General features: G+C 72.2%; 44 protein-coding genes and 2 pseudogenes. 24 read left to right on the top strand and 22 right to left on the bottom strand.

Going from position 1 to position 41808, the window contains the following annotated elements; all coding sequences use genetic code 11:
- Window positions 1-1599, bottom strand: a 1599-nt coding sequence (locus CXR44_RS40845; protein WP_281260268.1) for a helicase-related protein, incomplete at its 3' end; no start/stop codon positions are given.
- 10 nt (window positions 1600-1609) lie between these two features.
- Window positions 1610-2002 carry an ArsR/SmtB family transcription factor gene (locus tag CXR44_RS12855; RefSeq protein ID WP_101785981.1) on the bottom strand — a complete coding sequence of 131 codons (393 nt, stop codon included), beginning with the start codon at window positions 2000-2002 and terminating at the stop codon, window positions 1610-1612.
- 88 nt (window positions 2003-2090) lie between these two features.
- Between CXR44_RS12855 and CXR44_RS12850 the strand changes: the two genes are divergently transcribed.
- Window positions 2091-3239, top strand: a complete 1149-nt coding sequence (locus CXR44_RS12850; RefSeq protein ID WP_180903367.1) for an MFS transporter — start codon at window positions 2091-2093, stop codon at window positions 3237-3239.
- A 47-nt stretch (window positions 3240-3286) separates the two neighbouring features.
- Window positions 3287-3781: a hypothetical protein gene (locus CXR44_RS12845; protein ID WP_144069940.1), complete on the top strand. Its 495-nt coding sequence runs from the start codon at window positions 3287-3289 to the stop codon at window positions 3779-3781.
- Here CXR44_RS12845 and CXR44_RS12840 read toward each other — a convergent pair.
- Entirely contained in the window at window positions 3750-4580 is an 831-nt protein-coding gene (locus CXR44_RS12840) for an undecaprenyl-diphosphate phosphatase (protein WP_101785975.1), read from the bottom strand. The two genes, CXR44_RS12845 and CXR44_RS12840, sit on opposite strands and share 32 nt — an antisense overlap.
- Before the next feature lie 132 nt (window positions 4581-4712).
- Between CXR44_RS12840 and CXR44_RS12835 the strand changes: the two genes are divergently transcribed.
- Entirely contained in the window at window positions 4713-5066 is a 354-nt protein-coding gene (locus CXR44_RS12835; RefSeq protein ID WP_219601778.1) for an ArsR/SmtB family transcription factor, read from the top strand.
- Complete coding sequence (locus CXR44_RS12830) at window positions 5063-5452, top strand: VOC family protein (protein WP_101785973.1); 390 nt, start codon at window positions 5063-5065, stop codon at window positions 5450-5452. Before CXR44_RS12835 ends, CXR44_RS12830 begins: the two co-directional genes overlap by 4 nt.
- Before the next feature lie 27 nt (window positions 5453-5479).
- On the opposite strand, the gene CXR44_RS12825 is transcribed toward CXR44_RS12830, so the two are convergent.
- Window positions 5480-6292: an NAD(P)H-binding protein gene (locus CXR44_RS12825; RefSeq protein WP_101785971.1), complete on the bottom strand. Its 813-nt coding sequence runs from the start codon at window positions 6290-6292 to the stop codon at window positions 5480-5482.
- Window positions 6293-6366: 74 nt separating this feature from the next.
- Here CXR44_RS12825 and CXR44_RS12820 point away from each other — a divergent pair, with 74 nt between their 5' ends.
- The 4 genes from CXR44_RS12820 to lipB all read left to right on the top strand — a co-directional run bounded on the left by CXR44_RS12820 (window position 6367) and on the right by lipB (window position 8716).
- Window positions 6367-7287: an AraC family transcriptional regulator gene (locus CXR44_RS12820; RefSeq protein WP_101785969.1), complete on the top strand. Its 921-nt coding sequence runs from the start codon at window positions 6367-6369 to the stop codon at window positions 7285-7287.
- A complete protein-coding gene (locus CXR44_RS12815; protein WP_245899118.1) occupies window positions 7284-7790 on the top strand; it encodes an HAD domain-containing protein in 507 nt (168 codons plus the stop codon). Before CXR44_RS12820 ends, CXR44_RS12815 begins: the two co-directional genes overlap by 4 nt.
- 61 nt (window positions 7791-7851) lie before the next feature.
- Window positions 7852-8034, top strand: a complete 183-nt coding sequence (locus CXR44_RS12810; protein WP_101785967.1) for a PspC domain-containing protein — start codon at window positions 7852-7854, stop codon at window positions 8032-8034.
- A 46-nt stretch (window positions 8035-8080) separates the two neighbouring features.
- Window positions 8081-8716 (top strand): lipoyl(octanoyl) transferase LipB, encoded by a 636-nt coding sequence (gene lipB, locus CXR44_RS12805; protein ID WP_101785965.1) that lies wholly within the window; start codon window positions 8081-8083, stop codon window positions 8714-8716.
- On the opposite strand, the gene CXR44_RS12800 is transcribed toward lipB, so the two are convergent.
- From CXR44_RS12800 to CXR44_RS41670, 4 genes and pseudogenes are all read right to left on the bottom strand, one after another.
- The gene (locus CXR44_RS12800; protein ID WP_101785963.1) at window positions 8713-9102 is read right to left on the bottom strand and encodes a type II toxin-antitoxin system VapC family toxin; all 390 of its coding nucleotides are present in this window, start codon (window positions 9100-9102) and stop codon (window positions 8713-8715) included. The genes lipB and CXR44_RS12800 overlap by 4 nt on opposite strands.
- Window positions 9099-9326, bottom strand: coding sequence for a FitA-like ribbon-helix-helix domain-containing protein (locus CXR44_RS12795; protein ID WP_101785961.1), 228 nt, complete (start codon window positions 9324-9326; stop codon window positions 9099-9101). The genes CXR44_RS12800 and CXR44_RS12795 overlap by 4 nt, the downstream gene beginning before the upstream one ends.
- 65 nt (window positions 9327-9391) lie before the next feature.
- Window positions 9392-9937, bottom strand: coding sequence for a type 1 glutamine amidotransferase domain-containing protein (locus CXR44_RS40840; protein ID WP_245899154.1), 546 nt, complete (start codon window positions 9935-9937; stop codon window positions 9392-9394).
- An 87-nt stretch (window positions 9938-10024) separates the two neighbouring features.
- Window positions 10025-10255 (bottom strand): annotated as a pseudogene (locus tag CXR44_RS41670) (ribosomal maturation YjgA family protein); the annotation flags it as partial.
- Window positions 10256-10357: 102 nt separating this feature from the next.
- Here CXR44_RS41670 and CXR44_RS12785 point away from each other — a divergent pair.
- From CXR44_RS12785 to CXR44_RS12760, 6 genes are all read left to right on the top strand, one after another.
- A complete protein-coding gene (locus tag CXR44_RS12785) occupies window positions 10358-11998 on the top strand; it encodes an ABC-F family ATP-binding cassette domain-containing protein (RefSeq protein WP_101785956.1) in 1641 nt (546 codons plus the stop codon).
- 118 nt (window positions 11999-12116) lie between these two features.
- Entirely contained in the window at window positions 12117-13931 is a 1815-nt protein-coding gene (locus CXR44_RS12780; RefSeq protein WP_101785954.1) for an ABC transporter substrate-binding protein, read from the top strand.
- The gene (locus CXR44_RS12775; protein WP_101785952.1) at window positions 13928-14992 is read left to right on the top strand and encodes an ABC transporter permease; all 1065 of its coding nucleotides are present in this window, start codon (window positions 13928-13930) and stop codon (window positions 14990-14992) included. The genes CXR44_RS12780 and CXR44_RS12775 overlap by 4 nt, the downstream gene beginning before the upstream one ends.
- The gene (locus CXR44_RS12770) at window positions 14989-15873 is read left to right on the top strand and encodes an ABC transporter permease (protein ID WP_101785950.1); all 885 of its coding nucleotides are present in this window, start codon (window positions 14989-14991) and stop codon (window positions 15871-15873) included. Before CXR44_RS12775 ends, CXR44_RS12770 begins: the two co-directional genes overlap by 4 nt.
- A complete protein-coding gene (locus CXR44_RS12765; RefSeq protein ID WP_101785948.1) occupies window positions 15870-16862 on the top strand; it encodes an ABC transporter ATP-binding protein in 993 nt (330 codons plus the stop codon). Before CXR44_RS12770 ends, CXR44_RS12765 begins: the two co-directional genes overlap by 4 nt.
- Complete coding sequence (locus CXR44_RS12760) at window positions 16859-17875, top strand: ABC transporter ATP-binding protein (protein ID WP_101785946.1); 1017 nt, start codon at window positions 16859-16861, stop codon at window positions 17873-17875. Before CXR44_RS12765 ends, CXR44_RS12760 begins: the two co-directional genes overlap by 4 nt.
- 42 nt (window positions 17876-17917) lie before the next feature.
- Here CXR44_RS12760 and CXR44_RS12755 read toward each other — a convergent pair whose 3' ends face one another.
- Complete coding sequence (locus tag CXR44_RS12755) at window positions 17918-18742, bottom strand: NmrA family NAD(P)-binding protein (RefSeq protein ID WP_101785944.1); 825 nt, start codon at window positions 18740-18742, stop codon at window positions 17918-17920.
- An 89-nt stretch (window positions 18743-18831) separates the two neighbouring features.
- Window positions 18832-20031 carry a serine hydrolase domain-containing protein gene (locus CXR44_RS12750; RefSeq protein ID WP_101785942.1) on the bottom strand — a complete coding sequence of 400 codons (1200 nt, stop codon included), beginning with the start codon at window positions 20029-20031 and terminating at the stop codon, window positions 18832-18834.
- A 227-nt stretch (window positions 20032-20258) separates the two neighbouring features.
- On the opposite strand from CXR44_RS12750, the gene CXR44_RS12745 reads away from it, so the two are divergent.
- On the top strand, window positions 20259-21029 hold the full coding sequence (locus CXR44_RS12745; protein WP_101785940.1) for a GbsR/MarR family transcriptional regulator: 771 nt from the start codon (window positions 20259-20261) through the stop codon (window positions 21027-21029).
- Between the two features lie 51 nt (window positions 21030-21080).
- Here the strand turns inward: CXR44_RS12745 and CXR44_RS12740 are convergent, their stop codons facing one another.
- The 3 genes from CXR44_RS12740 to CXR44_RS12730 are packed head-to-tail and all read right to left on the bottom strand — an operon-like array spanning window position 21081 to window position 22675.
- Window positions 21081-21716: a maleylpyruvate isomerase N-terminal domain-containing protein gene (locus CXR44_RS12740; RefSeq protein ID WP_101785938.1), complete on the bottom strand. Its 636-nt coding sequence runs from the start codon at window positions 21714-21716 to the stop codon at window positions 21081-21083.
- A 21-nt stretch (window positions 21717-21737) separates the two neighbouring features.
- Entirely contained in the window at window positions 21738-22052 is a 315-nt protein-coding gene (locus tag CXR44_RS12735) for a DMT family transporter (protein ID WP_101785936.1), read from the bottom strand.
- Window positions 22049-22675: an FMN-dependent NADH-azoreductase gene (locus CXR44_RS12730; RefSeq protein ID WP_101785934.1), complete on the bottom strand. Its 627-nt coding sequence runs from the start codon at window positions 22673-22675 to the stop codon at window positions 22049-22051. Before CXR44_RS12730 ends, CXR44_RS12735 begins: the two co-directional genes overlap by 4 nt.
- A 76-nt stretch (window positions 22676-22751) precedes the next feature.
- On the opposite strand from CXR44_RS12730, the gene CXR44_RS12725 reads away from it, so the two are divergent.
- On the top strand, window positions 22752-23297 hold the full coding sequence (locus CXR44_RS12725; RefSeq protein WP_101785932.1) for a TetR/AcrR family transcriptional regulator: 546 nt from the start codon (window positions 22752-22754) through the stop codon (window positions 23295-23297).
- Window positions 23298-23491: 194 nt separating this feature from the next.
- Here CXR44_RS12725 and CXR44_RS12720 read toward each other — a convergent pair whose 3' ends face one another.
- Entirely contained in the window at window positions 23492-24934 is a 1443-nt protein-coding gene (locus CXR44_RS12720; RefSeq protein WP_425437413.1) for an MFS transporter, read from the bottom strand.
- Between the two features lie 80 nt (window positions 24935-25014).
- Entirely contained in the window at window positions 25015-25497 is a 483-nt protein-coding gene (locus tag CXR44_RS12715; RefSeq protein ID WP_101785927.1) for a MarR family winged helix-turn-helix transcriptional regulator, read from the bottom strand.
- Window positions 25498-25633: 136 nt separating this feature from the next.
- Here CXR44_RS12715 and CXR44_RS12710 point away from each other — a divergent pair, with 136 nt between their 5' ends.
- The 5 genes from CXR44_RS12710 to CXR44_RS12695 all read left to right on the top strand — a co-directional run bounded on the left by CXR44_RS12710 (window position 25634) and on the right by CXR44_RS12695 (window position 29403).
- Window positions 25634-26176: a hypothetical protein gene (locus CXR44_RS12710; RefSeq protein WP_101785925.1), complete on the top strand. Its 543-nt coding sequence runs from the start codon at window positions 25634-25636 to the stop codon at window positions 26174-26176.
- A 141-nt stretch (window positions 26177-26317) separates the two neighbouring features.
- On the top strand, window positions 26318-27136 hold the full coding sequence (locus CXR44_RS12705; protein ID WP_101785923.1) for an alpha/beta fold hydrolase: 819 nt from the start codon (window positions 26318-26320) through the stop codon (window positions 27134-27136).
- A 53-nt stretch (window positions 27137-27189) separates the two neighbouring features.
- Window positions 27190-27789, top strand: a complete 600-nt coding sequence (locus CXR44_RS12700; protein WP_180903363.1) for a TetR/AcrR family transcriptional regulator — start codon at window positions 27190-27192, stop codon at window positions 27787-27789.
- A 148-nt stretch (window positions 27790-27937) separates the two neighbouring features.
- Window positions 27938-28069 carry a hypothetical protein gene (locus CXR44_RS41665; RefSeq protein WP_281260267.1) on the top strand — a complete coding sequence of 44 codons (132 nt, stop codon included), beginning with the start codon at window positions 27938-27940 and terminating at the stop codon, window positions 28067-28069.
- Between the two features lie 77 nt (window positions 28070-28146).
- Window positions 28147-29403 carry a serine hydrolase domain-containing protein gene (locus CXR44_RS12695; RefSeq protein WP_245899117.1) on the top strand — a complete coding sequence of 419 codons (1257 nt, stop codon included), beginning with the start codon at window positions 28147-28149 and terminating at the stop codon, window positions 29401-29403.
- Window positions 29404-29469: 66 nt separating this feature from the next.
- Here CXR44_RS12695 and CXR44_RS12690 read toward each other — a convergent pair whose 3' ends face one another.
- Both CXR44_RS12690 and CXR44_RS12685 read right to left on the bottom strand, forming a co-directional pair.
- A complete protein-coding gene (locus CXR44_RS12690) occupies window positions 29470-30408 on the bottom strand; it encodes a ribose-phosphate diphosphokinase (RefSeq protein ID WP_101785918.1) in 939 nt (312 codons plus the stop codon).
- 96 nt (window positions 30409-30504) lie between these two features.
- Window positions 30505-31887 (bottom strand): serine hydrolase, encoded by a 1383-nt coding sequence (locus tag CXR44_RS12685; RefSeq protein WP_219601777.1) that lies wholly within the window; start codon window positions 31885-31887, stop codon window positions 30505-30507.
- 319 nt (window positions 31888-32206) lie between these two features.
- Here CXR44_RS12685 and CXR44_RS12680 point away from each other — a divergent pair, with 319 nt between their 5' ends.
- On the top strand, window positions 32207-34030 hold the full coding sequence (locus tag CXR44_RS12680; RefSeq protein WP_245899116.1) for an alkyl/aryl-sulfatase: 1824 nt from the start codon (window positions 32207-32209) through the stop codon (window positions 34028-34030).
- Between the two features lie 14 nt (window positions 34031-34044).
- Here the strand turns inward: CXR44_RS12680 and CXR44_RS12675 are convergent, their stop codons facing one another.
- The gene (locus CXR44_RS12675; RefSeq protein ID WP_144069939.1) at window positions 34045-35112 is read right to left on the bottom strand and encodes a sensor histidine kinase; all 1068 of its coding nucleotides are present in this window, start codon (window positions 35110-35112) and stop codon (window positions 34045-34047) included.
- A 136-nt stretch (window positions 35113-35248) separates the two neighbouring features.
- The gene (locus tag CXR44_RS12670) at window positions 35249-36649 is read right to left on the bottom strand and encodes a purine-cytosine permease family protein (protein ID WP_101785911.1); all 1401 of its coding nucleotides are present in this window, start codon (window positions 36647-36649) and stop codon (window positions 35249-35251) included.
- Between the two features lie 179 nt (window positions 36650-36828).
- On the opposite strand from CXR44_RS12670, the gene CXR44_RS12665 reads away from it, so the two are divergent.
- Window positions 36829-37593: an ABC transporter ATP-binding protein gene (locus tag CXR44_RS12665; protein ID WP_101785909.1), complete on the top strand. Its 765-nt coding sequence runs from the start codon at window positions 36829-36831 to the stop codon at window positions 37591-37593.
- A complete protein-coding gene (locus tag CXR44_RS12660; protein ID WP_101785907.1) occupies window positions 37590-39569 on the top strand; it encodes an FtsX-like permease family protein in 1980 nt (659 codons plus the stop codon). Before CXR44_RS12665 ends, CXR44_RS12660 begins: the two co-directional genes overlap by 4 nt.
- Window positions 39570-39623: 54 nt before the next feature.
- Here CXR44_RS12660 and CXR44_RS12655 read toward each other — a convergent pair whose 3' ends face one another.
- The 3 genes and pseudogenes from CXR44_RS12655 to CXR44_RS40830 all read right to left on the bottom strand — a co-directional run.
- Window positions 39624-40280, bottom strand: coding sequence for a response regulator transcription factor (locus CXR44_RS12655; protein WP_219601776.1), 657 nt, complete (start codon window positions 40278-40280; stop codon window positions 39624-39626).
- The gene (locus tag CXR44_RS12650; protein ID WP_219601775.1) at window positions 40268-41542 is read right to left on the bottom strand and encodes a sensor histidine kinase; all 1275 of its coding nucleotides are present in this window, start codon (window positions 41540-41542) and stop codon (window positions 40268-40270) included. Before CXR44_RS12650 ends, CXR44_RS12655 begins: the two co-directional genes overlap by 13 nt.
- Window positions 41543-41619: 77 nt before the next feature.
- Window positions 41620-41808, bottom strand: a pseudogene (locus CXR44_RS40830) (reductase); the annotation flags it as partial.

Genomic DNA, 41808 nt, shown 5'->3' with positions numbered 1-41808 from the left:
CGGACCCGAGCCGCCCGCCCGCGCCGCCCCGCCCGCCCGCGTCGTGACGTCGGCGGGCGGGGTGGCGGCCCGGGCCAGGCGTCTCACCTCCTGGCGCCAGCGCGCCGCGAAGCCGTCACCACCCCGGCGGGCCGAGCGCCACACCTCGACCAGGTCGTCCGAGGCCTGGCGGGGAAGCTGCTCGGACAGCAGCGCCACCACCTCGGCGGCGGCCGGCCCGAGATCGATCAGCGCCCTCGCGAGCCGCGGATGGACCCCGGCCAGCGCCATCCGCCGGCCCCGCCCGGTCACCCGCCCGAGCGCCAGGGCCTCCGTCTCCCGCCCGGCTGCCGTCCCCCCGCCGTCCGGCGCGGGCGCTCCGCCGCCCGTACGAGCCGGCGACCCGGCGGCGGCGGCGGGCTCCAGGGCGCCGAGGACGTGCAGGGTGCGCAGGGCGGCCGACAGGGCGGCGGGAGGCGGCGGGTCGAGGAGCGCGAGGCCCCGCGCGTCCGGGACGCCCCAGCAGGCCGCCTGCAGCGCGAACCCCGTCAGGTCGGCCACGGCGATCTCCGGCCGGGCGTGGTCGGCCAGCCGTTCGTGCTCGGCCGGCGACCAGCAGCGGTACACCGTTCCCGGCGCCTCCCGGCCGGCCCGTCCCGCGCGCTGGTCGGCCGACGCCCTGGACACCCGTACGGTGACGAGCGAGCCGAGCCCGCGGGCGTGGTCGGTGCGCGGCTCGCGCGCCAGCCCGGAGTCGACGACCACCCGCACCCCCGGAACGGTCAGGCTCGACTCCGCCACCGACGTGGCCAGCACCACCCGGCGGCCCGCGCCGGGGGACAGCACCGCGTCCTGGACGCGGGCCGGAGCCTGGCCGTGCACCTGGAGCACCTCGACGCCCTCACCGGCGAGCATCCCGGCCACCCGCGCGATCTCACCCGCTCCGGGCAGGAAACACAGCACGTCGCCGTCGCGTTCGGCGAGTGCCCGCCGCACGACGTGGGCCACGTGCGACAGCAGCGCGGGATCGACGCGGGTGCCGTGCGGCGGCGCGACCGGGCGGTGCGGCGGCGCCCACACGGTCTCGACGGGGTGCGCGGTGCCGGCGGCACGGACGACCGGCGCCGTCCGGCCCCCGCCGAGCAGCCGCGCCCACGGTGCCGCGTCCGCTGTCGCCGAGGTGGCGAGCAGGCGCAGGTCGGGCCGGAGCGTGTCGCGGACGTCCAGCAGGAACGCCAGTGCGGTGTCGGCGTCCAGGTGACGTTCGTGGCACTCGTCCAGCATGACCACGTCCACGCCGGACAGTTCCTGGTCGCGCTGCAGGCGCTGGAGGAGCACGCCGGTGGTGACGACCTCGACCCTGGGATCCGCGCCGACGTGGCGTTCGCCCCTGATCGTGTAGCTGACGCCCATCCGCGTGGCGGCGGCGCGTACGGCGAGCCGCCTCGGTTCGGCGACGAGCACGCGCAGGCCCGCCCCGGCCAGCGCGAGCGGCACGACCGTCGTCTTGCCGGTGCCCGGCGGCGCGGTCAGCACGGCCGCGCGGTGCCGGGCCAGCACGTCGAGCAGCTCGGGCAGCACGGCCCGGATCGGCAGCTCGGGCAGCTGGGAACGGGTCATCGGTGGCCGGTCAGACGGTCTCGGCGATGGCGGCGCCGGTCAGGTCGCCCCCGGGAGCGGACGGCGGCCGAGCGAACCCGGCGAGGGGCGGCGAGTCGCGGAAGGCGGCCAGCACCGAGCCGAGCAGGCCCGGGAAGCGGGCTTCGAGGTCGTCCCGCCGCAGGCTCAGATAGATCTTCCGGCCCTCCTGCTTGGACAGGATCACGCCGGCATCGCGCAGCGTGCGGTAGTGGTGCGAGACGGTCGACTTGTGCAGCCCGAGGTCCAGCCCGGCGTCGGCGCAGGTCAGCTCATCCGTCTCGGCCAGCTTGTGGACGATCAGGAGGCGTACGGGGTCGGACAGCGCCCGCAGGACGTCGGTGAGCCGGATGTCCTCCGTGGCCGGATGAGGGAGCGGGCGCATGGCACGACGATACCGCCCTATTTGTTTGACAACAATCCAACTTTCCGTCAGTTTGATGCCTGTCCAACACTTGCGTCTCGGAGGTCCGGTGAAACGTCCCCTCTATCCCCTCGCGCTCGGAAACTTCGCGATCGGCACAGGCATGTTCGTGACCGCCGGGCTGTTGCCGCCGATCGCCGGTGACCTGGGCGTCTCGCAGTCGGCGGCCGGTCAGGTGATGACCGTCTTCGCGCTGGCCTACGCCGTGCTCTCGCCGGTGCTGGCGGCGCTGACCGCGCGCCTGTCGCGCAAGAGGGTGCTGCTGATCGCGCTGGCCGTGTTCGTGCTGGGCAACACGCTGACCGCGCTCGCGCCCACGTACTCGCTGGTGCTCGCCACGCGGGTGGTCGCGGCGGCCGGGGCGGCGATGTTCACGCCGACGGCCTCCGGGGTGGCGAGCGCGCTGACCGACCCCGAGCACCGGGGGCGCGCCCTGGCGCTGGTGATGGGCGGGATCAGCGTCTCGTCCGCGATCGGGGTGCCGCTCGGCACCTGGCTGGGCGGGATGTCGAGCTGGCGGGCGACCATCTGGATGGTGGTGGGACTCGGCGTGGTCGGGTTCGCCGCCGCGGCGGCGCTCGTGCCCGACGTCAGGCTCCCCACCGCTGCCGGGCTCAGGGGACGCTTCGCCCCGCTGCGTGACCGGCGGGTGCTCGTCGTCCTGGCCACGCAGCTCCTCATGTTCGCCGCCGCGTTCACCGCCTACACCTACATCGGCTCGCTGTTCGACCTTCCGCTGACCGCGGTGCTGTGGGCCTGGGGGCTGGGCGGCGTCGTCGGCAACCAGATCGGCGGGCGGCTCACCGACGTGTACGGCCCGCGCCGCATGGTGCTGGTCGCGCTGGCCGCCTCCACCGGTTTCCTGGCGCTCATCCCCGTCGCGAACCTGGCGCTGCCCGTGGCGCTGGTCTGGGCGTTCCTGTGGGGGGCGCTCGGCTGGCTGGTCGGACCCGCCCAGCAGTACAGGACCGTGGCGGCGGTTCCCGGCAACGTGCCGATCGGGCTCGGGCTGCTGTCGTCGGCGCAGTACGTCGGCCTGTTCGCGGCGGGCGTCGCCGGCGGCGTGGCCCTCGACTGGTACGGCCGGACCGGCGTGGTGGTGCTCTCGACCGGGCTCGCCCTGGTGACGCTGCTGTTCACCCTGGCCACCTACCGCCCCGAGCCCCGGCCGGCCCTCGCCGAGGCCGCGCGGGCGTAGACGAAAGTTCGTTCTCCGGCCGCTCGTCGGTGGGCCAGAATGGCGCGGTGCCCGATCCCCTCGACGACGATCCCGCTCACGACGGCGACTTCCCTCACGACGCCGACCCCGGCCGCGAGGCCGTGCCGGGCGGCGACGCTCCGGCGGGCGGCGACCCGCGTGACGAGCCGGCGCCGTTCGGCGCCCTGGTGCTGCTGACCACCGGTTCCGCCGTGGCGATCATGGCGGCCGTGAGCCTGCTGTCCTGGCCGGAGAACCTGAAGCTGCTCCTGCTCGGACCGATCACCCTGGTGGCGTGGGAGGTGATCACGTACGAGGTCTGGTGGCGCCGGTGGTGGGGCGCCGTCCCCGGGGCGCTCGCCGGGCTGGCGATGTACGTGGAGGGGCGCCAGGCGCTGGCCGACGTCATCGGCGACGCCTGGGCCCGTCCGGTGGCGTACGTGACCGCCTGGGCGCTGTTCGCGGTGATCTTCGCGGTGGCCAGCCGGTGGCCGCGCACGAGTTTCGGCGTCAGCCCTGGGCCGGGATCCAGCCCAGCGTGACCGCCAGGATGACGAAGAGGCCCAGCGCGATCCGATAGATCACGAAGCCGGTGAAGCGGTGGCTGCTGATGTAGCGCAGGAACCACGCCACCGCCGCGTAGCCCACGAAGAACGAGATGACCGTGGCCAGGATCGTGGGCCCCCATGCCGGAGCCTGCCCCTCGCCGATCTCGGCCAGTTCGAGGAAGCCCGACGCCAGGACGGCCGGGATCGCCAGCAGGAACGAGTAGCGGGCCGCGTCCTCGCGCCGGTAGTCGAGCAGCAGTCCGGCCGTGATGGTGCCGCCGGATCGCGACACGCCGGGGATGAGGGCGAGCGACTGCGCGAACCCGTACACGACGGCGTGCGGCAGGCTGAGGTGCTTCTCCAGCGTGAGCTTGTTGCGGGCCGTCCGGTCGGCGAACCACAGGATCACCGCGAAGACGATCAGCGTGGTGCCGACCAGGCGCAGGTCGCGGAAGACCGTCTCGATCTGCGTCTTGAGCACCAGGCCGAGGACGCCGATGGGGATCGTGCCCGCGATGACGTACCAGCCCATGCGCGCCGCGTGGTGCGAGCGAAGCGCCGGGGTCCACAGGGCGCGCGTCCAGATGGAGACGATCTCCCAGATCTCGCGCCTGAAGTAGATGAGCACCGCGGTCTCCGTGCCGAGCTGGATCACCGCGGTGAACGCCGCCCCCGGGTCCTGCCAGCCGAAGAAGGCCGAGACCACCCGGATGTGGGCGCTGGAGGAGATGGGCAGGAACTCCGTCAGCCCCTGCAGGAGCCCCAGCACCACCGCTTCGAACCAGCCGATCACTACCGCACCTTTCCCGAATGCCGTGACCAGGCGAGGCTAGCGGATCCCGGGACCGGGCAACTGCTCGCGTAGGGCGGTGAGCTGGTGCGAGTGCTCGGCCGTGTCCCTTGACATGCAAGTAGCTGCTTGCCTATGGTGCGGCGTGTGGGCGACGTGTTCAAGGCCTTGGCCGACTCCACGCGCCGGACCATCCTCGACGAGCTGACCGACCGGAACGGGCAGACGCTCTTCGAGATCTGCGCCCGGCTGTGCACCAAGCACGGGCTCGGTTCGTCGCGGCAGGCGATCTCGCAGCACCTCGACGTCCTGGAGAGCGCCGGCCTGGTCGAGACCAGGCGCGAGGGCCGGTACAAGTTCCACTACATCAACACCGGGCCACTCCGGCCGATCGTCGAGCGATGGCTCGACAGGCCCGAGGACGCCGGTGGCCGCACCGGCGGCGGCGCCGACCCGGCAGAGACAGAGCGGAAAGAGGGACCGACATGAGAATCAACCTGGCCAGCGTGCTCGTCGACGACCAGGAGAAGGCGCTGGGTTTCTACACCGAGGTGCTGGGGTTCGTGAAGAAGCACGACATCCCGATGGGCGAGGACCGGTGGCTGACCGTGGTGTCCCCGGAGGACCCGGACGGCACCGAACTGGTGCTCGAACCCAGCAGCCACCCGGCCGTGAAGCCGTTCAAGGACGCGCTCGTCGCCGACGGCATCCCGTACACCTCTTTCGCCGTCCGCGACGTCAAGGTCGAGTACGAGCGGCTCCGCGAGCTCGGGGTGCGCTTCACCCAGGAGCCCACCGAGATGGGGCCGGTGACCACCGCCATCCTCGACGACACCTGCGGCAACCTCATCCAGATCGCCCACCAGGCCGGCTAGCCGCTCGCCGCGGCGGGCCGGGAGGCTTCACCCGGACGGCAGGGTCCGGGCCCAGGCCGTGGCGAAGGGGGTGAAGTCGCGGGCCGGACGGCCCAGGGCCTCGCGCACGCCGTCGCTGACGTACGCGTTGCGGCCGTCGAGGACCTCCGCGAACAGGTCGTTCAGCATCGCCACCTCGTCCTCGGGCACGCCCTGCCCGAGGGCCGCCTCGGCGAACTCCGCCGCCGTCACCGGGAGGTAGGTCACCGGCCGGCCCAGCGCTGCCGTCAGCTCGGCGGCGGCGTCGGCGAAGGTGAGCAGGCGCGGGCCGGACAGCTCGTACGACCGGCCCGCGTGGCCGTCCTCGGTGAGCGCGGCCACCACCACGTCGGCGATGTCGTCCACGTCGACGAACGGCTCGGCCACGTCGCCGGCGGGCAGCGCGATCACCCCGTCCATGACGGAGTCGCGCAGGTAGCCCTCGCTGAAGTTCTGCATGAACCAGGCGCAGCGGACGACCGTCCACTCCATCCCGGATTCCCGTACGACCCGCTCGCTCGCCTCGGCCCGCGGCTCGCCCCGGCCGGAGAGGAGGACGATCCGCCGGACGCCGCTCTCGACGGCGAGCCCGGTGAAGGCCTCGATGTCACCGACCGCGCCGGGGACGGCCAGGTCGGGGTAGTAGGTCACGTACACCGATGCGACGCCCTCCAGGGCCTCGGCCCAGGTGCCGCGGTCCGTCCAGTCGAAGGACGGTACGGCGGAACGTGAGCCGTTCCTGACGGGACGGCCGAGAGCGGTGAGTCCGTCGATCACGCGGCGGCCCGTCTTGCCGGTGCCGCCCAGCACCAAAGTTGTCATGCCTCCAGTAAGCCCGACGATCTTTGGACTCTCCATGGTTGAGAAGCGCAATTCCATGTGCGATCGTCTCAACCATGGATCATCTCGCCGCCCTTCTCGACGGGCCCCGGGCCCGGGGCGCGTTCCTGCTCCGCTCCCTGCTCAACCCGCCGTGGTCGCTGCGCATCCAGGACGGGGCGCCGCTCACCCTGGTGGCCATGGTCCGGGGCGAGGCGTGGGTGGCGCCGGACCGGGGCGGTCCGGTGCGCCTCGCGCCGGGTGACGTGGCCGTCATGCGCGGGCCCGACCCGTACGTGGTGGCCGACGACCCGGCCACGCCGCCGCAGATCGTGATCCACCCGGGCCAGCGCTGCACCACGCTGGACGGCGAGGACCTCTACCAGGAGATGGACCTCGGCGTCCGCAGCTGGGGGAACGACCCCGACGGCGCGACCGTGATGATCACGGGCACCTACCAGATGGCGGGAGAGGTCAGCCGCCGGCTGCTGGAGGCGTTGCCGACGACGCTGGTCCGGCCGGGCGGCCCGCTGATCTCCCTGCTCGGTGCCGAGGTGGTCAAGGACGAGCCAGGTCAGGACGCGGTGCTGGACCGGCTGCTCGACCTGCTGCTCATCGCCACGCTACGGTCATATCTCGCCACCCACGAGGCTCCCGCCCGGTTCCGCGCGCAGAGCGATCCGGTGGTGGGAAAGGCGATGCGGATGCTGCACCACAACCCCGCCCACCCGTGGACGGTCGCCACGCTGGCCGAGGCGGTCGGCGTCTCCCGGGCGTCGCTGGCCAGGCGGTTCACCGAGCTGGTGGGGGAGCCGCCCATGGCGTTCCTCACCGACTGGCGGCTGGCGCTCGCGGCCGACCTGCTGTGCGAGCCGGGCGCCACCGTCGGTTCGGTCGCGAGGAAGGTCGGCTACGGCAGCTCGTTCGCGCTCAGCGCCGCCTTCAAGCGCGTGCGCGGCATCAGCCCGCAGGAGCACCGGGCGGGGGCCGGCCGGTGAGGCCGCTGCTGCTGGTCGACGTGGACGGGGTGCTCAACCCGTTCGGCCGGCCGGAGCCGGGCTTCCGGCGCTACCACTGCACGATCGGCCCCGAGGCCTACACCGTGCACCTCGACGCCCGGCACGGCGCCCGGCTGCTGGAGCTGGCCCTGGCCACCGGCGCCGAGCTGGCCTGGGCCACCACGTGGGAGCACCACGCCAACGACTGGATCGCGCCCCGCATCGGCCTGCCCGAGCTGCCGGTCGTGCCCATGGGGCCGGCCCGTGACAGCGAGCTGGGCGAGATGTTCAAGACGCCTCATGTGGCGGCGTACGTCGGGGACCGGCCGTTCGTCTGGTTCGACGACCAGGTGCGCGGCGAGGACGAGCGCTATCTCCGGGAACGTCAGGGTCTCGACCGCTTCCTGCTCGTCTCCGTCGATCCGAGGGGCGGTCTGACCAGGCAACATCTGGCCGCGGCCCGCCGGTGGCTGACCCTGTCGGGGTTTTCTCAGGGTTCGTGAGGGGATCTGGACCGTCTGGTCGTCCGTTCTCCTGGTAGGTGCAACCACACGGAGGAAACCGATGTACCGCTCACGAGAGCACAGGATCCTGGCCGGCGTCTGCGGCGGCCTGGCCGACAAGTGGGGCCTGCCCCCGACGCTCGTCCGCATCGTCTGGCTGCTGCTGTCGCTCCTGCCGGGCCCGATGTGGGTCGCCTACGTCCTCATGTGGGTCTTCATCCCCGAGGAGCCGAAGAAGTACTGAGCCTCCCCGGGGAGAGGGACGCGCCGGGGCGTCCTATCCTTTGAGCATGAAGGCGAGGCCGCTGACACTCATCCAGGATGACCTGGTCGACTACGACAAGGCGATGGAGCGCATGGCCGACCTCGTCGGCGAGCGCCAGCGAGACGAGCGGCCGGACACGCTCTGGCTGCTCAGCCATCCGTCCGTCTACACTGTCGGCCGCCGCACCCCGGCGGCCCACCTGCCCGACCCGTCGCGCGGCATCCCGGTGGTCGAGACGGGCCGCGGAGGGCAGCTGACCTACCACGGCCCCGGCCAGCTCGTCGGCTACCTCATCGTCAAGCTCGGCGACGACGAGGGCATCGTCGACTACGTCCGCGAGGTGGAGCTCCGGCTGGTCGACGCGCTCGGCCGGATGGGCCTGCCGGCTGAGCGGCGTGACACGCCGCCCGGCTCGGAGCTGCTGACGGGCGTCTGGACGAAGGAGACCGGGCGCAAGATCGTCTCGATCGGCATGCGCCAGAGCCGCGGCGTCACCAGCCACGGCTTCGCCCTCAACGTCGACGGCGACCTCTCACCGTGGCAGTGGGCGGTCGCCTGCGGCATGCCCGACGTCGACATGACGTCGCTGCGGCGGGAGTTGGGCGACACGACGATGGACCAGGTCCGCCCCGTCGTGGCCACCGCCTTCGAGGCCGCCTAGCTCCGCGGGTGCACCCGCACGTCGGCGTCGTGCCCCGTGCCGGTGAGCTTGCCGTCGCAGGTGTGCAGCGGCGCCTCCAGGGCTTCGGCCAGTGCCAGGTAGGAGGCGTCGTAGGCGGTGTAGTTGTGCCGTAGCTCCCAGATCCGCTCGGCGATTCCTCTGCACTCGTAGCGGGTGATCCTCAGCGTGAGGTAGTCGGTTCGTGCCTGCTCGGCCGCCCGGGTGGTCAGCTTGCCGCCCAGGACGAGCCCCCGCAGGGTGGAGAGGACCTCGACGTCGAGCAGGTGGGGCGCGTGGACGCTGCCTTGGAGGGCGTCGAGGAGCTCGACGTCCGCCTCTCTGCCCGCCAATGCCTGGACCATGGCGGACGAGTCGATGACGATCACCGCCTGCCGTCCTCGACGGCGTCGAGAATATCGGCGGTCGAAGGCCCGTGTGAGCGGTCCCTGGCCTTGAGCCGCCTGACCAGCTCCGCATTCGTCGGCCGGGCCGCGATGTCCGCCAGCTCCCTGGCGACGAACGCGGACAGGGACATGCCCGCTTCGGCCGCACGCTCCTTCAGCGACTCCGCGACCGGCTCCGGGACGTCACGGATGTACAGCGTTGCCATGGTCTGATGCTAGCAGGTTGCTAGCGCCAGATCGCGGGCTGAAGGTCCGCGTGCGGCCGGGTTCGTCAGGCGCTGAAGGCGTCGATCATCGCCTGGTCGAACGCCTTGAGGTCGTCCGGCTTGCGGCTGGTGACCAGCATGTTGGGCCCGGCCGTGCAGACGACCACCTCCCGGTCCACCCACTCGGCGCCGGCGTTGCGCAGGTCCGTCCGCAGGCTGGGCCACGAGGTGACCATGCGGCCGCGCACCACGTCCGCCTCGACCAGGGTCCACGGCGCGTGGCAGATCGCGGCCACCGGCTTGCCGGCGTCGAAGAAGTCGCGGACGAAGCGCACCGCCTTGTCGTCCATCCGCAGGAAGTCGGGGTTGGCGACGCCGCCCGGCAGGACCAGCCCCGCGAAGTCGGCCGCCGAGACGTCCTCGACCGTGGCGTCCACGGCGTAGGTGCCGCCCTTGTCGAGGTGGTTGAAGGCCCGGATCTGCCCGGACGAGGTGGAGATCAGCTTCGGCGTGCCGCCGGCCTGCTTGACGGACTTCCACGGCTCGGTGAGCTCGACCTCCTCGACCCCTTCGGGGGCCACGAGGAACGCGATCGTCTTGCCGTGCATCATCTGGATTCCCCCTTGATGAGCGTTTTCTTCCCCCTTTCCGCTCGATCCCCATGTATGCGCCGTCCAGGCCGCGCCCGCGCCCACGGCGTACCAGAACAGGTCAGGCGGGTTGAACGTGCTGCCGAGCAACGGCCGCAGCACCGGCGGGATGCCGCCGAGCTGGGCGAACTCGATCGCCCAGCTCAGCCCGGCCGCCACCGCGGCCGCCACGGCGGGCCGGATCCGCGGCCACACCAGCACGACGAGCGCGAAGATGAGCACGGTGTAGAGCGCGTCGCCGGCGTACTTCGCGACCGGTCCGTCCCACAGCGCACGCACCCCCAGCCCGGCGGCGACGGCCAGCAGGGCGGCGAGGAGGACGGGCAGGCGGGGCACCGGCCCACGATAGGGGGCCGGCCGGGGCAACTACCATCGGACCTCATGAGCGCGACCATGGTGGCCAAGGAGTTGTCGGCCGGGCACGGTGACCGTGTCCTGTTCTCGGGGCTCGACCTGGTGGTGGCCCCCGGCGACGTGATCGGGCTCGTCGGCGCGAACGGGGCGGGCAAGTCCACGCTGCTGCGCCTGCTCGCCGGCCTCGACACTCCCGCCGACGGCGCCGTACGGCTGAGCCCGGCCACCGCGACCGTCGGACACCTCCCGCAGGAACCCGACCGCAGGCCGGAGGAGACGGTGGGGCGGTTCCTCGCCCGGCGCACCGGCGTGGCGCGGGCGCAGCGCGACCTCGACGCGGCCACGCAGGCACTCGTCGAGCAGGCCCCTGGCGCCGACGACGCCTACGCCACGGCCCTCGACCGCTGGCTGGCGCTCGGCGGCGCCGATCTGGAGGACCGGGCCGAGGCGGTGGCGGCCGAGCTGGGCCTGACGGTGAGCCTGGAGCAGCCGATGACGTCCCTGTCCGGCGGCCAGGCCGCCCGCGCCGGGCTGGCGTCGCTGCTGCTCAGCCGGTATGACGTGTTCCTGCTGGACGAGCCGACCAACGACCTCGACCTCGACGGGCTCGACCGGCTGGAGCGGTTCGTCACCGGCCTGCGCGCCGGCACGGTGGTGGTGAGCCACGACCGGGAGTTCCTGGCGCGCACCGTGACCAAGGTGCTGGAGCTGGACCTCGCCCAGCAGCAGATCAGGTTGTACGGCGGCGGCTACGGGGCCTACCTGGAGGAGCGGGAGGTGGCGCGCAGGCACGCCCGCGAGCAGTACGAGGAGTACGCCGCCACCCGCGCCGAGCTGGAGACGCGCGCCCGCACCCAGCGGGCCTGGATGGAGAAGGGCGTCAAGAACGCCCGCCGCAAGGCCTCTGACAACGACAAGATCGGCCGTAACGCCCGCGTGGAGGCCACCGAGAAGCAGGCGGCCAAGGCCCGCCAGACCGACCGGATGATCGAGCGGCTGGAGGTGGTCGAGGAGCCGCGCAAGGAGTGGGAGCTGCGGATGGAGATCGCCGCGGCGCCCCGTTCCGGCGCGGTCGTGGCCACGCTGCGCGGCGCCGTGGTCCGGCGGGGCGCGTTCACGCTGGGCCCGGTGAACCTGGAGATCGGCTGGGCCGAGCGCGTCGCCATCACGGGGGCCAACGGCTCGGGCAAGACCACGCTGCTGGGCGTGCTGCTCGGCCGGATCGAGCCGGCCGAGGGGCACGCCGCGCTGGGGGCCGGCGTGGTGGTCGGCGAGGTGGACCAGGCGAGGGGCCTGTTCGAGGGGGAGGAGCCGCTGCTCGACGCCTTCGCCGGGCACGTGCCCGAGATGGTCCCGGGGGAGGTGCGCACCCTGCTGGCGAAGTTCGGGCTCAAGGCCTCCCATGTGCTGCGCCCGGCCGCCACCCTGTCGCCGGGCGAGCGCACCCGGGCGGCTCTGGCGTTGCTGCAGGCCAGGGGCGTCAACCTGCTGGTGCTGGACGAGCCGACCAACCACCTCGACCTGCCCGCGATCGAGCAGCTGGAGTCGGCGCTGGCGAGCTATCCCGGCACGCTGCTGCTGGTCACCCACGACCGGCGGATGCTGGAGGCCGTCCACGTGGACCGGCGGCTACGGGTGGACCGGGGGCAGGTCACCGAGTCCCGCTGAAAATTTACACCGATCAAAGAAACGATGATGAAACAATTCTCCGTGCCTCGTTGACACGCGGTCTTCGTATGGTGTGCCTTCTTACACACAGGAATCCCCGCCTGAAGGTGAGGCACATATGAGGAAATGGTTCGCACGCCTGGCTGTGCTGGGCGTCGCGCTGTTAGTCGCAGGTCAGGGCCAGGTGGCGCTGGCGCAGGAACCTGGGGCGGGGAAGAAGGTCCTCCGCGTGGGCGCCACGCAGGCCGTGGACTCGATGAACCCCTTCCTGGCCGTCCGCGTCGTCTCCACCCAGGTCCACCGCTGGATGTACGGGTTCCTCACGGTGCCCGACTCCAAGACGCTGCAGCCGAGCCCCGACCTGGCCGAGTCGTGGACCACCTCCGACGACGGCCTCACGTGGACGTTCAAGATCCGCCAGACGAAGTGGTCGGACGGCAAGCCGGTCACGGCCGAGGACGCCGCCTGGACGTTCAACAAGATCATGACGGACGACGCCGCGAAGACCGCGAACGGCCCGGCCGTCGAGAACTTCGAGAGCGTCACGGCCAACGGCCAGGACCTGGTCATCAAGCTCAAGGCCCCGCAGGCCTCGATGCTGGACAACCCGATCCCGATCATGCCGAAGCATGCCTGGGAGGGCGTCACCGACCTGGCCAACTTCGACGGTGACAAGTACCCGTCGGTGAGCAGCGGCCCGTACGTCGCGACGGAGCACAAGAAGGACCAGTACATCAAGCTCAAGGCCAACCCCTCCTACTGGCGGGGCGCGCCCAAGGTGGACGAGCTGCAGGTCATCTTCTACGACAACCCGCAGGCCGCCATCGCGGGCCTGAAGAAGGGCGACATCGACCTCATCGGCCGGCTCAACCCGCCGGAGTTCGAGGCGATGAAGGGCGACCCGAACATCGAGCAGTGGAACACCCAGGGCCGCCGCGCCGCGTACCTGCAGATCAACCACGGCGCCACCACCACGGACAACAAGCCCGTCGGCGACGGCCACCCCGCGCTGAAGGACGTGAAGGTGCGCCAGGCGCTGCACCACGCCATCGACAAGCAGAAGCTGGTCGACGAGGTGTGGGGCGGCCTGGCCCGGCCCGCCGACGGCTCGATCGTGCCGCCCATGTTCAAGGACTTCTTCTGGGAGGCCACCGGCGAGACGAAGGTCACCCACGACGTCGCCAAGGCCAACCAGATCCTCGACGACGCGGGCTACAAGAAGGGCGCCGACGGCGTCCGCACGATGCCCGACGGCAAGCGCAAGCTGGAGTTCCGCTTCACCATCCACGCCGACACCCCGATCGAGGACAAGCTCGCCGAATACCTGACCGGCTTCTTCAAGGAGATCGGCATCACGCTGACCACCGTGAAGCTCGACTCCAGCAAGTTCAGCGACGAGACCGGCGTGGCCGCGACCTTCGACATCGCCATCAGCGGCTGGTCGGTCAACCCCGACCCGGAGGAGGTCCTGGCGACGCACCTGTGCAGCCGGCGGCCCACCCCCGCCGGCGAGGGCGGCGGCACCGAGTCGTTCTACTGCGACCCGACGTTCGAGAAGCTCTACCAGGAGCAGCTCAAGGAGCTCGACCGCACCAAGCGCGCCGGGATCATCAAGCAGATGCTGGAGCGCCTCTACACCGACGCCCCGGTCATCGCCCTCTACTACCCGAACAACCTGGAGGGCTACCGCAAGGACCGCGTCACCGCCATCACCCCGATCCCCGAGGAGAAGGGTCTGCTGTACGGCGGCAGCAGCTACTGGCCGTTCTACACCGTGGACGTGAAGGCCGCCTCCGCCGGAGGCAGCGGCGGCGCGGACGGCGGCTCCAACACCGGCCTGATCGCCGGGATAGTCGGTGGCGTGGTGGTCCTCGGGCTGGCGGCGTTCCTGCTGACCAGGCGGCGCAAGAGCGCCGCGGACGACCGCGAATGACGACCCCGCTCGAATCGGCGGAGCCCGCCGTCGCCCAGGCGGCGGGCTCGTCGGGGAGCGCCGAGGACCGTCCGGCCGGCCGGAGCACGCTGCGCTACGCGGCGTCGAAGGCCGGCGGGGCGGTGCTCAGCATCGTCATGGTCATCGTCGGCACGTTCTTCGTGTTCCGGCTGCTGCCCGGCGACCCGGTGCGCAACCTGGCGCAGGGCCGCCGCATGACCCCGGAACAGCTCGACCTGGAACGCCGCCGGCTCGGGCTGGACAAGCCGCTGCTCGACCAGTTCTTCGACTTCGTCGGCCAGACGCTCCGTCTCGACCTGGGCACCTCCTACGAGTACAAGCGCCCCGTCCTCGACCTCATCGGCGAGCGGATCGGCGCGACCCTGCTGCTCACCGGGACCGGGCTGGTCATCGCGGTCAGCCTGGGCATCTGGCAGGGCACCCGGGCGGGCTGGCGGCACGGCTCCCGGTTCGACCGGGTCTCCACCGGCGTCTCGCTGCTGCTGTGGTCCGTGCCGACGTTCTGGCTCGGGCTGCTGCTGATGATGACGTTCGGCGTCGGCATCGGGCCGATCCCCGGCGTCCTGCCGTTCCGCGGCATCGAGAGCGTGGACGCGCCCGACGGCTTCGGCTACCTCCTGGACGTGGCCTCGCACATGGTGCTGCCGTGCCTGACCCTGGTGGCCGTCGTCTACGCCCAGTACCTGCTCGTCATGCGCTCCTCGCTGCTGGAGGAGGTCAGCCAGGACTACGTGAACGTGGCCCGCGCCAAGGGGCTGCGCGACGACGAGGTGCGCCGCCGCCACGCCGTGCCGAACGCCCTGCTGCCCACGGTGACGCTGGTCTTCCTGCGGATCGGCTTCATCGTCGGCGGGGCCGTCACCGTGGAGTACATCTTCACCTGGCCCGGACTCGGGCAGCTGTTCTACGAGGCGATCAAGGTGCCCGACTTCACGCTCATGCAGGGCACGTTCATGCTCATCACCGTCTCCGTCATCGTCATGAACACGCTGGCCGACGTGGTCTACCACGTCCTGGACCCGAGGGTGAGGACGGCATGACCAGCGTCGCCTGGACCCGCAGGCGGCTGGCGTTCGGCCGCTTCTGGGAGAACTTCCGCCGCGAGCGGGCCGGCCTGACCGGGCTGGCGATCCTGCTCGCGGCGGTGCTGGCGGCGCTGGTCGCGCCGCTGTTCATCGACGAGAGCGTGACGAGCGTGGTGTCCGGCACCGGCGCCAAGTTCGCGCCGCCGAGCCTGGACGAGCCGTTCGGCACCGACGAGTCGGGCCGGTCCATCCTGCTGATGGTCTGGTGGGGCTCGCGCACGTCGCTCCTCATCGGCTTCCTCGCCGCGCTGGTCAGCATCGTGATCGGCACGGTCGTCGGCATCGCGGCCGGGCACCTGCGCGGCTGGGCCGGAGCCGTGCTCATGCGGATCACCGACTGGTTCCTGGTGCTGCCGTCGCTGATCACGGCCATGGTGCTGGCGGCCATCCTGGGCGGCAGCACGTTCACCATCATCATGGCCATCGGCGTCACCACCTGGCCGGCGACCGCCCGGCTGATCAGGGCGCAGACGCTGTCGGTGGAGGCCCGGCCGTACATCGAGCGGTCGCGGGCGCTCGGCGGCGGCCACTGGCACATCACGACGCGCCACGTGCTGCCGAACGTGGCGCCGCTGCTGCTGGCCAGCACCACGCTGGAGGTGGCCAGCGCCATCGTCACCGAGTCGACGCTGGCCTTCCTCGGCGTGAGCTCCAACAAGACCTCGTGGGGGACCATGCTGCGCGCCTCGTACGACTACGGCGCGGCCACCAGCGGCGCGTGGTGGTACATCCTCGTGCCCGGCCTGTGCATCCTGGCGGTGGTCATGGCGTTCACGCTGTGCGGCCGGGCCCTGGAGGCCGTGCTCAACCCGCAGCTCAGGAGGGCGGGCGCATGACGTACCTCGAACTCGACGACGTGTCCGTCACCTACCGGATCGCGTCCGGGGAGGTGCCCGCCGTGCGCGGGGTGTCGCTGACCCTGGACGCGGGGGCCGCGCTCGGGGTCGCCGGCGAGTCCGGATCCGGCAAGTCGACGCTGGCCATGGCGCTGCTGCGGCTCCTGCCGCGCAGCGCCGGCGTCGGCGGCCGGATCCTGCTCGACGGCGAGGACGTGCTGACCATGAAGTGGGGCCGGCTGCGGGCGGTGCGCTGGGCCGAGGCGTCGATCGTGTTCCAGGGCGCCCAGCACGGGCTCAACCCCGTGCGCCGGATCGGCGACCAGATCGCCGAGCCGCTGCTCGTCCACGGCCTGGCCAGGCCGGAGCAGGCGCGCGGCCGGGTGGCCGAGCTGCTGGAGCAGGTGGGACTGCCCACCTGGCGGGCGCGCAGCTATCCGCACGAGCTGTCCGGCGGGCAGCGGCAGCGCGTCATGATCGCCATGGCGCTGGCCTGCTCGCCCCGGCTGATCATCGCCGACGAGCCGACGACCGCGCTCGACGTGATGGTGCAGGCGCAGGTGCTCACGCTGATCAAGCAGCTCGTCGCGGACAACGGCATCTCGCTGATCATGATCTCGCACGACCTGTCCGTGCTCGCCGACGTGTGCGACCAGCTCGCAGTCATGTACGCGGGCCGCCTGGTGGAACACGGGCCGGCGCGGGACGTCTTCCACGACGCGCGGCACCCGTACAGCCAGGCGCTGGCGGCGGCGTTCCCCACGGTGGGCGACCCGGCCTCGCGGCTGGCGCCGAGAGGGCTCGGCGGCGACCCGCCCGACCCCATGCGGCTGCCGACCGGCTGCTCGTTCCATCCGCGCTGCCCGGTGGCGCTGGAGGAGTGCCCCACCCTCGACGTGGAGCTGTGGCCCGCCGGCCCCGGCCGCCGGGCGGCCTGCGTCCACGTCCGCGAGCAGGCGCCGGCGGGCACGAAGGGGGAGACGTCATGACGGAGACCCAGGCCTCGGCCGAGCCCGCCGCCGCGGCGGGCCGCTCCACGCTGCTGGAGGCGCGTGACCTGCACGTGGAGTTCGCCGCGCGCGGGCGGCGCGCCCGCGCGGTGGACGGCGTCAACCTCGCGATCGGAGCGGGCGAGATCGTGGCGCTGGTCGGCGAGTCCGGCTGCGGCAAGACGACGCTCGCCCGCACCCTGCTCGGCCTGGAGCGTCCCACCTCCGGTTCGGTCCGGTACGGCGGGACGGAGCTGAGCTACCGGGGGCGGGCGCTGAAGTCCTACCGGCGGGAGGTGCAGCTCGTCCTGCAGGACCCGATGGGCTCGCTCAACCCGAGGCAGACCGTCTACGAGGCGGTGGCCGAGGGACCGCGCATCCACGGCCTGCCGGACGAGAAGGAGGTCGTGGCGTCGGCGCTGGCGCGCGCGGGGCTGCGTCCGCCGGAGAGGTTCTTCCTGCGCTACCCGCACGAGCTGTCCGGCGGCCAGCGCCAGCGTGTGGTGATCGCCGGCGCGCTCGCGCTAGACCCGAAGGTGCTCGTCGCCGACGAGCCGGTGGCGTCGCTGGACGCCTCGGTGCGGGGCGAGATCCTCGCGCTGCTGCTCCGGCTGCGCGACGAACTGGGCCTGTCGGCCCTCGTGGTCACGCACGACCTGGGCCTCGCCTGGAACATCGCCGACCGGGTCGCCGTCATGTACCTGGGCCGGATCGTGGAGTCGGGGCCCGTGGAGCAGGTGCTCACCGCGCCGCGGCACCCGTACACGCAGGCGCTGCTGTCGGTGTTGCCGGAGTCGCCCGAACGGGTGGTGCTCACGGGCGAGCCGCCGGACCCGACGCGCATCCCGGGCGGCTGCCGTTTCCACGCCCGCTGCCAGGTGCTCGCCTCCGGGCGGGCGGCGGAGGCGGGGGTGGACGGCAGGTGCCGCTCGGAGTCGCCGGCCGTCCTGCCGGCCGTGCCCGCCGCGCAGGCGGCCTGCCACTTCGCGCAGGTCGCCGGAACGGACGCGTAGCGGTCCCGTGGCCGCCCGGCGCGGCCACGGGCCTCGGGGGACTCAGGCGCGGAAGGCGTCGGCGTGCTCGGCCGCCCACGCGGCGAAGCTCCGGGCGGGCCGGCCGGTGACCTGCTCGACGGTCGGCACCACGGTGTAGCCCTCCTCGGGGGTGTTGCCGAGGGCCTCGACGAGGAACCCGATCGTCTCCTCGCCCATCCCGACCGCCCGCCACTGGGCGCGGGCCTCGTCCTCGCTCAGTTCGACGAAGGCGATCTCCGTGCCGAGCGCCGCGCCGAGGATGCGGACCTTCTCCCTGGTCGTGAGGGCCTGCGGTCCGGTCAGGGTGTACGTCCTGCCGCCGTGGCCGGTCTCGGTCAGCGCCACGGCCGCCACGGCGGCGATGTCCTTCTCGTGCACCATCGCGCTCAGCCGGTCGCCGAACGGCTCCTTGACGACGCCCTCGTACCGCACCGAGTGCGTCCACCACCTGAGCGTGTTGGCCATGAACTCGACCGGGTGGAGCAGCGTCCACTCCAGCTCGGTGGCGGCCAGGGCCCGCTCCAGCGGCCCGTCGGCGCGCCCGCCGAGCACGGTGACCCGCTGGACCCCCGCCTTGACGGCCAGCTCGACGATCCGGTCGCCGTGCTCCAGCGGGGCGTAGTCGTCGCCGGCGAAGTTGATGAGGTGCGCGGCGGTGACGCCGTCGAAGGCGGGGACGAGGGTGTCCGGGTCGGCCATGTCGCCCGCGACCACCTCGACGCCCTCGGGGAGCGCGGCCCGGCCGGGGTCACGGGTGAGGGCGCGGACCACGTGCCCCGCCTGGACGAGCTCGGCGACGAGCTGGCGGCCGACGGTCCCGGTGGCTCCGGTGACGAGGATCGTCATGGCGGACTCCTTCTCCTTGGAACGGATCGTTCTGTTCTTATACTAGCAGAACGGAACGATTCATTCCATAGTTGGCGTCCTGCCTCCGGTCATCGGGACGTGGCCGGGCAGAACTCGGCCTCGAGCACGCCGGTGAGGACGCTCAGGCCGCTGCTCCGATCGCCGTTGATCTGGCTGGTGAGCAGGTGCTTGCCGTCGCGCGATCCCATGGCGTACGTCCAGGAGCCGTACGTCAGACCGCCGTTGCCCCAGACCGCGCCGCCGCATGACAGCTTCTGGGTGAAGACGCCCAGTCCGTAGCGGGTGCCGGGGATCCACGGGTGGGCCTTGCCGGTCACGCTGGTGTCGACGGGGTTGTCGAACATCTCGCGCTGCTGGGCGGGCGGCAGCATGCGCCCGCCCAGCAGGGCGCGGAAGAAGCGCTGGAGGTCGCCGGTGGACGAGACGATGCCGCCGGCCGCCCAGGCGAAGGACTGGTTCATCTCGGTCGCGTCGTGGAGCTCGGGGTCGGGGTCCGGGGAGAACAGGGTGGAATAGTGCCGCGGGTGCGCGCCGCGGATCTTCGACTCGGTCCCCGGCAGGTAGGTCGAGGTCAGGCCGAGCGGGCGGATGATGCGCCGGTGGACCTCCTCGCCGTAGGTCCTTCCCGTCACCTTCTCGATGATCATGGCGGCCAGGAAGTAGTTGGTGTTGGAGTAGCCGAAGCCCTTGCCCGGTTCGAAGTAGGGTCCGGCGGCGTTGGTCAGCCCGATCCTCACCAGCTGCTCCGGGGTGTAGGAGTCGTGGCGGTGCTCGTACCAGGCGTCTCCCGTGCCCTTGGCGAAGAACTCCGCGTCGTTGCCGTAGTTGAAGATCCCGCTGCTGTGGTTGAGCAACATCCGGATGGTGATCCTGCGGCCGTCGTACCCGTTGCCCTGGACGAGGCCGGGCAGCCACTTCTCCACCGTGTCGTCGAGCGTCAGCTTGCGCTCCGCGGCCAGTTGCAGGACCACGGTGGCGGTGAACGCCTTGGTGGTGCTGCCGATGCGGAACCGCTCCGCCTGTAGCCGCTTGCGCCCGGTCCTGATGTCGGCCACGCCCGCTGAGCCGAACCACACCCCCTTGCGGTCGCGAACCTCGGCGACCATGCCGGGGGCGCCCCCCTTGGCCACGGCCGCGTCGAGGGCGCGCTGCACCGCGGGCCGAGCGGAGGCGGCGTCGGCGGATGCCGCGGGGGCCGCCAACGTCGAGGCCGTCACCGCCAACGCGGCGATGAGCAGCCCTGCCTGGGCGGAAAGAGTCCTGGTCATTGCGGTTCCTCTCGGAGTTCACGCGTTCACGAATAACTGAAAGCTAACTTGCTTTCACTGTTTCGTCAATCAAAAAACAGCCAGAACTCCCGTTTTAGCAGGAAAGTCGGCGGTCGTTTTGCAATGGTGGTGTGGGTGAACGCAAGTCGGCCCTAGTGACTTGCAATGAGGTGTCCGCGAACGCAATACTGGCCGCATCGCAGGACGTGATACGGAAGGTGTGACCGATGCCCGGAGGCAGACTGACCCACGAGGACCGTCAGAAGATCGCCGAGGGGCTGGCCGCGGGACTCAGCTACACCGAGATCGCCGGCGGTCTGGGCAGGCCCATCTCCACCGTCACCCGGGAGGTGGCCCGCAACGGCGGCCCCGGCGGCTACCGCGCCGACCTGGCACAGCGGGCGACCCAAGGGCGCGCTCGCCGCCGCGGGCCGTCCCCGACCGCGTCGACCGCCACCGACGCGTACGGGCGTGACCCCGAGGCGGTGGACGAGCTGGCCGAACAGTTCACCACGATGCTGGTCGGCACGGGCCTGCCGCGGATGACGGCCCGGGTGCTGGCCTGCCTGTACCTCACCGACGGCGGCAGCCTGACCGCCGCCGAGCTCGTCCAGCGGCTCCAGGTCAGCCCCGCCTCCATCTCCAAGGCCGTCGGCGAACTCGAGCACCAGGAGCTCATCAGGCGCGAGCGGGACCCCCGCCGGCGGCGTGACCGGTACGTCATCGACGCCGACGCCTGGTTCCGCGGATGGATGGCCAGCGCCCGGCAGAACGCCATGCTGGCCGACTTCGCCCGTCAGGGCGCCCGGACCCTCGGCGCGACCACGCCCGCCGGCACCCGGCTGCGGGACATCGGGCAGTTCTTCGACCGAGTCGGCCAGGCCATGATCCAGGCAGCCGAGGAATGGCGCCGGGACCACGCCGCCAAGCGCACCCCGCACGGCCGGGACGACACAGCGATGCGCCAGAGGCCGCGCACCCCGGACGGCGGGCGCTGACCTCGTCGGAAGCGCGTGGCCGATCCGGCCCGGCCCTGTCCGGCCCGGCCCTCAGAAGGCGCTGATCGTGGCCGGCGCCCGCTCCGTCCTGCTCAGCGCGCGGATCACCGCCGTCGCGCCGTGGCGGTGCACGGCCAGGCGCGCCAGCAGCTCGACCACCGGGTCGATGACCGCGGAGGGCAGCTCCGGGGTGTCCACGCCCACGCTCGCGGCCAGGTCGTCGGAGTGCACGACCAGCTCCATCACGCGCGTGAGCAGGAAGTCGTCCAGCCGCAGCGACCAGCCCGACGAGGCGAGATGGACGACCCTGCCGGCGGGCTCGGCGGGCAGCGCGACACGCTGGCGTTCCAGCAGCTCGGCCGTCCCGGCCGCCAGCGCGGCGGCGCCGCCGGCCGCCGACGCCTCACCGGCGCGCCGGATGCCGACGTTGCTCTCGTGGTCGAGGCCCGCCTGCACCCACGGCGACATGGTGTAGTGGTCGAGCAGGCTCACCGGCTCCCGCGTCGCGTCCGACTCGAGCGCGTCGGCCACCCGGACGAGCTGGTGCGCCAGATGCCCGGCCAGGCCCGCGACGCTGAACTCGGTCAGCGCGCTCGGCTTGTCCCAGGCCGCGGCCACCGCGGGATCGTGCAGCAGCGTCACGGCCGACTCCGCCGCCGTCAGGTAAATCTGCCTGATGTCCGCCATGACCGTCCTTTCCGTCCTTTTTCAGGTCGTGACTCGGGCCAACACTATCCCTCCGACGATCAGGGCCAGCGCGGCCATCCGGCCGACGGAGACGGGGTCGTCGTGCAGCACGATCCCGAGCGCGATCGCCCCCACGGCGCCGATCCCGGTGAAGACGGCGTACGCCGTGCCGACCGGAAGCGTGTTCATCGCCTGGGACAGCAGCCACACGGCCGCGGCCATCAGGACGAGGCAGAGCAGGGTGGGCAGCGGCCGGGTGAAGTTCTGCGTCGGCTTGATGCTCTGTGCCCAGGCCACCTCGACCAGCCCCGCCAGCACGAGGACCAGCCAGTTCATCGCGACACCGCCTCCAGTGCGGCGGCCAGCGACTCCTCGTGCGCGCCGCGCAGGTGCGCCAGCGCCGGATCGAGGCGGGCGTTGACCAGTTCGGCGTGCACGAACGTCACGTCCTCGACCGCGAAGTGACCCTTGAAGAAGTCGCGCAGGTAGCGCTCCTCGTGGTCCACCGGCTCGCGCGGGGTGCCGGGGCCGTACGCGCCGCCGCGGGCGCCGGTCACCACGAACGAGCGGCCCGCGAGGGACATCTTCGGGAAGGTGATCTGGTCGATCCACGCCTTGAGCGACGAGGGGATGGAGAAGTTGTACATCGGCGTGCCGATGAGGATCACCTCGGCCGCGACCACCTCGTCGAGCAGTGGTTCGACGACGGCCCACGCGTCCTGCTGGGCGGGGGTGCGCACCGCCTCCTTGTAGCGCGTGATGTCGGTGATCTCGTGCTCCAGGACGTAGTCGCACAGCTCGGTCCACGCCTCGCCGATGTGCGGCACGGGAGCGGCGGCCAGATCCCGGTAGACGTACCCCGCGTCCGGGTGGGCGGACCGCCACCTCTCGGCGTAGCGCCGCGACAGCTCGCGGGAGAACGAGGCGCGGCGCGCGCTGGCGTCCAGGTGCAGCAACATGATCGCTCCGATCTATAAGCGGACACTGTGTCCATTTAAGCATAACCGGACGATGTGTCCACATAGACTGTGCGGCATGGAGAGAGCAGACGCCGCGCGCAACCGCGCCAGGATCCTGGAGGCCGCCGCCGCCCTGTTCGCCGCCAGGCCGCCGCACGAAGTGACGATGGAGGAGATCGCCAAGGCCGCCGGGGTGGGCCGGGGCACGCTCTACCGCCGCTACCCCGACCGGGCGTCGATTGCCGTGGCCCTGCTGGACGAGCATGAGCGGGCCCTGCAGGAGGAACTCCTGCGCGGCGAGCCGCCGCTCGGGCCCGGCGCGCCGCCGGCCGAACGTCTCGCGGCCTTCTACGCCGCCATGGTGCGGCTCCTGGAGGACCACGCCCACCTCGTGCTCGGCAGCGAGGTCGGCCGGTCGCGGTTCGAGACCGGCGCGTACGGGTTCTGGCGGGCGCACGTCCGCTCGCTGCTCGTCGCCGCCCGCACCCCCGCGCCGGACGCGCTCGTCGACGCCCTGCTCGCCCCGCTCGCCCCCGAGGTGTACGGCTACCAGCGCTCCGACCTCGGCCTCACCCCCGCCCAGATCACCGAGGCGCTCACCCGGCTCACCCGCTGCCTGTGAGCGACCCCCTGACCGGCCCCGCGTACGGGTTCGCACCGATGTGCGGGGCTGCTCCGGTGCGCGGGCCTGCTCCGCGTGCGGGCCGCTCCGCGTGCGGGCCGCCTCGCTGGGCGGGGCCGCTTCGTGTGCCGGGCCGTCCCGCATGGGGAAGCGCCCGGCGTGCCGTGGCGCGCCGGGCGTGAGCGGGTGGGGTGTCAGGCGGCGGGGGAGGCCTCCAGCGCCTCCTCCTGGGCGGGACGGTCGGCGGCCGGGACGGGCCGGCGAAGGACGACGAGCGCCACGGCGAACGCCGCGAGCAGCAGCCCGGCGGAGATGGCGAACGCCAGCCGGTACCCGCCGGTGAGCGCGGCCGCCTGACCCGCTCCGGCGGCCAGGAGCTCCCCGGTGCGTGAGGCGGCCATCGTGGACAGCACCGCCACGCCGATGGCCATGCCGACCTGCTGGGTGGTGTTGAACAGCCCGGAGGCCAGCCCCGCGTCGCTCTCCCGCGCACCGGACATGCCGAGCGTGGCCAGCGCCGGGAGCACCAGCCCGCCGCCCGAGATCAGCACCATCGCCGGGAGCAGGTGGATGACGTAGTCGGCGTTCACCGGGATCTGTGTGAGCAGGACCATCGCCCCGAAGAGCATCGGCAGGCCGGCCAGCAGGACGGCGCGGGCGCCGAAGCGGGCGCTGAGCCGCGCGGAGACGAACAGGGAGATCGAGCCGATGCCCACCGCGGCCGGGAGCATCGCCAGACCGGTCTCCAGGGCGCCGTAGCCGATGACCCGCTGCATGTGGAGGGCGACGAGGATCTGGAAGGCGAACATGCCCGACAGCGTCAGCATCTGCGCGAGGTTGGCGCCGACCACGTTGCGGGAGCGCAGGATCCGCAGCGGCATGAGCGGCGCCTTCGCCGCCGCCTGCCGCAGGACGAACGCGGCGAGCAGGGCCATCGACACCGCGCCGAGCCCCAGGGTGTGGACGGCCAGCCAGCCGTGCTCCTCCACCTTGACCACGGTGTAGATGCCCAGCATGAGTCCGGCGGTCACCAGCACGGCGCCGATGACGTCCGCACCGGCCGCCAGGCCGATCCCGCGGTCGGCGGGCAGCACCCGCAGTGCCAGCGCGACGGTGACGATCCCGATCGGCGCGTTGATGAAGAAGATCCACGGCCAGCTCAGGGCGTCGGTGAGCACTCCGCCCAGGACCTGGCCGATCGACGCGCCCGCCGCGCCGGTGAAGCTGAAGATCGCGATTGCTCTGCCCCGCTCGGCGGGTTCGGTGAACAGCGTCACCAGGATGCCCAGCACCACGGCCGAGGCGAGCGCGCTCCCGACGCCCTGCAGGAACCGGGCGGCGACCAGCAGGCCGGGACCGGTCGCCGCACCCGCCAGCAGGGAGGCGAGCGTGAAGATCACATTTCCGGCCAGGAACATCGTCCGGCGCCCGATCAGGTCGCCCAGCCTTCCCGCAAGGAGGAGCAGGCCACCGAAGGGGATCAGGTAGGCGTTGACGATCCAGCTCAGTTCGGCGGGCGAGAAGCCCAGGTCCTTCTGGATGGCGGGCATCGCCACCGTCACGATGCTGCCGTCCAGGATCGTCATCAGCCCCGTCGCGGACAGCACGCCCAGCGCGGTCCAGCGTGAGCTTCGCACGTTCGACATCGTCTCTCCCGTCTCAAGTCGACAAGAGAGACCGTAGCAGATGGTTTTGTAATAGACGATCCTCTTCGGATCTATTTTCCCCGTGCCCGGCGTGCCTGCTGGGTCGTCTCGGCAGGGGTGGCGAGGTGTCCGGTCGCCAGGCGGTTCAGGGCGCGGACCAGCACCTCGCGCTCGTCGTCGGGCAGCGCGCCGAGGCTCGCCCGGTGCACCCCGTCCACGATCTCCTGGCTGCGCTGGGCGACGGCCGCGCCGGCCTCGGTGACCGCGATGATCCGCGCGCGCCGGTCCGTGCTCGACGGGCGGCGCTCGGCGTACCCGGCCTTCTCCAGTGCGTCGACGGTCACGACCATCGTGGTCTTGTCCATGTCGCCCAGCTCGGCGAGCTGGATCTGCGTGCGTTCCTCCTCCAGGGCGTGGACCAGCACGCAGTGCATGCGCGGGGTCAGGCCGATCTCGGCGAGCGCGGCCGTCATCTGGGTGCGCAGCACGTGGCTGGTGTGGTCGAGCAGGAAGGACAGATCCGTCTCGGTGCGCGTGGGAGCCATCGCTGTCATGCCGTCCAGACTACCCAAGCAGTCCCGCTGCGGATTATCTGCGAGCGGACGATTGCTCGGGGTCTCCCCCGGGTGGGGGAGAGCGTTCACTCACTCAGGTGATGTTCCGGGGGCGGGGTCCCGAGAAGGTGGAGGTGTGATCAGCAAGCTCCTGCACCAGGCCCCCGCCACCAGTGACACCGAACGGCCCGTCCCACGCTGGGCGCTGCGTGCCGCCTACGCGGTTCCGCTGCTGGTGCTGCCCTCCTGCCTTTGGCGGCTTCCGTTCGCCGCGAACTTCCCGATGGGTCAGATCCACGCCACGGACATGCCGGAGCTGTGGATCAGAGTCCCGTACATCCTCGGGCTGAGTGTGCTGTCCGAGGTGGCGGCCTTGCTGAGCATCGGTCTGGTGCGCCGGTGGGGGGAGATCGTCCCGGGCCGGATCCCTTTCCTCGGAGGCCGACGCGTCCCGCCGATGGCCGCGATCGTCCCCGCGGTGGCCGGGGGCGCGATCCTGTCGGTGTTGCCGGTGCAGACGGTGCTCCAATGGGCCGGCGCCGTCGACCCGGTCGCCTACGAGAACGTCTGGTGGGAGATCCTGGCCACCGTGTGCGTCAGTCCGCTGAACCTGTGGGGCCCGATGGTGCTCGCCCTGACCTGGGCGTACTACATGCGCCGCTGCCGTCCTGAGCGCTGATCGCTGATCGGCCGTGGGCGGCCGGCTGCCGCCCCGCCCGGCCGGAGGCTTACCTCGGACGTAATCGACACGCCTACCCACCGGGCGTGAAGATCTTTCGTGTCGCGTCACCCGCCCCCACCATGAAACGGAGTCACGGAGATGTTCTTCACCACCCCCGACGGCACCCGCCTGGCGTACGAGGACTACGGTCAGGGGCAGCCCATGGTGTTCGTCGCCAGCTCGATGCTCTGCTCCGACATGTGGGAGTACCAGATCCCGTTCTTCGTGGAGCGGGGCCACCGCTGCATCGCCCTGGACCGGCGCGGGCACGGCCGCTCTGATCGCCCGTCGAACGGCTATGACCTGGACACCGGAGCCGACGACCTGGCGGCGTTGATCGAGCACCTCGACCTGCGTGAGGTCACCTTGGTCGGCCACTCCATGGGCGGCGCCGAGGTGGCCCGTTACCTGGCTCGGCACGGTGACGCCCGCATCGCGCGGGTCGTGCTGGCCTCCGCCATGCTGCCCTTCCTCCGGCAGACCGACGACAATCCTGAGGGAGTCCCCGGCGCGCTGCTGGACGCGTCGCTGGCCGAGCTCGACGCCGACCGGCCCAAGTGGCTGGCCCGGCAGGCGCAGGCGTTCTTCGCCACCCACCTCGGCAACGACGTCTCCCCGGCGCAGATCGACTTCACCCTTCGCCAGTGCCTGGCCACCTCACCGTGGGCGGTGCGCCAGTGCCAGCGCAACGTCGTCGACTTCGACCACCGGGCCACGCTGCCCGAGATCAGGGTGCCCACGATGATCGTCCACGGCGACGCCGACTTCTCCGCACCCGTCGACGTCACCGCCCGCCGCACCGCCAAGCTGATCCCCGGTGCCGTCTACCACGAGTACCCCGCCGCCGGGCACGGCCTGTTCGTCAGCCACCGCGACCGGTTCAACAACGATCTGCTCGCCTTCCTGTCCGCCCGGTGACGGGGTCGGCGCGGGCCGGCTGTTCGTGAACACGGCGTATGGTGCTGAATGCAGTGTTCCGAACCCTGGAGGCGTCGATGCCGGCAGCCGGCACGGACCGCAGGGTGCGGCGGACCCGAGAACTCCTTCGCCGTGCCCTGGTGGAGCTGATCCTGGAGAGGGGCTACGAGCGGATCACCGTGCAGCACATCATCGACCGCGCGGACGTCGGCCGCTCCACCTTCTACGCGCACTACACCGACAAGGACGACCTCCTGCTCGGCAACCTGGAGGAGCTGGCGGCGGCGTTCGAGGAGCACCTGGAGCGCCACTTCGCCAGCCGTGCCGAGCCCAATCCGGTGCTGGCCGCCTTCGAGCACGCCGACCGGCAGCGCGACCTGTACAGGGCGCTGGCCGGCAAGCGGGGGGCGGAGGTGATGCGGGCCGGCCTGCGCCGCAGGCTCAAGGAGGTCATGGCGCGGCGGGTGCCGGAGTTCCTGCCGCACCGGGACGGCGCGGTGCCCGTGGAGGTCACCGCGGAGTTCCTGCTGACCTCGCTGCTCGGCCTGCTGATGTGGTGGCTGGACAACGACCTCCCGTACACGGCCGAGGAGATGGCCGACATGTACATGCGGCTCGTCGTGCCCGGCGTGCAGGACGCCTACGGGATCTGAACCGTCCCGCCGATCCGTTCACCACCGGTGCCGTGTCCGGACTGCTCCCGGCGCGGTAGTGCGCGCGGTCGTCGGTCCCGATGGGGTAGCGGCAGATGACTCCGCGGGTGGGATGCCGTCGAACCCCGGCCTGACGACGATTGCGGTCATGGGAGCGAGCCACGCCGTACACGGTGTCGCCGCCTTCCTCGCGGGGACCGGCGTCTCCCGCGCGCTGCGGGCGCCGCACGCCGGCGTGTCGGTCGGACCGCACCCGTCGTCGCGCCTTCCCGGCCGGTGAGCCGGGGGTTCCGGGAACACGGGGTGCCCGTCGCGGTCATCGATCATGAGAGGACGAGTGTTGTGAGGATCCGACTGGTGACGTTCGCGAGCGTGGCCGTGCTGATCGGCGCGGGCATGCCGGCGGCAGGTGCCGTGCCCGCGGAGACGAGGGCCGTGCCGGCGAGCGGCACGGCCCGGTCGACCGGGCTCGACCGGGAGGGACTGGCGGCCGCCCTGGACGGCGTCCACCGCGCGGGGACGCCGGGTGTGTACGCGGAGGTACGCGACGCCGGCCAGGTCTGGCGGGGCGCTTCCGGCGTCGCCGATCTCGCGACCGGCCGACCGGTGCGGCCGGACATGCGGCAGCGCGTGGGCAGCATCACCAAGACCTTCACCGCCGCCGCGATCCTGCAGCAGGTCGAGAAGGGCCGGATCCGGCTCGACGCGCCGATCGGCCGCTACCTGCCGGACCTGGTTCCCGGTGAGCGCGGTAGGCGCATCACGGTGCGGATGCTGCTGAACCACACCAGCGGCATCGCCGAATACCTCCCTCATGCGTTCCCGTCCCTGGCGAAGTACCCTTCGCTGCCGGACATGTCGCCCGAGAGCCTGGACGACAACCGGTTCAGGCGGTTCCGGCCGGCCGAGCTGATCAAGATGGGGGTCAGGGCCCCCGCCGTCGGCACGCCCGGAGGGAGTCCGGGGGTGTACTCCAACACGAACTACCTGCTTCTCGGCCTTCTCCTGGAGAAGGTGACCGGCACCACGGCCGAGAAGTACATCACCGAGAACGTCATCAAGCGTGCCGGCCTCCGGCACACCGAGTTTCCGGCCCGGCCGCGTATCGAGGGACCGCACTCGCGGATGTACGAGGCGTTCTTCGGTCTGATCGACCCGCCGCGCGACTACAGCGTCTATGACATGTCCTGGGTGGGGGTCAGCGCCTCTCTGGTGTCGACCATGGAGGATCTCAACCGTTTCTACGCCGAGCTGCTGGCCGGCAGGATCGTCAAGCGGTCGTCGCTGGCGCAGATGCAGCGCATGGTCAAGGTCATCTCCCAGACCGGGGAGACGATCGACTACGGGCTCGGCCTGAAGGCCAGGGTCACAGGCTGCGGCACCTTCTGGGGCCTCGAAGGCACGGTCTGGGGGGCCGCGACGGCGTCATGGACCCGTGCGGACGGCAAGCGGCAGATGTCCGTCGCGATGAACCTCGTGAGGTGGAACAAGCTGGACGCCTCGGGCAGGCCGCAGCCCCACCCCATCGACGGCGCGCTCTCGGCCCTCTACCGGCAGGCGCTGTGCGGTGACGGGGACGCCCCCACGGGCGACGCCTCCGGCCAAGAGGACTGAGACCGGGGCGCTGACGGCCGCCGGCGGGCTCACCGGGACGCCCGCCGCGCGGGCCGGGCAAGGTCGTCAGGGCGTGGTGAACAGGGCGCTCACCGACTCGCCGTCGTGGATCCGGCGCATGGCCTCGGCCAGGGCCGGAGCGATGGACAGGACGGTGAGCTTGTCGCTCGGCCTGGGCGGCGGCACCGTGTTGGTGCAGACGATCTCCACCACCTCGGGCAGCGCGCTCAGCCGTTCGATCGCGTCGCTCGCGAACAGGCCATGCGTGCAGGCGACCCGCACCGACTTGACGCCGCGCTCGCGCAGCCGGTCGAGCAGCTCGATGACGGTGCTGCCCTTGGCGATCTCGTCGTCCAGGATGATCACGTCCTTGCCGGCGACGTCGCCGATCACCGAGCTGATCACCACGCGGTCGTCGCTGAAGCGCTGCTTGGCGCCCATCGCGACCTCGGTGCCGAGCAGCCGGGCGAAGGCCGCGGCCTCCTTGGCGTTGCCCAGGTCGGGGGAGACGACGACGGCGTTCGACAGGTCGTACCGGCGGAAGTGGCCGGCCAGCTCGCGCAGGGCGTGCAGGTGGTCGACGGGCACGCTGAAGAAGCCGTGCACCTGCGGCGAGTGCAGCGTCATCGCCAGCACCCTGCTCGCGCCCGCCGCCACCATCAGGTCGGCGACCAGCCGCGCGCCGATCGAGATGCGCGGCGCGTCCTTCTTGTCCGAACGGGCGTAGGCGTAGTGCGGGAGGACGACGGTCGTGCGAGCGGCGGACGCGCCACGCGCGGCGTCGAGCATGAGCAGCAGCTCGACGAGGTGTTCCTGGACCGGCGGGACCAGGGGCTGGATGAGGAAGACGTCGCGTTCGCGGCAGTTGGCCTGCAGCTGGACTTCGAGGACGTCGTTGGCGAAACGATTGATCTGGACGGGATGGAGCGGCGTCCCGAGGTGGGCGCAGATCTCCTCGGCAAGCTGAGGGTGGGCGCTTCCGCTGAAAACCGTGATGTCACGCACGTTTCCCAGAGGATAGCTCCACAGGCCCGGGCAGGGGTGCGGCAGGGCGGGCACTCCGGCCGCGTCGGCCGCTCGGCTCGGCCCGGGCTGCGAAGGTCAGGAGGAGCGTCGCTTCTCGTACTCGTCGATGACCTTGCCGAGCTTGGCCAGCCGCTCGGTGAACCACACGTTCTCCGTGCCTGCCGGCGGCCGGTCGGCGTCGACGTACTGGTAGCCGAGGTTGGAGAACATGGCGACGATGTAGGTGCGACCGCCCTTGCCGGGCAGGGCCTTCACGATGCCGGCGTCGGCGCCGGAGTTGTTCACCCAGCCGTTCTTGTGGGCGTACGTCACCTCGGCCTTCTGGTTGCACGGTCGCACGTCGCGGCCGTAGGAGATGCCGTGGCCGGGGATCGTCACGGTGCCGTCGGCGCCGATCCACCGCGAGGGCGTGAGCTGCGGGATGCCGGGGGCGGGGTAGCCGGCGCCGCACCAGTTGGTGGTGGACAGGGTGACGTTCATGCCCTGCTCGGCCAGCCTGCTCCTGAAGAACGTCCGGGAGGCGTCGCTCAGGACGCCGGCGGTGACGCTGGTCCCGCCCGGAGTCTTCCACAGGGTGCCCACCCCGCCGTTGACCAGCATCAGCAGCTTCGCCGTGTCGAGCGAGCTCATGGTGACGGGGTTGCCCCACCGCGCGCCGTTGGCGGGGTTGGTGTTCTTGAGCTGCAGCGTCTCCAGACCGAGATCCTGGAAGGTCTGGTTGAGGCCGTCGACCGCGCCCTTGTCGTGCAGCAGCTTGACCATGGCGCAGGTGCCGGCGTTGGACGACCAGGTGAGCGAGGCGTCGAGGTAGTTGCGGACCGTGTCGCTGCCGGCCGGGCCGCACAGCGAGCTGACCGTGACCGGCTGGTAGGCGTAGGTGTCGTCGAGCGAGATCCGGCCCGCGTCCACCAGTCGCAGCACGCCGAAGGCCACCATCAGCTTCAGCACCGACGCGGGGTAGGGGCTCATGAAGTCGATGGGGGCGTTCTCGCGGCCCGGCACGATGTCGATGCTGCCCTGGCCGCGGTTGGCGTACCAGCCGGCGTCGTCCCACTGCCTCCAGCGGACGTCCGTGGTGTGCAGGTTGTCGTCCACCGGTACGGCCTTGCCGTCCGGGTACTGCGGGCTCATCAGCACGGTGCCGGAGGAGACGGGGCGGCCGAGCCTGTTCAGCTCGATGACGGTCAGGTCGATCTGGGGCTGCTGCGTGATCGGCGCCGCCGCCGCCGCTGCCGCGCGCAGCTCCGCCTTCGGCGGAAGCTGCTTCGCCTCCTTGTCGGCGCCGTCCTGCCGCAGCGCGTTCAGCTCGGCCGTGCTCGTCGGCGGGTTGGTGTCCAGGACCTGCTCGAACTGCTGGCTGTCGAGTGCCTGTCGCAGGAACTTCGCGAGCGTGCTCACGGAGCCGTCGTCCACCTCCGCGTGCGCCTGGGCCGGCGCCACGAGGCCACCCAGCAGCACGGCCGCGGCGGTGAGCCCGGAGAGAGCACGCCTCCCCCGATTTGTCGATCTTGTAAAAATCACTGGATCATCCTAGTCAGGATGATCATCGATGTACCCGCATATGGAAACTATCTCGGGATAAGGGCGCTTTACGGTGTCTGCCGCTCGGCGGCTCGGCGTCACGTGCCCGGCGTGAAGCATCGGAGGGACCTCCACGAGGCCGGCCGCCCGTCCGAGGCCATCACGCCCGGCGGCGTGGGCCAGGTCGCAGGGGTGTTTGTGTGACTTGCCGGATAAAGAGGCTTTGCTTTGACCGTGGCCGTACCGTCGGCCGGGCATGCAGGTGAGCATGGCCGACCTTCCGCTCCACGATCAGCCGAACGATCACGACGACTTCGCGGACGCCGACCGAGGCTTCGTCGCCCGGCTCACGCCGGGCGTGGTCACCGCCGCCGACGGCAGGGTCGTCTGGGATTCCGACCCCTACGCGTTCCTGGAGGAGGAGTGCCCCGGCACCGCGCATCCCGGGCTGTGGCGGCAGGGACGGCTGTGCGCCAGGCAGGGGTTGTACGAGGTGACCGGCGGCGTCTATCAGGTACGCGGGCTCGACCTGTCGAACATGACCCTCGTCGAGGGCGACACCGGCGTCGTCGTGGTGGACCCGCTCCTGTCCGTCGAGTGCGCCGAGGCGGCGCTCGGCCTGTACCGCCGGCACCGCGGCGACCGGCCCGTCACCGGAGTGATCTACACCCACGCCCACGTGGACCACTTCGGCGGCGTGCGCGGCGTCACCGGCGGCGGCGTGCCGATCCTCGCCCCGGCCGGGTTCATGGAGCACGCGGTCACCGAGCACGTCTACGCCGGGCCCGCGATCACCCGCCGGGCCGTCTACATGTACGGCCAGGCCCTCGACCGCTCGCCGTACGGCCAGATCGGGGCCGGCCTCGGCATGGCCACCTCGACCGGCACCGTGTCGCTCCTCCCGCCCACGCTCTGCGTCGGCCGCACCGGCCAGGAGGAGGTCGTGGACGGGGTGCGGATCGTCTTCCAGCTCACCCCCGGCACCGAGGCGCCGGCCGAGACGAACTTCCTCCTGCCCGACCACCGCGCCCTCTGCCTCGCCGAGAACGCCACCCACAACCAGCACACCCTGCTGCCGCTGCGCGGCTCCGCCGTCCGCGACGCCCGCGCGTGGGCGCGCCACCTGACCGAGACGATCTCCCTGTTCGGCGGGCGCGCCGACGTCGCCTTCGCCTCGCACCACTGGCCCACCTGGGGCGCGGAGGCCCTCACGCGTTTCCTGACGCAGCAGCGCGACCTGTACGCCTACCTGCACGACCAGACGGTGCGGCTGATGAACAAGGGCCTGACCGGCCCCGAGATCGCCGAGACCCTGCGGCTGCCGCCCCCGCTGGAGCGCGCCTGTCACGCCCGCGGCTTCCACGGCTCGCTCAGCCACGACGTCAAGGCCGTCTACCAGCGCTACCTGGGCTGGTTCGACGGCAACCCGGCCCACCTGTGGGAGCATCCGCCGCGCGAGAGCGCCATCCGTTACGTGGAGTGCCTGGGCGGCGGGGCCGCCGTGGTCGTCCTGGCCAAGGGCTACATCGGCGACGGCGACCTGCGCTTCGCCGCGCAACTGCTCAACCATGCCGTCTTCGCCGACGAGGGCAACAAGGAGGCGCGCGACCTGCTCGCCGACGTCTACACCCGGCTCGGGTACGGCGCCGAGAACGGCACCTGGCGCAACTTCTATCTGACGGGCGCTCGGGAGCTGACCGACGGCATCGCGCCGGCCGTCACCGCGAGTGCCGGCCCCGACCTGGCGCAGGCGCTCGGCGTGGACCAGATCTTCGACTCGATCGCCATCCGCGTGCACGGGCCCAGAGCGTGGAACGAGCGCCTGTCCATCGACTGGCACCTCACCGACCTGGGGGAGCGCCACCGGACGACGCTGTCCAACGGCGCGTTCGTGCACCAGGCCGACCCGCCCGACGAGCCGGTGGATCTCACGCTGAGGCTGACGAAGGCCCAGCTCGTCGGCCTGCTGGCGGGCAGGGGCGTGGAGGGGGTCGAACGCGAGGGGAGCATCGGGGCGCTGCAACGGCTGGTGGCCGTGCTGGACGACCCGAGGCCGGACTTCCCCATCGTCACCCCCTGACCAGGACGGGACGGTCAGCGGGGCAGGCCGGCCACCACGGCGGTGCCGCCGCCCGGCACGGACCGCACGGTCAGCGTGCCGCCCAGCGCCTCCACCCGCGCGCGCAGGTCGCGCAGATCGCGCCCGGTGGTCGTGTACGGGTCGAAGCCGCGGCCGTCGTCGGACACGCCGAGCATGATCAGGCCGTCGAGGTAGGTCAGCGTCACCCCGGCGTTCCGGGCCCCGGAGTGCCTGCCGACGTTGCCCAGCGCGCCCCGCGCGACCCGCAACAGCACCGCGTCGTGGGCGGGCGACAGCTCGACGGGCGTGCCGGAGACCCCGAACCGGACCGGGATGCGGGTGCGGCCCGCCGTCGCCTCGCTGAGCCTGCGCACCGCCCCCACCAGCGACGACCTGCGCACCGCCGGCTGCCCGGGGGCCGCCTCCGGCTCGCCGGCCTCCCCCGCCCACCACCCGGCGGCCCCATGCCCAGCCCTCGGGCCGCCGCCGTGACCGGCCCCATGGTCCGGCTCGCGGACGGCTCCATGACGGGCCCCGCCGCCGGGCAGGGCTCGGGTGCCGCTGCCGGTGCCGGGATCGGCGTGATGGCGGCCCCCTGGCGCTCGCAGGGCGTACGTGACGGGGGAAGCCTCCGGCCGCCGGAGGGCGAGCAGCGCCGCGACCGCCATGGCGACGAGCGGCCCGAGCACCGCGAGCGCCGAGACGCCGCCCACCTGCCGGCTCACCGACAGGACGGACGTGCAGCCCAGCAGCGTCACGCCGAACATCGCCGCCCACAGCGGCGCCAGCCGCGTCCACGCGAACACGAGCGGCACCGCGGGCAGGACGTACCAGGCGGAGGCCATCGCCAGCAGCCCCCAGCCGAGCGTCACGACGGCCAGTGCCACCCGCGCGGGCCCGCTCTCGGCCTCGAATGGCACCACCCCGGCGGCGTAGAGGACGCCCAGCAGCAGCCCGCCCAGGCCGGCCAGGACGCGGCCCTCGCCCGCGACGCCGGCCACGGCGAGGACGAGCAGCAGCCCGAACGCGCCGTGGACCATCCACGGCGCCGTCCGTCCCCTCACCGCCGACCATGCGTTCATACGCTTACCAAGCGTAGTATCCGCAGGTCTTCCGGTCAGGGCAGCCTGGCGACGGTGCCGCTGAGGTCAGCCGGTAGAGGTCAGCCGGCTGACGTCAGCAGGTAGAGGTCAGCCGGCTGACGTCAGCAGGTTGAGGTCAGCGGCGACGGCCGGCCGCGGTGAGGACGAAGTACAGCGCTCCGGCGAGCACGAGCGCCACCACCACGCCGATGTTGGCCGACCCGAACGTGCCCGCCCGCATCTCCTCGCTCATCAGGAAACCGACGACCCGGGCGATGTTCGGGTCGGCCGAGGAGATGAGCCCGATGCCCACCACCGCGCCCCCGACGAGCGCGACCAGCCCCGGCCAGTGGAACGCGCGCCCGCCCGGCCGCAGCAGCGCCTCGTCGTAGCCGCGCCCGTGGGCCCTGCACCGCCACATGTCCACCAGGAACACCGCCACCCAGGCCGCCATCACCACGCCGATGATCGCCAGGAACGCCTGGAACGTGGCGAGGAAACTGGTCGAGACGAACAGCAGGTAGTAGCCGCCGAGCACCATGAGCACGCCGTCGATGAGCACCGCGTAGTGGCGCCTGACCGGGACGCCCAGCGCCAGCATCGACAGGCCCGAGGAGTAGATGTCCATGATCGCCCCGGCCAGGAACCCGCCGATCGCCGTCAGCAGGTAGGGCAGCAGGAACCAGGTCGGCAGCGCGCCGGCCAGCGCGCCGACGGGGTCGGCCCCCGCCGCCTCGGCCAGCCGGGCGTCGCCGCCGGCCAGCAGCACCCCGAACACCAGCAGCACCATCGGCGGCAGCGCCCCGCCCAGCGTCGTCCACAGCGCCACGGACGAGGGCCGGGTCGAGGCGGGCAGGTAGCGGGAGTAGTCGGCGCCGCAGTTGACCCAGCCGAGGCCCAGCAGCGTCATGGCGAAGATGACGCCGCCGGCCCAGTCGCCCGGCCCGCCCGTCGTCTCCAGCGCGGCGCCGAGGCGAGGAGCCATCAGGATCATGTAGACGACGGTCAGCACGACGAAGGCGTAGGTCAGGTACCGCTGCACCGCCATGATCATCGCGTGGCCGTACACGCCGACCGCGATGGTGACGAGCGCGGCGACGGCGAAGCAGACGGCCGTGGCCGTCGTCGGGGGGACACCCGGCGCGACGCGGCCCAGGATCGCCGCGCCGCCCTGCGCCGCCAGCGTGACGAGGACGGTCTCCCAGCCCACGTTCGAGACGTAGGAGAACACGGCGGGCAGCTTGTTGCCCTGGTAGCCGAACGGCGCCCGGCCGAGCGTCATCGTCGGCACGCCGGAGCGCGTCCCGGCGATCGCCACCAGCCCCACCAGCGCGAACGAGAGGACGTAGCCCAGCGCCCCGGTGAGGATCGCGGGAACGACGCCGAGCCCCAGCCCCACGATGTAGATGCCGAAGGCCACGCCGAACAGCGAGAGGTTGGAGCCGGCCCACGGCCAGAACAGGTCGGCCGCCCTGCCGCGTCGCTCCTCGGGTGGAACGGCGTTGATGCCGTTCTGTTCGACGGCCAACGTGTCCATGATCGGACGTTACACCGCACCGGGCGCCGAGCGGGAGGCGGCCCTGTCACGACCGCGATGCCGCCGATCCGGGGACGGCGCGTACCTCCAGGTCGGCGCCGTTGGTAGTGCGAACACCACCTCCAGGTCTCCCGTCGCCGCCAGGGTGCCCCGGGACCGTCCGCGCTTGACTGGGCGGCATGAGACCAACAGCGTCCCCTTCCGGGCGCACCGCCGCCTCGGACGCCGTCCGCCTGGTCGGGCTGACCCGCACATACGGCATCGCGCCTCGCGAGGTGGCGGCGCTGCGCGAGGTCAGCACCACGTTCCCGGCCTGCTCGTTCAGCGCCATCATGGGACCGTCGGGCTCCGGCAAGTCCACGCTGCTGCACTGCGCGGCGGGGCTGGACCAGCCGACCGGCGGCCAGGTGCTCGTCGGCGGCGTGGATCTGAGCACGCTGAGCGAGCGGGAGCGCACCGAGCTGCGCCGCGACCGCCTGGGGTTCGTCTTCCAGTCGTTCAACCTCATCGCTTCGCTCACCGCCGCGCAGAACGTGGCGCTGCCGATCCGGCTGTCGGGGAGGCGCCCGCCCCAGGAGTGGACGCGCGAGGTGCTCACGCTGGTCGGACTGGGCGAGCGCATGCACCGTCGTCCCGCCGAGCTGTCGGGCGGCCAGCAGCAGCGCGTGGCCATCGCGCGGGCCCTCGCCGTCCAGCCTGAGGTGATCTTCGCGGACGAGCCGACCGGCGCACTCGACAGCCGCTCGGGCCGGGATGTGCTGGCGCTGCTGCGGCGGCTCGTGGACGAGCGCGGCCACACCGTGGTGATGGTGACGCACGACCCGTTCGCCGCCTCACACGCCGATCGGGTGCTCTTCCTGTCCGACGGCGTGCTGGTGGACGAGCTGTGTTCCCCCGACTCGCGCTCGGTCGCCGCGCGCCTGGCCGAACTGGAGACCGCGTGAATGCCACGTCCACCGCCGCGGCCATCCGTGAACTGCCCGTCGAGCGGGGCGTCCGTCTGCGCACCCTGTTCACGGTCGCCTGGCTGACGCTCCGCAGCCGGACGTCCGGTTTCGCCGGCGCGGTGGTGGCGCTGACTCTCGGCGTCGCCTTCGCCGGCGCCGCCACCTCGATGCTCGCCTCGGGCGCCGCACTGCCCCCGCACACCCCGGCGTCCGTACGGGAAGCGGTCGCGGAGTCCGGCGCGCTGCTCGTCATGCTGGCCGTGATCGGTGTGTTCGTCACCGTCTTCGTGGTATCCGGGACGTTCGCGTTCATCGTCGCGCAGCGCCGCAAGGAGCTGGCCGTCCTGCGCACCGTCGGCGCCGCCCCCCACCAGGTCAGAGGCATGGTGATGGCCGAGGCGGCACTCGCCGCGCTGGTCGCCTCCACGCTGGGCGTGCTGCTGGCGCCGGTGTTCACGTCGGCGGTGGCCCGGTTGCTGCGGTGGCAGGGGCTCCTGCCTGAGGGGTTCGCGCCGTCCGTGTCCGGAGGGGCGCTGGCGGGGTGCTTCGTGTCGGGTGTGGCCGTCGGCCTGGTCGCCACGATCACCGCGGCGCGCAGGGCCGGGTCGGTACGCCCGGTGGAGGCGATGCGCGCGGCGTCGCTGGCCGACCAGCCGATCGGCAAGGGGCGCCGGCTGGGCGGCCTGGCGGCGCTGGCCTGCGGCGCGGGCATGCCGGCTCTGGTTCCGATCGCGCCGCCGGACGGCCGGGCGCCGCTGACGATGTTCGTGTCGATGCCGCTGGTGCTCGGCTTCGCGCTGCTGTCACCGGCGTTGACGGCCTGGGTCGGCGCGCTGGTGACCATGCCGCTGGCGCGCTGGACGTCCGCGACGGGCGAGCTGGCGCGGGAGAACGTGCGGATGGCGCCCCGGCGCACGGCGGCCACGGCCGGTCCCGTGCTCATCACCGTGGGGCTGGCCGGGTCGCTGCTCGGCGGCACGACGTTGCTGGGCGAGGCGATGGCCGCGGACTCGCGCCAGGTGTGGCGGTCGCACCTGGTGGTGTCCGGGCCGGGGGCGGCCGAGGCGGCCGGTTCGCTGCGCGACCTGCCCGGGGTGGCCGCCGCGGCGCCTGTCGCGTCGGGCGACGTGGAGGTGTTCGCCAACCGGACGGTCCGGACGGTGAGCGCGATGGGAGTCGATCCGGACGGCGTGTCGCGGGTGATGAACCTGGCGCGGGTCGAGGGCGACCTGGGTGCGTTACGGTCCGGCGCGGTCGCGGCCGACCGGGGCCAGGCCGAGACGTTCGGGTGGCGGCTGGGGGAGAGGGTGGAGCTGAAGCTGCCCGACGGCACGCGGGCCCGTCCCTCGTTGGTGGCGGTGTTCGACGGCTCCCCTCTGGGCGGCGGGGTGCTGGTGTCCCGCGACCTGCTCGCCGGAGGCGCACGCTGGACCGCCGTCCACGTGACCCTGGAATCCGGGCAGCCGGTGACCCGGGCTCGGGTCGACGCCGTCCGGACCGGCATCGGCGAGCGCCATCCCGCGCTCCGGACGGACCGCACAGAGGAGATCATGGCGGTCATGTCCGGCGCGCGGCAGGAGGGCATGCGCATCGGCGCGATCGCGCTGGCCGGGTTCGCCGTGGCCTACACGCTCGTCGCCGTGGCCAACACCTCGGCACTGTCCTTCGGGGCCCGCAGCGACGAGTTCGCCAGGCTGCTCCTCCTCGGCGCGCGCAGGGCCCAGGTCCTGCGCATGGCGCTGTGGGAGGCGCTGTGCGTCGCCGCCGCCGGTGTTCTGCTCGGCGTGGCGGTGACCGGCGTCGCGGTGCTGGGGCTGCGCTCGGTGCTCGGCGGGCTCGGCCTCGAAGCGCCCACGGCCTTCCCGTGGACCGAGGTCGGGACGGTGGCCGGGGCGTGCGTGCTGGTGGTGCTGGTGTCGGCGCTGGTGCCGACCGGGCTGATGCTGCGCCGCGCCACGTCGACGCCGGCCTGACACCTGCGCGCCGTCGGTTCAGCTGCCGCCGTCGGTTCAGCCGTCGCTGTCGCGTCAGCCGTCGCCGTCGCGCAGGTAGCGGAGCACCGCCGCGACCCGGCGGTGCTCCTCGTCGCTGGGTTCGAGCAGCAGCTTGGCGAAGATGTTGCCCACGTGCTTGAGCACCGCCGCCTCGCTGACCACGAGCACCCGGGCGATGGCGCCGTTGGACTTGCCCTCGGCCATCAACGCCAGCACGTCGCGCTCGCGCGGGGTGAGGCGGTCGAGCCCCTCTCGGTCGCGGCGGTCCTCCAGCAGCCTGACCACCACTTCCGGGTCGATGGCGGTGCCGCCCGCGGCCACCCTGCCGACCGTGACGAGGAAGTCCTCGATCTCGCCGACGCGGTTCTTCAACAGGTAGCCGACGCCCCGCCCCGAGCCGGACCCCAGGAGTTCCAGCGCGTAGGACCGTTCGACGTACTGGGACAGCACCAGCACCGCCACCTCCGGATGCGTGGTCCTGATGCGCAGCGCCGCCCGCAGCCCCTCGTCGCGGAAGCCGGGAGGCATCCGCACGTCCACCACGGCGATGTCGGGAGGCCGCGCGTCCACCGCCGCCAGCAGCTCGGTGGCGTCGCCGACCGACGCGACCACCCGGTGCCCGAACCGCTCCAGGATGTGCCGCAGCCCTTCCCGCAGCAGCACCGAGTCGTCCGCGATCACGACGTCCACGTAACCTCCACGCGCAGGGTCGTTCCCCTGCCTTCCGGACTTGACAGACTCACGGTGCCGCCGACCGCGGCCACCCGGTCGGCCAGCCCGGTCAGGCCGGTGCCGCCCCGGATGTCGGCCCCGCCCACGCCGTCGTCACGGACCCGCAGGACGATGCGGCCGGGTGCGCCGCGCAGCAGCAGCTCCGCGCCGCCGGCGCCGCTGTGCTTGGCCAGGTTGGTCAGCGCCTCGCACCCGGCGAAGTAGACGGCCGACTCCACCGATGCCGGCGGCCGGTCGTCCATGCCCTTCACACGTACGGTCACCGGCACCGGGCACCGCCTGGCCGCCTCGGTGAGCGCCCCGGCCAGCCCGCGGTCGGTGAGGATGGCCGGGTGAATGCCGCGGACCAGTGCCTGCAGCTCCGCCAGCGTGTGGCGGGCCTCGTCGTAGGCGCTGTCGACAAGCTTCCTGACCTCCGCCGGCTGCGCCGACAGCTCCATCCGGACCAGCCCCAACGTCATGATCAGCCCGGTGAGCCGCTGCTGGGTGCCGTCGTGCAGGTCGCGTTCGAGCCGTCGCCGCTCGTCGTCGAACGCGTCGGCGAGCCTGGCCCGCGACCGGTCGGCCTCGATCAGCCGCAGCTCCAGCTCTTCGCCCGCCGGCTTCGTCAACAGCGTCCGGGCCAGCGCCCCCTCGGCCGCGGCCACCGCCGTCACCAGGTAGGCGGTGACGACTCCCAGCAGGAGCCCGACGGCGGCCGCACCCCACGAGAGCGCTGGATCGGAGATCACTCTCTGCCAGGAGGGGTTCACCGACGCCGCACCGGGCAACCGGCCCCACACGGGCGCCGCCAACGGCCCACCGACCACCAGGGCGAGCACCACCACGAACACCGCGTTGAGCGGCCCCAGCAGGCACAGCAGCAGGCCGTGCCCGGCCTCCCGCCAGGTGGCGGCCTCCGCCAGAAGCACCCGGGTGCCGGCCGGGGAGCGGCCGTGTGGCGAGACGGCGGGGCGGTGGTCCACCAGCCGCAGCCGGAGTCGTTCGGCCCGGCCCAGCGCCACCACCCACCGGGGCAGCAGCTTCAGCACCGGCACGCCGACCAGGATCGGCGCCGTCAACCCTCCGGCTGCCAGCAGAACCAGCGCCGCCGGCAGCCAGACGACCGCGACCAGTGACCCGCTCAGCAGATAGGCGGCCGAACGCCAGGGCACGAACGACAGCGGGATCCTCAGAGGCGTCCTGACCAGGCTCTCCCACGGCCCGCCCTCGATCCCCACGGCCTCATCTTAGTGATCGGCAAAAGCCTGGTGAGAGCACCGCGGGAGGCGGGGCGGACCGCACGGCGTAGGAAGCGTCAGCCGGCGAGGGAGAGGAGCCGGGCCTCCGTCTCCGGGTCCAGGCCCACCGCCGGCCGGTCGGAGCGGGTGGGGGCGCGGCCGCCGATGCCGCGCAGCCAGGCCCACGTGTCAGCCACCGTCTCCTCGACCGGGCGGCACCGCAGGCCCGCCGCGACCGCCTTGGACACGTCGCCGCCGTGCATCGT

It is taken from the genome of Nonomuraea indica, from assembly GCF_002850745.1.
Lineage (GTDB): Bacteria > Actinomycetota > Actinomycetes > Streptosporangiales > Streptosporangiaceae > Nonomuraea > Nonomuraea indica.
This window is presented reverse-complemented; position numbering and strand designations above follow the sequence as displayed.

Bases quoted from the DNA above. Each gene is read 5' to 3' on its own strand.
- CXR44_RS12855 (WP_101785981.1), bottom strand. From the start codon at position 2,002: ATGCGCCCGCTCCCTCATCCGGCCACGGAGGACATCCGGCTCACCGAC.
- CXR44_RS12835 (WP_219601778.1), top strand. From the start codon at position 4,713: ATGGTGCGGCGTGTGGGCGACGTGTTCAAGGCCTTGGCCGACTCCACG.
- CXR44_RS12830 (WP_101785973.1), top strand. From the start codon at position 5,063: ATGAGAATCAACCTGGCCAGCGTGCTCGTCGACGACCAGGAGAAGGCG.
- CXR44_RS12825 (WP_101785971.1), bottom strand. From the start codon at position 6,292: ATGACAACTTTGGTGCTGGGCGGCACCGGCAAGACGGGCCGCCGCGTG.
- CXR44_RS12820 (WP_101785969.1), top strand. From the start codon at position 6,367: ATGGATCATCTCGCCGCCCTTCTCGACGGGCCCCGGGCCCGGGGCGCG.
- CXR44_RS12810 (WP_101785967.1), top strand. From the start codon at position 7,852: ATGTACCGCTCACGAGAGCACAGGATCCTGGCCGGCGTCTGCGGCGGC.
- lipB (WP_101785965.1), top strand. From the start codon at position 8,081: ATGAAGGCGAGGCCGCTGACACTCATCCAGGATGACCTGGTCGACTAC.
- CXR44_RS12795 (WP_101785961.1), bottom strand. From the start codon at position 9,326: ATGGCAACGCTGTACATCCGTGACGTCCCGGAGCCGGTCGCGGAGTCG.
- CXR44_RS40840 (WP_245899154.1), bottom strand. From the start codon at position 9,937: ATGATGCACGGCAAGACGATCGCGTTCCTCGTGGCCCCCGAAGGGGTC.
- CXR44_RS12785 (WP_101785956.1), top strand. From the start codon at position 10,358: ATGAGCGCGACCATGGTGGCCAAGGAGTTGTCGGCCGGGCACGGTGAC.
- CXR44_RS12780 (WP_101785954.1), top strand. From the start codon at position 12,117: ATGAGGAAATGGTTCGCACGCCTGGCTGTGCTGGGCGTCGCGCTGTTA.
- CXR44_RS12775 (WP_101785952.1), top strand. From the start codon at position 13,928: ATGACGACCCCGCTCGAATCGGCGGAGCCCGCCGTCGCCCAGGCGGCG.
- CXR44_RS12770 (WP_101785950.1), top strand. From the start codon at position 14,989: ATGACCAGCGTCGCCTGGACCCGCAGGCGGCTGGCGTTCGGCCGCTTC.
- CXR44_RS12765 (WP_101785948.1), top strand. From the start codon at position 15,870: ATGACGTACCTCGAACTCGACGACGTGTCCGTCACCTACCGGATCGCG.
- CXR44_RS12760 (WP_101785946.1), top strand. From the start codon at position 16,859: ATGACGGAGACCCAGGCCTCGGCCGAGCCCGCCGCCGCGGCGGGCCGC.
- CXR44_RS12755 (WP_101785944.1), bottom strand. From the start codon at position 18,742: ATGACGATCCTCGTCACCGGAGCCACCGGGACCGTCGGCCGCCAGCTC.
- CXR44_RS12750 (WP_101785942.1), bottom strand. From the start codon at position 20,031: ATGACCAGGACTCTTTCCGCCCAGGCAGGGCTGCTCATCGCCGCGTTG.
- CXR44_RS12745 (WP_101785940.1), top strand. From the start codon at position 20,259: ATGCCCGGAGGCAGACTGACCCACGAGGACCGTCAGAAGATCGCCGAG.
- CXR44_RS12740 (WP_101785938.1), bottom strand. From the start codon at position 21,716: ATGGCGGACATCAGGCAGATTTACCTGACGGCGGCGGAGTCGGCCGTG.
- CXR44_RS12735 (WP_101785936.1), bottom strand. From the start codon at position 22,052: ATGAACTGGCTGGTCCTCGTGCTGGCGGGGCTGGTCGAGGTGGCCTGG.
- CXR44_RS12730 (WP_101785934.1), bottom strand. From the start codon at position 22,675: ATGTTGCTGCACCTGGACGCCAGCGCGCGCCGCGCCTCGTTCTCCCGC.
- CXR44_RS12725 (WP_101785932.1), top strand. From the start codon at position 22,752: ATGGAGAGAGCAGACGCCGCGCGCAACCGCGCCAGGATCCTGGAGGCC.
- CXR44_RS12715 (WP_101785927.1), bottom strand. From the start codon at position 25,497: ATGACAGCGATGGCTCCCACGCGCACCGAGACGGATCTGTCCTTCCTG.
- CXR44_RS12705 (WP_101785923.1), top strand. From the start codon at position 26,318: ATGTTCTTCACCACCCCCGACGGCACCCGCCTGGCGTACGAGGACTAC.
- CXR44_RS41665 (WP_281260267.1), top strand. From the start codon at position 27,938: ATGGGAGCGAGCCACGCCGTACACGGTGTCGCCGCCTTCCTCGCGGGG.
- CXR44_RS12680 (WP_245899116.1), top strand. From the start codon at position 32,207: ATGCAGGTGAGCATGGCCGACCTTCCGCTCCACGATCAGCCGAACGAT.
- CXR44_RS12675 (WP_144069939.1), bottom strand. From the start codon at position 35,112: ATGAACGCATGGTCGGCGGTGAGGGGACGGACGGCGCCGTGGATGGTC.
- CXR44_RS12670 (WP_101785911.1), bottom strand. From the start codon at position 36,649: ATGGACACGTTGGCCGTCGAACAGAACGGCATCAACGCCGTTCCACCC.
- CXR44_RS12665 (WP_101785909.1), top strand. From the start codon at position 36,829: ATGAGACCAACAGCGTCCCCTTCCGGGCGCACCGCCGCCTCGGACGCC.